This window comes from Nonlabens sp. (assembly GCF_039941875.1).
Classification (GTDB): domain Bacteria; phylum Bacteroidota; class Bacteroidia; order Flavobacteriales; family Flavobacteriaceae; genus Nonlabens.
The window spans coordinates 57,672-115,342 of the sequence record NZ_JBDVDQ010000004.1 but is presented as its reverse complement, the minus strand read 5'-3'; the positions used below and the strand labels follow the sequence as shown (position 1 = coordinate 115,342).

The 57,671-nt window shown below is 35.6% G+C and carries 46 protein-coding genes and 1 tRNA gene (2 of these 47 cut by a window edge); 24 read left to right on the top strand and 23 right to left on the bottom strand.

What is annotated here, in order from left to right; genetic code table 11:
- The 4 genes from ABJF08_RS03575 to ABJF08_RS03560 form a co-directional block, all read left to right on the top strand.
- On the top strand, window positions 1–18 hold the 3' portion of the coding sequence (locus ABJF08_RS03575) for a M1 family metallopeptidase (protein ID WP_348114670.1). 2,280 nt of this gene lie to the left of the window's left edge; the window shows 18 of its 2,298 coding nt (coding positions 2,281–2,298); the start codon falls outside the window, past its left edge; its stop codon occupies window positions 16–18.
- An 83-nt stretch (window positions 19–101) separates the two neighbouring features.
- On the top strand, window positions 102–920 hold the full coding sequence (locus ABJF08_RS03570; RefSeq protein ID WP_348114669.1) for a hypothetical protein: 819 nt from the start codon (window positions 102–104) through the stop codon (window positions 918–920).
- Window positions 921–963: 43 nt separating this feature from the next.
- The gene (locus ABJF08_RS03565) at window positions 964–1,239 is read left to right on the top strand and encodes a twin-arginine translocase TatA/TatE family subunit (protein WP_348114668.1); all 276 of its coding nucleotides are present in this window, start codon (window positions 964–966) and stop codon (window positions 1,237–1,239) included.
- Window positions 1,240–1,812, top strand: a complete 573-nt coding sequence (locus tag ABJF08_RS03560; RefSeq protein ID WP_348114667.1) for a phosphatase PAP2 family protein — start codon at window positions 1,240–1,242, stop codon at window positions 1,810–1,812.
- On the opposite strand, the gene ABJF08_RS03555 is transcribed toward ABJF08_RS03560, so the two are convergent.
- From ABJF08_RS03555 to purH, 8 genes are read right to left on the bottom strand one after another with little or no spacing between them, the layout of a single operon-like run.
- Entirely contained in the window at window positions 1,795–2,448 is a 654-nt protein-coding gene (locus tag ABJF08_RS03555) for an O-methyltransferase (RefSeq protein WP_348114666.1), read from the bottom strand. The two genes, ABJF08_RS03560 and ABJF08_RS03555, sit on opposite strands and share 18 nt — an antisense overlap.
- Before the next feature lie 51 nt (window positions 2,449–2,499).
- Window positions 2,500–3,327, bottom strand: coding sequence for a hypothetical protein (locus ABJF08_RS03550; RefSeq protein WP_348114665.1), 828 nt, complete (start codon window positions 3,325–3,327; stop codon window positions 2,500–2,502).
- 21 nt (window positions 3,328–3,348) lie between these two features.
- Window positions 3,349–4,626, bottom strand: coding sequence for a rod shape-determining protein RodA (gene rodA / locus ABJF08_RS03545; protein WP_348114664.1), 1,278 nt, complete (start codon window positions 4,624–4,626; stop codon window positions 3,349–3,351).
- Between the two features lies 1 nt (window position 4,627).
- Entirely contained in the window at window positions 4,628–6,574 is a 1,947-nt protein-coding gene (gene mrdA, locus ABJF08_RS03540; protein ID WP_348114663.1) for a penicillin-binding protein 2, read from the bottom strand.
- Window positions 6,571–7,080 (bottom strand): hypothetical protein, encoded by a 510-nt coding sequence (locus tag ABJF08_RS03535; protein ID WP_348114662.1) that lies wholly within the window; start codon window positions 7,078–7,080, stop codon window positions 6,571–6,573. The genes mrdA and ABJF08_RS03535 overlap by 4 nt, the downstream gene beginning before the upstream one ends.
- Window positions 7,073–7,900 carry a rod shape-determining protein MreC gene (mreC, locus tag ABJF08_RS03530; protein ID WP_348114661.1) on the bottom strand — a complete coding sequence of 276 codons (828 nt, stop codon included), beginning with the start codon at window positions 7,898–7,900 and terminating at the stop codon, window positions 7,073–7,075. The genes ABJF08_RS03535 and mreC overlap by 8 nt, the downstream gene beginning before the upstream one ends.
- A gap of 31 nt (window positions 7,901–7,931) precedes the next feature.
- Entirely contained in the window at window positions 7,932–8,966 is a 1,035-nt protein-coding gene (locus ABJF08_RS03525) for a rod shape-determining protein (RefSeq protein WP_104514616.1), read from the bottom strand.
- Between the two features lie 54 nt (window positions 8,967–9,020).
- Window positions 9,021–10,568: a bifunctional phosphoribosylaminoimidazolecarboxamide formyltransferase/IMP cyclohydrolase gene (gene purH, locus ABJF08_RS03520; RefSeq protein WP_348114660.1), complete on the bottom strand. Its 1,548-nt coding sequence runs from the start codon at window positions 10,566–10,568 to the stop codon at window positions 9,021–9,023.
- Between the two features lie 282 nt (window positions 10,569–10,850).
- Here purH and ABJF08_RS03515 point away from each other — a divergent pair, with 282 nt between their 5' ends.
- A complete protein-coding gene (locus tag ABJF08_RS03515; RefSeq protein WP_348114659.1) occupies window positions 10,851–13,802 on the top strand; it encodes a S8 family serine peptidase in 2,952 nt (983 codons plus the stop codon).
- Window positions 13,803–13,882: 80 nt separating this feature from the next.
- Here the strand turns inward: ABJF08_RS03515 and ABJF08_RS03510 are convergent, their stop codons facing one another.
- Window positions 13,883–15,235, bottom strand: a complete 1,353-nt coding sequence (locus tag ABJF08_RS03510; RefSeq protein ID WP_348114658.1) for a Mur ligase family protein — start codon at window positions 15,233–15,235, stop codon at window positions 13,883–13,885.
- Window positions 15,236–15,280: 45 nt separating this feature from the next.
- Complete coding sequence (locus tag ABJF08_RS03505) at window positions 15,281–16,036, bottom strand: hypothetical protein (protein ID WP_348114657.1); 756 nt, start codon at window positions 16,034–16,036, stop codon at window positions 15,281–15,283.
- Window positions 16,037–16,154: 118 nt separating this feature from the next.
- Between ABJF08_RS03505 and ABJF08_RS03500 the strand changes: the two genes are divergently transcribed.
- From ABJF08_RS03500 to ABJF08_RS03480, 5 genes are all read left to right on the top strand, one after another.
- Window positions 16,155–22,922, top strand: a complete 6,768-nt coding sequence (locus tag ABJF08_RS03500; RefSeq protein WP_348114656.1) for an MG2 domain-containing protein — start codon at window positions 16,155–16,157, stop codon at window positions 22,920–22,922.
- A gap of 147 nt (window positions 22,923–23,069) precedes the next feature.
- Window positions 23,070–24,014, top strand: a complete 945-nt coding sequence (locus ABJF08_RS03495; protein WP_348114654.1) for a geranylgeranylglycerol-phosphate geranylgeranyltransferase — start codon at window positions 23,070–23,072, stop codon at window positions 24,012–24,014.
- Window positions 24,014–24,967, top strand: a complete 954-nt coding sequence (locus ABJF08_RS03490; protein ID WP_348114653.1) for a carbon-nitrogen hydrolase family protein — start codon at window positions 24,014–24,016, stop codon at window positions 24,965–24,967. Before ABJF08_RS03495 ends, ABJF08_RS03490 begins: the two co-directional genes overlap by 1 nt.
- A 21-nt stretch (window positions 24,968–24,988) precedes the next feature.
- Window positions 24,989–25,906, top strand: a complete 918-nt coding sequence (locus tag ABJF08_RS03485) for a GYDIA family GHMP kinase (RefSeq protein WP_348114652.1) — start codon at window positions 24,989–24,991, stop codon at window positions 25,904–25,906.
- 37 nt (window positions 25,907–25,943) lie between these two features.
- Window positions 25,944–26,945 (top strand): hypothetical protein, encoded by a 1,002-nt coding sequence (locus tag ABJF08_RS03480; protein WP_348114651.1) that lies wholly within the window; start codon window positions 25,944–25,946, stop codon window positions 26,943–26,945.
- A 56-nt stretch (window positions 26,946–27,001) separates the two neighbouring features.
- On the opposite strand, the gene ABJF08_RS03475 is transcribed toward ABJF08_RS03480, so the two are convergent.
- The 10 genes from ABJF08_RS03475 to gldJ form a co-directional block, all read right to left on the bottom strand.
- Window positions 27,002–29,113, bottom strand: coding sequence for a peptidylprolyl isomerase (locus ABJF08_RS03475; protein ID WP_348114650.1), 2,112 nt, complete (start codon window positions 29,111–29,113; stop codon window positions 27,002–27,004).
- 206 nt (window positions 29,114–29,319) lie between these two features.
- Window positions 29,320–30,591: a hemolysin family protein gene (locus tag ABJF08_RS03470; RefSeq protein ID WP_348114649.1), complete on the bottom strand. Its 1,272-nt coding sequence runs from the start codon at window positions 30,589–30,591 to the stop codon at window positions 29,320–29,322.
- The gene (locus ABJF08_RS03465; RefSeq protein ID WP_348114648.1) at window positions 30,591–30,785 is read right to left on the bottom strand and encodes a hypothetical protein; all 195 of its coding nucleotides are present in this window, start codon (window positions 30,783–30,785) and stop codon (window positions 30,591–30,593) included. The genes ABJF08_RS03470 and ABJF08_RS03465 overlap by 1 nt, the downstream gene beginning before the upstream one ends.
- Entirely contained in the window at window positions 30,785–31,372 is a 588-nt protein-coding gene (gene lptC / locus ABJF08_RS03460; protein WP_348114647.1) for an LPS export ABC transporter periplasmic protein LptC, read from the bottom strand. Before lptC ends, ABJF08_RS03465 begins: the two co-directional genes overlap by 1 nt.
- On the bottom strand, window positions 31,372–32,730 hold the full coding sequence (locus ABJF08_RS03455; RefSeq protein WP_348114646.1) for a hypothetical protein: 1,359 nt from the start codon (window positions 32,728–32,730) through the stop codon (window positions 31,372–31,374). The genes lptC and ABJF08_RS03455 overlap by 1 nt, the downstream gene beginning before the upstream one ends.
- Before the next feature lie 20 nt (window positions 32,731–32,750).
- Window positions 32,751–34,016, bottom strand: coding sequence for a hypothetical protein (locus ABJF08_RS03450; protein WP_348114645.1), 1,266 nt, complete (start codon window positions 34,014–34,016; stop codon window positions 32,751–32,753).
- A complete protein-coding gene (locus ABJF08_RS03445) occupies window positions 34,013–34,747 on the bottom strand; it encodes a type III pantothenate kinase (RefSeq protein WP_348114644.1) in 735 nt (244 codons plus the stop codon). The genes ABJF08_RS03450 and ABJF08_RS03445 overlap by 4 nt, the downstream gene beginning before the upstream one ends.
- 75 nt (window positions 34,748–34,822) lie before the next feature.
- Window positions 34,823–34,895: transfer RNA gene (locus tag ABJF08_RS03440), tRNA-Phe, on the bottom strand.
- A 77-nt stretch (window positions 34,896–34,972) separates the two neighbouring features.
- A complete protein-coding gene (murF, locus tag ABJF08_RS03435) occupies window positions 34,973–36,238 on the bottom strand; it encodes a UDP-N-acetylmuramoyl-tripeptide--D-alanyl-D-alanine ligase (RefSeq protein WP_348114643.1) in 1,266 nt (421 codons plus the stop codon).
- A gap of 75 nt (window positions 36,239–36,313) precedes the next feature.
- A complete protein-coding gene (gene gldJ, locus ABJF08_RS03430; RefSeq protein WP_348114642.1) occupies window positions 36,314–38,005 on the bottom strand; it encodes a gliding motility lipoprotein GldJ in 1,692 nt (563 codons plus the stop codon).
- Between the two features lie 196 nt (window positions 38,006–38,201).
- On the opposite strand from gldJ, the gene porU reads away from it, so the two are divergent.
- The 9 genes from porU (at window position 38,202) to ABJF08_RS03385 (ending at window position 49,849) form a co-directional block, all read left to right on the top strand.
- Window positions 38,202–42,047 carry a type IX secretion system sortase PorU gene (porU, locus tag ABJF08_RS03425; RefSeq protein ID WP_348114641.1) on the top strand — a complete coding sequence of 1,282 codons (3,846 nt, stop codon included), beginning with the start codon at window positions 38,202–38,204 and terminating at the stop codon, window positions 42,045–42,047.
- A gap of 43 nt (window positions 42,048–42,090) precedes the next feature.
- Entirely contained in the window at window positions 42,091–43,245 is a 1,155-nt protein-coding gene (porV, locus tag ABJF08_RS03420) for a type IX secretion system outer membrane channel protein PorV (protein ID WP_348114640.1), read from the top strand.
- A gap of 3 nt (window positions 43,246–43,248) precedes the next feature.
- Window positions 43,249–43,731: a cytidine deaminase gene (gene cdd / locus ABJF08_RS03415; protein WP_348114748.1), complete on the top strand. Its 483-nt coding sequence runs from the start codon at window positions 43,249–43,251 to the stop codon at window positions 43,729–43,731.
- Between the two features lie 152 nt (window positions 43,732–43,883).
- Window positions 43,884–44,882, top strand: a complete 999-nt coding sequence (gene pdhA / locus ABJF08_RS03410) for a pyruvate dehydrogenase (acetyl-transferring) E1 component subunit alpha (protein WP_348114639.1) — start codon at window positions 43,884–43,886, stop codon at window positions 44,880–44,882.
- 3 nt (window positions 44,883–44,885) lie between these two features.
- Window positions 44,886–46,529: a pyruvate dehydrogenase complex dihydrolipoamide acetyltransferase gene (locus ABJF08_RS03405; protein WP_348114638.1), complete on the top strand. Its 1,644-nt coding sequence runs from the start codon at window positions 44,886–44,888 to the stop codon at window positions 46,527–46,529.
- Between the two features lie 143 nt (window positions 46,530–46,672).
- Entirely contained in the window at window positions 46,673–47,674 is a 1,002-nt protein-coding gene (locus ABJF08_RS03400; protein WP_348114637.1) for a M20/M25/M40 family metallo-hydrolase, read from the top strand.
- On the top strand, window positions 47,667–48,350 hold the full coding sequence (locus ABJF08_RS03395) for an SDR family oxidoreductase (protein WP_348114636.1): 684 nt from the start codon (window positions 47,667–47,669) through the stop codon (window positions 48,348–48,350). The genes ABJF08_RS03400 and ABJF08_RS03395 overlap by 8 nt, the downstream gene beginning before the upstream one ends.
- Window positions 48,351–48,775: 425 nt before the next feature.
- Entirely contained in the window at window positions 48,776–48,970 is a 195-nt protein-coding gene (locus ABJF08_RS03390) for a hypothetical protein (protein WP_348114635.1), read from the top strand.
- 285 nt (window positions 48,971–49,255) lie between these two features.
- A complete protein-coding gene (locus ABJF08_RS03385; RefSeq protein ID WP_348114634.1) occupies window positions 49,256–49,849 on the top strand; it encodes a hypothetical protein in 594 nt (197 codons plus the stop codon).
- An 85-nt stretch (window positions 49,850–49,934) separates the two neighbouring features.
- Here ABJF08_RS03385 and purK read toward each other — a convergent pair whose 3' ends face one another.
- Window positions 49,935–51,080: a 5-(carboxyamino)imidazole ribonucleotide synthase gene (purK, locus tag ABJF08_RS03380; RefSeq protein ID WP_348114633.1), complete on the bottom strand. Its 1,146-nt coding sequence runs from the start codon at window positions 51,078–51,080 to the stop codon at window positions 49,935–49,937.
- A gap of 152 nt (window positions 51,081–51,232) precedes the next feature.
- On the opposite strand from purK, the gene ABJF08_RS03375 reads away from it, so the two are divergent.
- The 3 genes from ABJF08_RS03375 to ABJF08_RS03365 all read left to right on the top strand — a co-directional run bounded on the left by ABJF08_RS03375 (window position 51,233) and on the right by ABJF08_RS03365 (window position 54,242).
- Window positions 51,233–52,336, top strand: a complete 1,104-nt coding sequence (locus ABJF08_RS03375) for an adenylate kinase (protein WP_348114632.1) — start codon at window positions 51,233–51,235, stop codon at window positions 52,334–52,336.
- A gap of 127 nt (window positions 52,337–52,463) precedes the next feature.
- Complete coding sequence (gene obgE / locus ABJF08_RS03370; RefSeq protein WP_348114631.1) at window positions 52,464–53,471, top strand: GTPase ObgE; 1,008 nt, start codon at window positions 52,464–52,466, stop codon at window positions 53,469–53,471.
- 33 nt (window positions 53,472–53,504) lie between these two features.
- Window positions 53,505–54,242, top strand: coding sequence for a hypothetical protein (locus tag ABJF08_RS03365; RefSeq protein WP_348114630.1), 738 nt, complete (start codon window positions 53,505–53,507; stop codon window positions 54,240–54,242).
- Between the two features lie 222 nt (window positions 54,243–54,464).
- Here the strand turns inward: ABJF08_RS03365 and ABJF08_RS03360 are convergent, their stop codons facing one another.
- Complete coding sequence (locus ABJF08_RS03360; protein ID WP_348114629.1) at window positions 54,465–55,730, bottom strand: DUF1343 domain-containing protein; 1,266 nt, start codon at window positions 55,728–55,730, stop codon at window positions 54,465–54,467.
- Here ABJF08_RS03360 and ABJF08_RS03355 point away from each other — a divergent pair.
- Both ABJF08_RS03355 and ABJF08_RS03350 read left to right on the top strand, forming a co-directional pair.
- Complete coding sequence (locus tag ABJF08_RS03355) at window positions 55,723–57,003, top strand: FtsX-like permease family protein (protein ID WP_348114628.1); 1,281 nt, start codon at window positions 55,723–55,725, stop codon at window positions 57,001–57,003. The two genes, ABJF08_RS03360 and ABJF08_RS03355, sit on opposite strands and share 8 nt — an antisense overlap.
- Window positions 57,004–57,065: 62 nt before the next feature.
- Entirely contained in the window at window positions 57,066–57,419 is a 354-nt protein-coding gene (locus ABJF08_RS03350; RefSeq protein WP_348114627.1) for a hypothetical protein, read from the top strand.
- Window positions 57,420–57,428: 9 nt separating this feature from the next.
- On the opposite strand, the gene ABJF08_RS03345 is transcribed toward ABJF08_RS03350, so the two are convergent.
- Window positions 57,429–57,671 carry the 3' end of a DNA/RNA non-specific endonuclease gene (locus ABJF08_RS03345; protein WP_348114626.1) on the bottom strand. The gene runs 579 nt beyond the window's last position, so only the last 243 of its 822 coding nucleotides appear in the window; its start codon lies off the right edge, out of view; the stop codon is at window positions 57,429–57,431.

Here is a 57,671-nt window from a genome sequence, read left to right as displayed (position 1 = left end):
GACCAGATGAAGAAATAATTTTCTTTTCTTTAAATAACTTTAAAAACCAGATTCACAATGAATCTGGTTTTTTTATGTTTAATAACAAATATCTTTACGGCATGAAATTATTACCGCTAGTTACTATTTGTGCATTGTTTTTTATTTCTTGTGATGATCCATCGCTAGATCAACAAGGTGATGTGGATGAAATAGTAGATCCTATTGAAAACCTTATGGAGTTAAGCTCTATACAAATAGCACAAGGGACATTTAATAATGTGACGGATAACATAGATCTAGTATATAACAACGATGGATTAGTTGCTCAAGTATTGTTTACCGGTACAACAAGTGTTTCTTATAATATGGAGTATGCTTCTAACAATAGACTAGAGACTATTACTAAGGTAGATGTAAATACCGTAATCTATAATTTCACCTATGATGAAGATTTTGTTCTTGTAAATTTTACAGACTCTAATGGAGATGAGGTAGAGATGCAATTGTTTACAGATACTCAAAATAGAATTAATAGAGTGCTAACTACAGTGACAGACGTTTCTGGAGTAGCTACTCAATCAGAAGATTTAAGGTATTTATATAATGCAAATTTTAATGTAGATAGAATCAATAGTCTTGCTTTTAATGGCTTTACTGTAAATGCTTATAGTGAGCTTACATACGAGTTTAATAACAATCCTTTTAGAGATATGAATGATGTCTTAAGGTTACTTATTTTTCCAGAATTTGTTCCTTATACCAGATATGTTCCTATTACTAGAGAAAATTTTACCGCAGCATCGAGTAGTTTTACATTAGAAAACTCTTTCTCTTTTATATATACGTTGCGTGAAGATGAATTTCCTAGTTCTCGTGAAGTTGTAAAAACAGAGTCGGGAGTAAGTACAACAACATTTGAGATTTTTAATTATCTATAGCTTCTTAACGTAATTCAAAATAGTCCTATCGTATATTTGCACTATGAAAATGATTCCACTATTTATCAGTACACCAGAGCTTATGATCGTAGGTCTAGTAGTGATATTGGTTTTCGGCTCTGATAAGTTGCCAGAAATTGCTCGCGGCTTAGGTAAGGCTATGAAGACGGTACGCAATGCTACTGACGACATTAAGAATGAGATTACTAAAAGTGCAGACGAGCACGGTTTTACAAAAGACGTAAAAGAAATCACTAAACAGATTGAGCAAGTAAAAGATCAAATAGAAGACTCTGGATCTGTAAAACGCAAGTTCTAGATGTGGGAATCTATTGTAGAGGTAGATCAGGATATTTTTAGATGGATCAATGGGCTTGCTATTGGTAAATTTAAAAGCTTCTGGTTATTTGTTACTCATATAGAAAACTGGTTTTTACTTTACATCTTCTTCTTTTATTTACTCTTTAAATGTTTTAAGAAACCCATCAATTTTATTGCCATGGCAGCAGTTCCAGTGGTGGTAATTATTACCCTAGGACTGACTAATGTAGTTAAGAATGGAGTAGAAAGATTGCGTCCCAATAATGAGCCTATACTCATGGATAGTATACAAATATTGTTAAAGCCAGGTAACTTTAGTTTCTGGTCTGGTCACAGTGCTGTTAGTTTTGCTGTAACCACATTTGTTGTTCTAGCATTGAGATCACAAGGCATGAGTAAGTGGATTTTCCTATTTTATATTTGGCCCACAACCTTTGCGCTTTCTAGAATCTTTGTAGGTGTTCATTATCCGGCAGATATAACTGTGGGAATGCTAGTCGGTATATTACTAGGGTGGTTGTGCTCTCTTATCTTCTTTAAAATGGCTAGTAGACTACAACACTCGACTTAAAGTAAGACCGTCTCTAACAGATAGAAGAACAGTTTGTAATCTAGGATCTTCCTTTAGTAAATTGTTGTATTCTAATAGAATAGGAGTGGATTTGTCCTTGCTATTTACATCTTCTACGACTTTTCCGTGCCATAAAACGTTGTCTGATATGATTAAGGTTCCTGAATGTACTTTTTCCATAATCTGATGAAAATAATTTACATAATTTGGTTTATCTGCATCGATAAATATCAAATCAAAAGTCCCTTCTAGTTGCGGTATTATTTCTGTGGCATCGCCTATTTTTTGAGTAATAGAGATGTTATTGGTTCCGCCTTCGCGAAAGCGTGCAAAATATCCAGCAGCAAGATCTTCTAGTTCTTCATTAATATCTATAGTGATAAGCTCGCTATTATTAGGCATGCCCTCAGCTATGCAAAGTGCAGAGTAACCGGTAAATGTTCCTATCTCAAGAACACGTTGAGGTGTTTTTAAATGAGAAATCATACTTAAAACACGGCCTTGATAGGGGCCAGACAGCATGATGGGTTGTAATACTTTTTGATAGGTTTCTCTCGCAAGATCTTGTAGAATTTGTGGCTCGTCCTCAGAGTGTGCGACGATGTAGTTATCTAGATCTTTAGGTAAGAAAAACATGGGTATAATTTAGAAATGTAAAATTACGAAGTAAGAATGTAATGATTGGGTCTATTTTGATATTTGAATATGAATATGATCATCATGTCTTACGGCATGGCAGCCGTGGTATCTAATCTTACTGCGTTGATATGGATCTAATTCATTTAATTCGAGTCGAGTAATAAGGTGTGGCTCAATAAAGATTTTTTCAGCTGATTGCCACGTTAGCATATCTTTTATCATATACTTTGTGAAACCTCCATCTATTTCTAGATCTTCATCTATATTATAACCTAAATACTTAGCATAATCATACTGCCAGTAACCAGCGTCTTTACATTTTTGTGCTTGTGTAACTGTATTATCTAATGGTTCTGTAAAAACGCCGTAACCTAGTAGTGAAGGGTTGGATTCTGTAGATTCACCTGTGCTAGTTTGATAAGCAAATGCGATGTCTATTTTACGACCGTCATTATGACTTAAATGTGGCAATAATGGAAAACCATCTATAAAAGGAAAACCAGCATCTAAATAAATCATTTTTTGTCCAGATATACTTGAATAATAACTCTCGGAATGAAAGTCCATAAAATAGTAGAGATCGTCATGTACATAATTGCGGCACAAAAATACATATCCTAAATTATGAGGTGCAATGTGATCGTCAAATACAGGTAACGCTCTTCTGTTATTAAGTGGTGCTAGAATAGGTATTATGAAAAACACGCACAACAAATAGATTACTGAGAAACTAAGTAGTCGTTTTCTCTTATTCCAAAGTGATTTTCTGTATTTAAAGTATCCAAAAACTGCTATCCAAATCAAACCACCTACTTGGGTAACCAATGTAAGGACGATAACAATACACAGGTGTAGTAGGATTTTTAAGTATTTCAAATGCTCGTTTTTTATGGTAAGTTAATGATCATAGCTCATTCTATGGGCATCTAGTTTTATAAAGATAAATAATAATATGGTGAAACCCATGAGTCCACTACCACCATAACTCATAAATGGTAATGGAATACCTACTGTAGGTAGTAAACCTATTACCATACCTACATTAACGAAAAAGTGAAGGAAAAAGATTCCTGCCACTCCATATCCATAAATACGTGCAAACTGGTTGCGCTGACGCTCTGCCATGATGATTATGCGATAGATTAAGAACATAAACAGTAATATAGTGACTGTCGTACCTAATAAGCCAGAAACCTCTCCTATGGCGCTAAAAACGAAATCTGTGTGTTGCTCTGGCACATAGCCGCCTCTAGTTTGAGTTGCTTCTTCTAGTGGTTTTCCTGCCCATCCACCATTTCCTATAGCAATCATGCTCTGGTTAATGTTGTAGCCTATCCCAGCATCATCTTGTACTCGACCTAACACGATATCGATTCGGTTTCTGTGTCTGTCTTCTAGTATGTTGTTAAAAATGTAACTAGTAGATAGAGTGTAAGCAATGCATATGAATGTAGCAATTACATAGAGATATATTCTTGGTTTAGGAAGACGTTTGTTGTGTTTCCGCTTTCGCGAAAGCAAATATATAATAGCTATTACCACTACTATTATTAAAATGATCCACCAAATATTGATCACTAATGCTGCTAAAAATAAAGCCAACGCGATGATTCCTAAACTAAGATACCATAAGGATAGACCTTCACGATGCAAAGCAAAGAAAAAGGCAGTGTATATTAACGCGCTACCAGGGTCTGGTTGCGGTACAATGAGCAGGGCAGGAAGAGCTATAATACCAGCGACTATCATAAAATCTCTGACATTCTTTAAGGATACATTAAGCTGACTCAAAAATTTTGCTACTGCTAGTGCGGTTGCAAACTTTGCAAACTCACTTGGTTGAAAGGTAAATGACCCAATAGGATACCAAGACACTGCACCATTTACTTCTTTACCGAAAATATATAAACCTGCCAGCGATAGCATGGAGACTACATAAATAAGTCCTGCAAATTGCTCATAGAACTTAACCTCTACAGCTAGAATGATTATGATCAGTAAAGCACAAACCCCTATGAATAAAAATTGTTTTCCGTATACTTGATCAATGTCAGTGATAGATGTGTATTCTAATACTGGAGCAGCACTGTAGATGCTAAAAAGTCCTATAAAAACTAATGCAACATAGATTAATATGGCAGCTATGTCATATTTGGGCTTATCACCTATACCCATCTTATTTTAATATTTTAAGATTAAGACTGTCTACTAGTTGGTGTAGTTTTCTTTCTTTCTCATCGGTAATAAGGCCTTGATCTACTGCAACATTAATGTTGTAAGGTTCGTTTCCTAATTTTTTTGCATATTCATATTCTAGACTATGTGACATAAGATAGTCTTCTAGGTCTGTTCTGGTGATTTCTCCTTTGATGTGTTTTTCAATGAGAAGACTTGCTATTTTTGCAGCGTATCTAGAACCCCAGTATCCGTTTTCTATAAATACTGCGATGGCAATTTTAGGATCGTCCTTAGGGGCAAACGCTATAAAAACTGAATGATCTGTTTGCTGTTTACGAACTCCGTCTACCTTAGCAAAATTTTCTACGGTACCAGTTTTACCACATATTTCTATACCTGGAATTTTTACATATTTTGCTGTACCAGAATTGTAAACCTCATTCATTCCTTCTATCACAGGTTCAAAATGTTTTGCATCTATAGTTGTGAATTTTTTTTCGGTGTAATTAGGATTATCTATAGGGTCACCATTCATTTTTTTAATGATATGTGGCGTGTAGAAATATCCTCTATTTGCAATAGCTGCAGTCATGTTAGCTAATTGTATAGGTGTTACAGCTACTTCTCCTTGACCTATAGCATTAGAAATAGTAGTAGGTGCATACCATTTATATTTATACTGTCTTGTGTAGTAATCTCCATCAGGAATTCTACCAGGCTGACCTACAGGAAGGTCGTACCCTAAAAAATTACCTAAGCCAAAACTAGTCACGTGGTCATGCCATGTATCCATACCGTGAGAAGAGGTTTCTCCTTTTTCAATAATTCGTCTATATACTTGAGCAAAGTAAGAGTTGCAACTTTCTGCTATTCCTTTACTCATTGCAAGTGGGCTAGCGTGTGAGTGACAAGCCATTTTTTTTCTACCTCCATAATCATAACCATGATTACAACTAAATCTTTCTTGAGGTGTCACAACGCCTTCTTGTAAACCTATTAATGCATTTATCACTTTAAAAGGTGAGCCGGGCGCGTACTGACCTTGAAGAACACGATTGACATCTGGTAGTCTAATTGTATCTCGTAATATGGCGTTGATATTTTTAGAACGATCTCGTCCCATCAGTAAACTAGGGTCGTAGTTAGGTGCCGTAACTAATGATAGTATTTCGCCTGTTTTAGGTTCAATAGCTACTATACCACCTCGTTTATTGATCATTAATTTTTCTGCGTATTCTTGTAGTTCTTTATCTAGTGTTACGGTAAGATCTTTTCCAGCAACAGGAGCAAGATCACTAGATCCATTTTTGTAAGATTCTATAGCACGTCCGTAATGATCTCTGGTGTATTTTTTATAACCTTTTTTACCTCTTAGCTCTTCTTCATATTGAAGTTCTATACCGCTTTTACCAGCAAGATCTCCCTGTACGTAATAATCGTCTTTGTTAATCTTACTTTGATTAACTTCTCTAATGTAACCTAGAACACTTGCGCTATGATCTACTTGATACTTGCGTAAAGAACGTCTTTGAATGTAAAACCCAGGAAATTTTCTAAGCTGTTCTTGTAATGGTGCATATTCCTCTTGAGTCAATTGTGGTATAACAACACTAGCTTGCTTTGTAGACCAAATTCTAGCTGTTTTCAGTTTTTTTTCTAGTCTAGCTTCATCTATTTTCAATAAACTTGCTAGTTTACTCAAATCAAAATCTCCAGTTTCTTTTGGGATAACCATAACATCATAAGCTACCTGATTTGCGACCATGAGTTCTCCATTGCGATCGTATATAAAACCACGTTCTGGGTAATCATAAATCGTTTTCACAGAGTTGTTTTCTGCTTCTAGCTTTAACTCTTCAGATATCACGACTTGTAAATAAATCATTCTACCTATAAAGGTCAGTCCTACCAGGGTGACAATAGAAAAAAGCAGTAATTTTTTCATGATTTGACTTTAGGTTTAAAAATAATCAAAAAGAGACTTGCTATAAGAATGGTAGCAATGCCTACGCTCAACGTGAGCTTTAATGTGTAGAGTATTTGAGAAGTGTTAAATATTACTAGACTAAAGAAAACTAAATGGTGTATGATAACAGACAGTACTGTTAACAACAACAGTCGGTCTATAGGAGTTCTTATAATTTTAAGATTTTTCATTAAATAACTTTCTCCATAAACTAGTTTCAACCACACAGGTCTGATAAATGCTAGTGTTATACAAGCTGCAGCATGTGCGCCTCCTGTATTTTGAAAAGTATCTAGAAGGAGTCCTAGCGCAAACGCTATGAACATAAAAGACCATCTATTATTGTCTACAGGATATAGGATGATGAACAGTATATATACCATAGGGTTGATGTAGCCCAAAAAATTAATTTGATCCAATAGAAATATTTGCAGAATTAGTAATCCTACAAATCGAAGTACGTTATTTAAAAGAGTACTATTCATTAGTGCCTAGTGTATCTATTACATGTAAAGCTGCTTTGTCTCTATTCTTAATAACATTGACATAATCTAGATTAGTCATGTCATTGAATAGTTCTACGTTTATTTTATACCTAGAACCATTTTCAGTTAATTCAGCATCTTTTACAACACCTATTAAAATATCAGGTGGAAACGTGGTGGATTGTTTACCTGTAATTATAGTGTCTCCTTTATTTACTTTGGCCAGTCTTGGGACGTCTTCTAAACTCATCATATAAGGGTTATTTCCATCCCATTTTAAAGACCCTATAGTTGCTGTTCCTTTAATCTGTGCGTTTAGGGAAATTTGCGAATTCAAAATAGAAATTACTCTAGAAAACTTATCACTACTGCGGTCTATCACACCTACTATGCCAGTAGGGCATATAACACCCATGTCAGAATCGATGCCCTGATCGCTACCTATATCTATGGTAATAAAATTATCAGATTTATAAAAATCATTTTTAATTACTCTTGCAGGAAAAACTTTATAAGGAATATTATCTGTAAATAAAAAAGTAGATTCTTTTCCTAGTAAGGTGTCACCTATCTCTAACAGTTTCATTCTCAACATGGCATTTTCAGTACTCAGTTTTTTATTTTGGTCATCCAGATCAAAATAGTCATAGATACCAGTTTTTGTACTTAAAACATTACCTGTTAAGTATCCTGTAGAGTGAATTGCTGTATTGCGATGGTAATCATGACTCTGTATGGTGAAACTGAGCGCGATAACCAATAAAAATAAATACAACAACAAGTTTCTGTACTTGATCAGAAAATTGACAATTTGTTGCATGCGATTACTTCAATAAGTTTAGAATAAGATTTTAGTACTTGTTAGCTAGTACACTTTTGTACTTGTCTAGATTCTTAAGAGTAAGGCCAGTACCACGTACTACAGCTCTTAAAGGATCTTCGGCAATGTAAACAGGTAGATCTGTTTTTTGTGATAGACGTTTGTCTAGACCACGTAACATAGAACCACCACCAGCTAGATAAATACCAGTGTTGTAGATATCTGCTGCTAGTTCTGGAGGAGTTTGTGATAATGTTTCCATAACCGCATCTTCCACTCGTAAAATAGATTTGTCTAGCGCTTTTGCTATTTCTCTATAACCTATTTTTACTTCCTTAGGTTTACCAGTTAAAAGGTCACGTCCTTGAACGCTCATTTCTTCTGGCGGCACCTCAAGATCTTCAGTAGCCGCACCTATTTGTATTTTAATTTTTTCTGCTGTGCGTTCTCCTACATAAAGGTTATGTTGAGTACGCATGTAATAAACGATGTCGTTAGTAAAAACATCACCTGCAATTTTTACCGACTTATCACATACAATACCTCCTAGAGCAATAACCGCTATTTCAGTAGTACCACCACCTATATCTACGATCATATTTCCTTTGGGTTGCATGATATCTACACCTATACCTATGGCGGCTGCCATAGGCTCGTGTATTAAGTATACTTCTTTACCATTAACCCTTTCTGCACTGTCTTTTACGGCCCTCATTTCTACTTCTGTAATTCCAGAAGGGATACAGATAACCATACGCAAAGAAGGGGCAAACCACTTCTTTTTCAATGCTGGGATCTCTTTTATAAACATAGAGATCATCTTTTCACTCGCGTCAAAATCTGCAATCACTCCATCCTTAAGAGGTCTAATTGTCTTTATGTTTTCATGAGTTTTCCCTTGCATCATAGCAGCTTCTTTACCTACAGCAATAATCTTACCTGTGGTTCTGTCTCTTGCTACTATAGATGGACTGTCTACAACTACTTTACCGTTGTGAACTATAAGTGTATTTGCCGTACCTAAATCGATGGCAATATCCTCTGTAAGAAAATCAAAAAATCCCATAAATGATGAGTGGAAAAACGTTAATAATTAGGGCTTTGCAAAGCTACTACAAATCTAGTGTTTAAAATGCCTTGTCCCTGTGAAAACCATCGCAATGTTATTTTTATTGCAATAATCTATAGAAAGTTCATCTTTTATTGATCCGCCTGGTTGTATCACTGCTTTAATCCCTGCATTGTCAGCTATTTCTACACAGTCTGGAAATGGGAAAAACGCATCACTAGCCATAACAGAACCTTCCAGATCAAATTTAAATGACTGTGCTTTATGGATAGCTTGGTTCAATGCGTCTACTCTTGATGTCTGTCCCGTACCACTTGCACATAGTTGTTTGTTCTTTGCAAGTACAATAGTGTTAGATTTAGTGTGTTTACATAGTTTAGAAGCAAATAGTAGATCTTCTATTTGAGCATCGGTAGGAGCAAGAGTTGTTGCTGTCTTTAGATCTTCTTTTTGATCTGTTTTTAGATTAGGGTCTTGTACGAGATAACCGTTTAATGAAGCACGCACTTCTAGTTTGTTGGTATCTCGCTTTCGCGAAAGCGCACCATCAACTAGCTCTAACATGATTCTATTTTTCTTACCTTTTAAGATCTCTAGTGCGTCGCTAGCAAAAGATGGAGCAATCACAACTTCACAGAATAACTTATGAATTTCTGTTGCTGTTGCTGCATCAATCTCAACATTAGAAATTAAAACACCACCGAATGCCGATACTGGATCTCCAGCAAGTGCATCTATATAAGCCTCAAGTACTGTGTTACGTTGTGCGACACCACAAGCATTATTATGTTTGAATACACCAAATGTAGGGGCGTCATTCTCAAACTCACTAATTAAATTTACTGCAGCATCTACATCGAGTAAGTTGTTGTAAGAAAGTGCTTTACCGTGATGTTTAATAAACATGTCATCAAAGTTTCCATAGAACCATCCACGCTGGTGTGGGTTCTCTCCATAACGCAATGGCATTACATGTTGTTCACTTAATTTTAAAGATTTCTCTGGAGAGTCGCCAGAGAAATAATTGTAAATCGCACTGTCGTAGTGTGATGAAACGTTAAAACAGCTTGTTGCAAATTCTTTACGTTGTTCGATGGTAGTAACACCATTTCCTTCTTCGAGAACTTCTAGTAGTTTTGAATAGTCGTCTACAGTACCTACACAAAGAGTGTCTTTAAAGTTTTTTGCACCGGCACGTATTAGGGAAATACCACCTATGTCTATTTTCTCAATAATATCTTGTTCTGTAGCACCGCTTGCCACTGTTTTTTCAAATGGATATAAATCTACGATTACGATATCTATTTGTGGTATGTCAAATTCTGCTAACTGAGCTACATCACCATCATGATCACGTCTGTTAAGAATACCTCCGAAAACTTTAGGGTGTAGAGTTTTTACACGACCACCTAATATAGATGGGTAAGAAGTTACATCCTCTACTGGGACTACGTCTATACCGAGATTTTTAATGTATTTTTCAGTTCCTCCAGTAGAATAAATTGTAATGCCTAAATCGTTCATTTTTTTAACGATAGGGCCTAAGCCGTCTTTATTAAATACAGAAATAAGGGCGCTTTTTGCAGTGATTTGACTCATGTTGTGTAGTTATTTATGGGAAAATGCAAAAGTAATTCTTTAGAATGTTTTATGTATTTAAAGAGCATGTTAATTGAAGTGTTTTTAATATTTTTTTTGGCTTTTCTTAATGACTAAATGTTAGTTTAAAACTTGGTAAGCGACTACTACGTATGTATTATGATGTTCTAACAACTTTTTCTGTGTATTTCGTTAATAGTTTAAATGTCACAGAATAAAAATCTCTTTATCACAGAAATAGAGATAATGTTTCCATATTTTAGCAACCTATATCCGAAAATTATGAAAAAAATTAACTTGCTTTTAGCTTCATCCCTCTTGGTTTCATCTTTGTGTTTCTCACAAACCAAGGAAGATAGAGCAGAAATCATCAAACACAACAACCAAAAAAACCTTCAAAGATTAATAATCGAGTTGGATGAAAAGAACACTATTGGTTTAGAACAAGCTTTAGAATATTCAAAAGCAAATAATATTCCGATGATTGTTAAAAACCCTAAAGATGGTTCTTTCCAACAATTAATGAGAATTGCTGAAGATGGTTCTCCTATTTATTATACGTTACATAATGCAGATGCTGCAAATAGTTCTAGAGCTAATAGATTACACAATGGAGGATCTTTAGGTCTAAACGTGGAAGGTCAAAATATGACTGCCTATGTTTGGGATGGTGGTGCTGTACGTATAGATCACAATGAATTTACAGATCAGCCAATAGGTAGAGCGCAAATTGGTGATAATGTTACGGTGCTTAATGGCAATAGTTTTCATGCAACGCACGTTTCTGGTACTATAGCTGCATCTGGAGTTAATCCTGCGGCTAAGGGCATGGCACCACAAGCAGATGTTATTACTAACGATTGGAGTAATGATTTTACAGAAATGGCAATCGCTGCTTCTAATGGAGCATTATTAAGTAATCATTCTTATGGTATTAGAGCTAACTCCATAGGAGATGCTTTATTCGGAAAATACATCGAATCTAGCAGAGATTTAGACCGCATTGCTTTTGAGGCTCCATATTACCTACCTGTTTTCTCTGCAGGTAATGATGGGAATGATAATGTTTCAAATGGAGATCCTTTAGCTGGAAATGTTAATCAAGATAAGCTATCCTTTAATTCAGTTGCTAAAAATGCAATGGTTGTGGCAAATGCTCAGGATGCGTCAATTAATACTGATGGATCTTTAGGTGCCGTAGCTTTAAACACTAGTAGTAGTCAAGGTCCAACTGATGATTTGAGAATCAAACCAGATATAACTGGTAATGGTACTCAATTGCTTTCTACATATGATAATGCAATTAATGCTTACAATTCTATTTCTGGAACTTCAATGTCTGCTCCTAATGTAACTGGTTCAATGTTACTTTTACAGCAACATTATAATGATAAAAATGGACAATTTATGAGAGCTGCTACTTTAAAAGGTTTAGTTCTTCATACCGCTGATGATGCTGGTCCTATTGGGCCTGATCCATTTTGGGGCTGGGGAATGATGAATACCATGGCCGCAGCTGAGGCTATTTCTTTTAATAATTTACGATCTAATATTATAGAAGAAGAACTTCAAAATGGAGCTACCTATTCTTTTGTTGTGAAATCTGATGATATTTCTACGCTCAAAGCTTCCATAAGCTGGACCGATGTAGCTGGAGAAATAAATGATGCTGCTGCAAATGATGGAACTCCTGCGCTAGTTAATGATTTAGATATTAGAATTTCCAAAAATGGGACCGTTTTTGAACCATGGAAATTAGTAACATTAAATTCTAACAGCACTGGTGATAATGTCGTTGATAACGTAGAAAGAGTAGAAGTACCTAATGCTACAGGTGAGTATACTATTACTGTAACACATAAAGGTACTTTAGTGGGCGGTAGCCAGCGTTTTAGTCTTGTGATTACTGGTTTAAATAATGTTTTTGCAGTTAATTCTGAAAATCCTCTTGTTGAAATTTGTAATGATCAAACGGCTAGTTTTGCTCTTGAATTCTTAGCAGATCCTATATTTAGTGAAACGGCTAATCTTAGTTTGAATAATGTGCCAACAGGTGTAAATGCTAGTTTAACAAACACAGCTTTTTCTGCTGCTGGAAATACATTGTTGAATTTAAGTAATTTCAATTCTCTTGCAGATGGTTATTATGATATAATAATTAATGCAGATACTCCTACAACAAATAGGAGTTCTGTAGTAACTGTTAGGGTAATGTCTGATAGCTTTACAACTGTAAGTCTATTTTCACCAGATGATATGGCTACTAGTGTTGATACTTCAGCTTTATTAGACTGGGATGATGATCCAAATGCCCAGCAATATCATGTTCAAATATCTACAAATTCTAGTTTTGCTAGAACAACGTTTGATAGCTTTGTAGATGTTTCATCATTGAGGGTAGATCCTTCATTGTTGTCTCCTTCAGTAACTTATTTATGGAGAGTAAAGCCTATTAATGATTGTGGAGAAGGTACATACGTGACTAGATCTTTCACAACTATAAGCTGTGTATCTTCCATTGCTTCAATTCCAGTTTCAATTAATATACCGGATGATAATCCTGTCGGTATTCAAAGTATTATTAATATTAATAGACCTGTTAATTTATCTGTTGGGGAAACTTCTGTTTTTCTAAGAAGTACACATGAGCGTTCTGGAGATTTATCAATTACACTTACTTCACCAGCAGGCACAGTAGTGCAGTTAGCTTCTGCTAATGATTGTGATTTAGAGGATTTGGATGTTACCTTTGATGAAAACGGTGGGCCTTTCACCTGTAGTGTAAGTACTGGTCTTTCTGGTTATTCAGGAATAATTAAACCGTCAGGGAATTTGTTTGATTTTAATGGAGAAACTATTAACGGCGATTGGATACTTACGATTATTGATACCGAAGCTTCAAATGTAGGTAGGTTATTTGAATGGGAACTTAATTTTTGTGAGCCAGTTCTAACTCTAAGTAACGAGTCTGTTGAAGAACTTGATTTTGCTGTATACCCTAATCCATCTAATGGTGTGTTCAATGTAAGTACTGCAAATGCTACTAATAGTGGTGATGCTGTAATAACTATTTCTGACCTTAATGGTAGAAGAGTCTTTACTAGAGATGTTAAGAATTTAAGTGGTAATTTAAATGAAACGATAGATGTTCAGAATCTTACTAACGGTTTGTACTTATTACAAGTGCAACAAGGTACTTCTACATCTGTTGAGAAGATCATTATCACTAAATAATAATCTGAGATTATTTTAAATAGAAAATGCGATCCTTTTCAGGATCGCATTTTTTTTGTGCTTTACTTAAAAAAAGAATCTTAAACTAAATCAGCTAGTTCTTTAAAATCTAGACCTCCATAATTACCACTACTCATTAAAAGTAAAGCGCTATTGTCCAGACTCTGTTTAAATAGCCACTCTTTGAATGCTGCAGGATCTGTCATGACTATCAAGTCTTCACGGTCAAAAGCTTCTAAGATTTGCTCTTTGGAGACAGGAGCAAGCTTTTTAATCTCCACTGCATGCGGACTGTAAAACACAACAGCCACATCTGCTGGATTTAATGCATCTTTATATTGAACTAAAAACTTAGGATCAAGACTAGAATATGTGTGTAATTCTAGACAGGCTATAGTTTTACGTCCCTTATATTGAGTACCGACTGCTGCTGTAGTAGCAGCAACTTTACTAGGGGAATGAGCAAAATCTTTATAAATAACAGCCGTTTTACTTTCTGCCACTTTTTCTAAACGTTTGGACGCTCCTTTAAAAGTCGCAATCGCTTCATAGAAATCATCTTCATCTATTCCCATATGCTGGCATATCCATTTTGCACCAGCTAGATTGCTCAAGTTATGTTCTCCAAAAATCTCTATTGGCATGTCACCTTCCGGAGTGTCTAGATAAGTGGTGCCATCGATTATTTGATGCTGTGGCACTGTGTAAGAATGTTTTCTAGTAGGCTTTGTAGCTGCTTCAGCAATATCCTTAACTGCAGAGTCCTCTTCATTATAAACTAGAATGCTACCGTTTTTCATTAGTTCTACAAACTGCTCGAACTGACTTAGGTAATTTTCCCATGTAGGAAATACATTTATATGATCCCACGCTATTCCAGATATCAACGCAATATTAGGTTGATATAAATGGAATTTAGGTCGTCTATCTATAGGGCTAGAAAGGTATTCATCACCTTCTAAGACCATAAATTCATTCTCATCGGTTAGGTGTACCATGGTTTCAAAACCTTCTAGTTGTGCACCTACCATATAATCGACTTCTTTTTCATGGTAATGCATCACATGCAATATCATCGAGGTGATAGTAGTTTTTCCATGAGAACCGCCTATAACAACTCGTGTTTTATTTTTAGACTGTTCATATAAATACTCAGGATAAGAATAGATTTTTATTCCCAGTTCTTGCGCTTTTAATAACTCAGGATTGTTTTCTTTGGCATGCATTCCTAAAATAACCGCGTCTAAATTTGCAGTTATTTTTTCTGGAAACCAGCCATATTCTCCTGGAAGCAGATCGTATTTTTCTAATCTAGATTTACTAGGTTCGAAAATAGTATCGTCGCTTCCTGTTACATGGTCGCCTTTATGATGTAAAGCAAGTGCAAGATTGTGCATGGCACTGCCGCCTATCGCGATAAAATGTACGCGCATAATATGTGTATTTGGTAAGTTTATAAAGCTAGTAAAATATATGACTTAGTCATTCATTTCTATCTTAGATTCTAAAGAAAGTATATCTGCTTTAAGTTGTGTGTCGATATGTTTAAGTGACGCCCTTTTCAGAGTTTCCAGAGCTTTTTTATCGTCGTTTAATTTGTATTGATAAATAGCTGCTAGTTTACGATAAGTAAGTAAAGAGCCGCCGGTGTCTATTGCTTTTTGATAAGATACAGCTGCATCATCATACTCTTCTTCATACTCATCTATATAACCATGTGCGAGGTGTCCGTCTACTGGAGATATTTTAATCAATTGATTTGCATAAGACCTGCTTTTACTTATGGAACCGCCTACTATCCCAGGTAGTTCACAGTATAATTGAGATAGGGCATGTCTAGATTCTATATGTTCAGGGTCTAATTCGGCAGCTTTTTTTAAATGTTTTTTAATGTCGTCTAACATTCCTAAAGCCTTAAATTTTGAAGAGTTTTTGGCATATAATCCCATTGCGCCGCCGTATTTAAAGTTGTATCGAGCGCTTTTTCCATTGCTGTCTATTAGTTTTTTATAATATCCCATAGCCTTCTCAAATTTATTTTGATGACTAGCAATATCACCTAATCGTTCTATGACGTCTAGATTAGAATTATCCTGTTCATATAATTTGGTAAATTCTATTTGTGCTTTATCAAATTTCTCAGCTTTGAATAATTGTTCCGCTTTCGCGAAAGCGGACTGACCATAAGCAACAGTGCTCATTAAAAAGAGTAGGGCAATTAATATCTTCTTCATTCTGTAAAAATATCAAAAAGTAAACCAAAAGCAGTTTCCCTCAATGAAAAGATACTTTTACTCAATCTTAGTTTCTATTATTTGATTATCCACGTACCTTTAGGTCAAATCTAAGCCCATGAGACATTTTTTAATCTTTATACTGTTAGTTTTAGGAAGCAATTTCCAGTCACATGCACAAGACTATTACACTGAAAAGTGGGAAGAGGTGGAGAAACTAGAGGTGGAGAATAGGGTAGAAGATGCTAGAAAAATAGTAAAAAACATCTATAAACACGCAAAACGTAAAAAGGATGACGACCAGCTGGTAAAAACATTTTTATTCAGAGCAAAATTTAATTTGATCAAAGAAGAAAATGGGCAGCAACTAGTTCTAACAGAGTTAGCGGAGCTAATAGATCGAGCAAAATTTCCTAAAAAAAATGTGTATCATACCATTTATGCAAATGTTTTAAATGATTATGTGAGTAAGAACCGATGGAAGTTACAACGCCGCACTGCGGGCGCAACGGTAGACGAGAATGATTTTGAAACCTGGGATATTAAAAAATTCTATGATGTAATCTCAACACATCATAAGCTAGCCTTAAAAAATAAAGAAGCCTTAGGGAAACTACCTGTTCAAGAATTTGCTGCTATTTTAAATGCGCGCCCATTAGGTAGAGAATTGCGACCTACTTTGCTAGATCTTCTTGCTAGAGAAGCACTTGATTTTTATAAAACTGGTTATTATGGAATCACTAGACCTAAAGAATCCTATGTGATCACAGATAAAAATGCGTTTCGCTCTACAAAGGCTTTAAGAGAAATAAAAAGACCAAAAGATGATACGGTTTTTTCTAAATACGATGTCTTACAACTCTATGCAGCCCTAGAAACCTTGCATGAGAATAAAAATGACGACGGCGCTTATGTGACCATTTTATTAGAACGACTGGACTATGAAAAAAGTTTTTTAAACGCAAATAAGGAATTACCAGTTTATAAATCTATTCATGAACAGTTATTAAATACCTATAAAGGTAAAGCGGTAAGTACTATAGTTATGTACAGTCTGGCTCAGTATCATTATGAGCAAAGCAATTATAAAAATAAAGATACTCGTCAGGTAGATCGTGACCTAGCCATTGCTATTTCAAAAAATGCTATCGAACAATTTCCAGATTCTTATGGTGCTATAAAATGTAGTTCATTGCTTTCTAGTATTTACACACCTAGTTTAAGAATACAACATCAGGACCAGGTGATACCTAATGAATTGCATCGTGGTGTGATTCAATATAAAAATATAAATGAGGCTACCATCCATTACATTAAAGTAGCTCATGATTTTTTAAGCCTCAAAGGTAATAGAGATTCATTGTATCGCGTCACTTTAAAAATGGCGCAAAAAGAAAATCGTGTGGCTCTTTCTAAAACCATAGAACTGGAGTCAGCGCAGGATACTTATAATCATAGTTTTCAATATAATGTAGACGGACTAGATGCTGCCACCTATCTAGTAGTGATAGAGACTAAAAGTGGTAATAGTCAGGACATAGCGGCTAGTATGATGACCGTTTCTCAAATGTCTATTTTAAATAAACGTGTAGGAAATACCATTGCTGTCCAAGTGTTAGATAATAAATCTGGAAAGCCCCTTAAGAATGTAAAGCTAGAACTTTTTCAGGCCTACTCTAATTATATCGCCACAGCCATAACAGATAGAGATGGGAAAGCTGTTTTAGAAAACTCTAATGGTAAAAATAGTAGGTATTCATTAAAAGCAGTTCTAGGAAACGATATTGTTGTGAATCAGGTGTATTCTTATTACAACAGATATTACGCAAAAAGCGATAAAAAAGAAGAGGTAGAAGATGAGATCGAAGTAAATGTAAAGTCTTATACCTATCTAGATCGTGCTATTTATAGGCCTGGACAGACGGTTTATTATAAAAGTATATTGGTGGCAAATGATGGTAAATCTTCTTTTGTAGTTCCTAATGAAGAACTTTTTCTGACTGTGTATGATGCAAATGACGAAGAAATCCAAGAGATAACAGCAACTACTAATGAATATGGTAGTTTTCACGGTGAATTCACGCTACCCAAAGAAACCTTAACCGGTCAGTTTTATATAGAAATAGATAGCGACGAGGATTCAGATTTTTGGGATAATGTTTATGATTTTAACGACGATTATGATAACGAAACTAAATTTCAAGTAGAAGAATATAAAAGACCTCGTTTTAAGGTAGATTTTAAAAAGGTAAAAGAATCTTATGCTATGAATGACTCTGTTGTGGTTACCGCTTTCGCGAAAGCGTTACTAGGATCCAACATCACAGATGCAGACGTACATTATAAAGTAACAAGATCTGCTAGATTGCCATGGTGGCGATATTCTGGATATTATTCTGATGATCAAGTAATCGTCGATAGTGATGATCTAGACACAGATGAAGATTTTTCTACAGATGGTAAAGGAGAATATGCCATAAAATTTAAAGCCGTTGCAGACTCCACACTAGTTGCAAAAGATATTCACCCTATCTATACGTATAGAATAGATGCTGAGGTGATAGATATAAATGGCGAGACGAGAACGGCTAGCACTAGCGTGCGTGTTGGGAAACAAAGTATAGAAGTGTCGCTTTTAAATGCTACTACCTTATCTACAGACGATAACCAGGTTAAAGTAGCAGTTAAAAATCTAAATGGAGAACTGGTAGAAGCGCAACTAGAATTACAGATAAGACAACTTAAAACACCAGATCATGTCCTTATACCATCTGGGTTACCTGTTGCAGAATTCTATCAAAGCGATGATAAAACTTATAGAGATAAATTCCCTTTTGCAGAATTGCGTGAGAGTGAAAAACCTGCAGATTATAAAACAGCGCCCATTATTTTTAAGAAACGCATGACTATAGATTCATTAACTACAGTAGAATTACCTATTACAAAAAACTGGGATAATGGCAACTATGTGGTTTATGTAAAAGCTGTAGATACAGAAAAAGGTAAAAGTCTAGATAACGAGACAGATTATGTAGAAGAAATTAATAAAGTAGAGGTTTGGGCAAATAAACAACTGCCTGTAAATCCAGAGATTATATCTCATGATATACAGATAGAAGATAATGTAGCGACCGTAAACTACTATACCTCTATGGACGGCGTTTACATGAATCTAATAACTTATGACTTTAAAGGACTTAAAAAAGACGAAATAATCTTTTTACCCAAAGGAAAAACAATTAAAAAATACAAGCTTAAAAATGCAGATAAGAACCTACTTAAATTTAGGTATTCTGTGCAAAAAGAAAATAAGTACATCAGTAATAATTTTATGGCGCAAGGCAGCCAGAAAGCAGCAACTGCTTTTAATATAGAGACCAACACCTTTAGAAATAAACTCTATCCAGGTATGGAAGAAGAGTGGTCATTTACCATAAAAGATCAAAAAGGTAATGGTATGAATGGCGAGGTGCTGGCTAGTATGTATGATAAAAGCCTAGATGACTTTACAGTAAAGAATTGGGATGGGTTTAGTTTTAATACCTATGAGAGTGTTTATGAGCCTGGTTTTTATGAACAGGTTAATTACTTAGGTACTAAAAGTAAAAGTTTGTACTTTCCCTATAGACAGGTTCAAATGCCGCAACTGGATTTTGACCAATTCAAATATTTTGGATTGGATTTTACAAATAACATTAATAGCTATAAACGTTATAAAGCTAAATTAAATAAGCAAATAGAATCACCAAAATTAGTTGAAGGTAAACTGGTAGGTAAGATTATTGATTCTTTTGGAGAACCTCTTTTAGCAGTAACCATATCGATTAAGGACAAAGAAACAGGAACTGCATCTAATTTAGATGGTAATTATATAATCGATCCTGTAAAAGGAGATGTTATAATATTTCAATACTTAGGTTATATCACACAAGAAGTAGTTTATAAAGGAGAGAATTTATTAAATATTCAATTAGAAGAAGATAATTCAACTTTAGATTCGGTTGTAATTGTTGCTTATGCAACGAGTACTAAAAAAGCATTGTCTTATACTTCTAATGAGATAACATCTGAATCTGCTGATGGATTTAATGATTTTAATACCTATCGAGGTGATACTTATCAAAGGGCTTTCCGACCAGATGGTACAATGTCAATTGTTTCAGCAAACGGTATCGCATATGATACTCTTAATAATGGTAAAGTAATAAAGAGACTAGAAGGTCAAGTAGCTGGTTTAGATGTTATAAGAAATATTCCAGGTGTCCAACCTGGTGTAGAAAATATTTTAATTAATTTGAGAGGTGTTTCGTCTAATAATGAATTAGTTGAACCTTTAATAATAGTAGATGGTGTGCCGGTTGATGAAGATTTCTTTAAAAGTCTAGATGCTTCTCAAATTAAAGAGACCGCTATTTTAAAAGGAGAGAATGCAACGGCTATTTATGGCAACCGTGGTGCAAACGGTGTTATTATTATCTCGACCAAAGCTGGCATTAGTGCAAACGACCTAGTGCTTCAAGAAATGTCGTTGAATAATGTCCAGATAAGAAAGGATTTAAAAGAAACTGCTTTTTTCTTACCAGAATTAAAAACAGATAAAAAAGGGAATCTTAAATTTTCATTCACGTCTCCAGAGATGCTGACTCAATGGAAATTAAGACTCTTTGCTCACAATAAAAAAGCAGAAACTGCTTATCTAGAAAAACTAGTCGTGACTCAAAAAGAGCTGAGTCTCATACCTAATGCTCCACGGTTTTTAAGAGAAACAGACACCATTAGATTCTCAACTAAAATTGCTAATCTAAGTGATGCAAAAATGGAAGGAATCGCGACCTTAAAACTATTTGATGCGCTGACTATGCAACCTATAGATCAAGAGTTGAAAAACACCAATGCATTACAAAATTTTAGTGCAGAAAAAGGCGGTAACGCATCTGTTAATTGGACTTTTGTTATTCCTGTAGGTACACAAGCCGTTACTTACCGTGTCATTGCAAAGTCAGATCAATTCTCTGATGGAGAAGAAAACACCCTGCCAGTACTTACTAATAGAATGCTGGTTACCGAGTCTAGATCACTTTGGGTACGTGCTGGACAGACAGAAGAAGTGGTGATGGATAAGTTAGAGAATAATACTTCCACAACACTAGAAAACCACCAAATGACATTTGAGTACACCTCAAATCCTAGTTGGTATGCGATAAAATCACTGCCGTATTTAATGGAATATGAACATGAATGTGCAGAGCAAACATTCTCTAGGTATTATGCAAATGCGATGGCGGCACATATTTTAAACAGCAGTCCTAAGGTAAAAGAGGTTTTTGATAGTTGGGCGGCAAACGGTTCTAATAAGAGTAAACTAGAACAAAATGAAGAGTTGAAATCTGTGATTCTTGCCCACACTCCATGGTTGCGAGATGCGCAAAATGAAGAGCAAAAACAACAACGTCTTGCTGTGCTTTTTGACCTAGATAAAACAGCACGAGAGAAAAAGAAAGCCCTAGCAAAGCTAGAAGAGAAACAAGGTGATTCTGGCGGTTTTCCGTGGTTCAGCGGTGGGAATACTAATGAATATATAACCAGACACATTGCCGCAGGAATAGGTCATTTAAATAAATTAGGAGTAAATGATGCAGACAGACCACAAACAGACCGCATGTATAAAAATGCGATCGCAGCAACAGATCGTTTATGGGTTAAAAGATTCAATGACTATCTTAAGTATAGTAAGGATTTAAAGAAATACAACTTCGGTAGCAGTTATTGGCATTATCAATATGCACGTAGTTTTGAGGCGTCGGTTCTCGATCAAAAAATGGATAAGGTATTAGAAGATGGTAAGAAGTTAGCTTTCGCGAAAGCGGAAAAAGAATTTGCTTCTCAACCTCTTTACACACAATTATTAATGGCAATTGCACTGCATAGAAATGGAGATTCTAAAACAGCATCCAAAATATTAGAAGGATTAAGACAGACTGCTGTTATAAATAATGAAAACGGAATGTACTGGAAAGAAAATACAAATTCCTGGTACTGGTACCGCAGCGACATAGAGACACAAGCACTGGCTATCGAGGCTTTTTCTGAAATAGAGAACGACTCAAAAACAGTAGAAGAATTGCAAGTATGGTTACTTAAAAAGAAAAGAACCACACAATGGAAATCTACAAAAGCTACAGCCGATGCTACTTATGCTCTACTATTTCAAAATGGTAAATGGACAGATGTTGAGGTGAATAATAAAATCACTTGGGCAGGAAAACCATTACCAGAGGATAAAATGAGTCAGACTAAAGTAGAAGCAGGAACTGGATATTTTAAAATATCTCTTGATAAAGAAGAAATAACTAAAAAACACGCTAGAGTAGAGGTGAAGAATAAAAGCGTGGTGACTGGTTATGGTGGTTTATACTGGCAGTATTTTGAAGACCTTGATAAAATCACAACAGATAATCAAGGAACGTTATCCGTAAAAAAGAAGTTGTACAAAAAGATAAGTAATAATTCTGGAGAAGAACTGAAAGAAATTACTTCTCAAGATGCGCTAGAAATAGGTGATTTAATCACAGTACGATTAGAGATAAAGTCTGCAAATGATATGGATTTTATACATTTAAAAGATATGCGTGCGAGTGGTTTTGAACCGGTAGACGTTATTTCAAAATATAAATGGCAAGATGGATTAGGGTACTACCAAAGTACAAAAGATGTTGCTACTCACTTTTTCTTTGATCGTTTAAAAAAGGGAACTTATATTTTTGAGTACGAAGTGCGAGCAAATAATGCAGGTAATTTTTCTAATGGAATTACTACTATTGAAAATATGTATGCCCCAGAATTTTCTGCACATAGTGCTGGAGAGCGAGTAGTTATAAAAGAATAATTTTTTTTATATCCTATAATTTAAAGGTGCAGCTATATGTCTGCACCTTTTTTATTTGACGGTATTTTAGAGTGTAAATTATGATAGGATTGTATAACCATTCCTTAAAATTTCAAGTATGTAAGATCGATGTGTTAAATTAGCTACGTGAATAAGGAGCAGACATATCAATTAAATGCTGATAAGAGTTTTAGAACTCTTATAGTTAAGGCTTTGAGTCTGTTTTCTAGTGTGCGACTTTATAATGTTACCATAGTTGCCATTGCACAATTGCTAGCAGCTATATTTATTATTGCGCCTAATCTGACTGTAAAGTCTATTTTATCAGATTATAAGTTATGGTTTATTGTACTGGCCAGTAGTGCGGCTATCGCAGGTGGTTATATCATTAATAATTTTTATGACCGCGAGAAAGACCTAATTAATAGACCTCAAAAAACCTTATTAGAAAACCAGATAAGTAGATCTACTTTATGGTCGGTTTACTTTACGGTAAATGGTATTGCCTTTATTCTGGGCTGTATTGTTTCATGGCGTGCAGGTTTATTTTTTGCGTTGTACATTTTTGCAATGTGGTTGTATTCTCATAAGCTTAAACGTGTTCTCTTTTTAGGTAATTTAATGGCAGCATTGCTGGCTGTCACTCCGTTTTTTGTATTGTTCATGTATTACAAAAACTTTTATCCAGTGATATTAGTACATGGTGGTTTTCTCTTTCTCATTATCGGTATGCGAGAATTAATTAAAGATTTAGAAAATTTAAGAGGAGATCTAGCCCAAAATTATAGAACGATACCTGTGGTTCTAGGAGAAAAAATGAGTAAGAAATTTTATACATTACTTACTTTTCTTACTATCGTTCCTATCACCATATTAGTTGCCTATTATGAAATAGGTTACATGGAATATTATTTTACCTTAATAGTAGGAGCATTACTGGTATGTTTGCCATTAATATGGTCTTCTAGACGTAAAAGAGAATATTTATTGATTCATTTTATTCTTAAAATTATAATAGGTGCTGGAGTATTTTCGATATTATTGATCGATTTACCAGCAATTTTACAACGATTACAAACCATTTTTGCCTAATGAAAAATTCAGAAATAAAAGTAGCCTTAGCTCAAATATCTCCAGTGTGGTTAGATAAAAAAGCAACACTAGAAAAGATCATGTCTACGCTAGAAGAAGCGGTCGATGAAAAGGCAGAGTTGGTTGTTTTTGGAGAAGGCTTATTGCCTGGTTACCCATTTTGGCTTGCTCTTATGGATGGCGCTGCGTGGAACAAGGATGCAGTAAAAGAGTTGCACAGGCACTATGCTCTAAATGCAGTGAGTATAGAAAATGGTGATTTAGATGTTATTTGCGCTTTCGCGAAAGCGGAACACATATCCATCTACATAGGTATTATAGAACGACCAGAAGATCGAGGTGGACACAGTTTATATGCGAGCATGGTGTACATAGATCAAAACGGTATTATTCAAAGTGTACATAGAAAATTACAACCTACCTATGACGAGCGTTTAACCTGGGCTCCAGGTGATGGTAATGGTCTAGTAACGCACAAATTAAAAGATTTTACGGTAAGCGGTTTAAACTGTTGGGAAAACTGGATGCCTTTACCACGTGCTGCGATGTATGCACAAGGAACAAATTTACATGTAGCTTGCTGGCCAGGAAGCGATCATAATACAAAAGATATTACTAGATTTATCGCCCGAGAGGGACGTTGTTATGTTTTATCAGTATCTAGTATGATGTTTAAGGAAGATTTTCCGGCAGGAACACCACACTTAGAAGAGTTGCTTGATAACGCACCTGCTGTACTGGCTAATGGTGGTAGCGCTATTGCTGGACCAGATGGAGAGTGGATTATAGAGCCGCAAATAGGTAAAGAAGAAATTATCTATGCGACGCTAGATTATAACAGAGTTCTGGAAGAACGTCAAAATTTTGATGCCGTAGGACATTATTCTCGACCAGATGTAACACAATTACATGTGAATAGAGAGCGACAAAGTACAGTGAAGTTTACAAATTAATAAGGATTTAAATTAAGTAATTTGAAAGTTAAAAATCAATTTAAAGCTCATGGTAAGTTCTTAATCACTGGAGAGTATGCCGTTTTAGATAACGTTCCTGCTCTGGCGATACCTTTAAAATTAAATCAATATCTAGAGGTTGCTTACCGTGATGATCAAGAAATTACATGGAAGAGTTACAATAGTGACGGCGACTTATGGTTTCAAGTAGCTACTAATGTAAATGACCTTTATTCTGACTGTATAAATTGCGATAACCCTGTAACCTTTAAATTAAGTGAGATTTTAAATACTGCTTTGCATCTTACTTCAAATAATTCTTTGAGAGGTTTTGATGCAGTAATGAAATTAGATTTTGATAGAGAGTCGGGCATGGGGACCAGTTCTACTTTAATATGTCTCATATCTCAATGGTTGGGTTGTGATCCTTATCAGTTGCAGTTTAAATGTTTCGGTGGTAGTGGTTATGACATAGCTTGTGCCCAAGCAAATAGTGCTGTCGTATATAATTATAATGATGGAGAACCTATTGCTAAAGAAGTAGACTTTACTCCTTCAATAAAGAATCAAATATTCTTTGTCTACCTAAATCGCAAACAGAATAGTCGTGATTCTATCGCGCAGTTTAATGTAGACTTACTTACCGAAGATCTTAGACTTGAATTATCACATATGCCAGAGTTGTTTTTAGAGGTTTCTAACGACCTTTCTAGGTTTAATAAAGCAATGACAAGGCATGAAGAAATTATCTCGAGCTTGATAGGTGTAAAGCCTATTAAAGAACAGTTATTTTCAGATTTTAATGGCGCTATTAAATCATTAGGTGGTTGGGGTGGTGACTTTATCATGGCAACAGGTGATGCTGCAGCGCGTCAGTATTTTATGGATAAAGGGTATGCTACGATTCATGAGTGGAATGATGTGGTACTAAATTCTTAGATTTTTCGTTTCTTGGTTGTCTTAAAAACTACAGCCTATGAAACCACTAATTCTCTTTACGTTACTTGTAGCGCAATTGTGTGTTGCACAAGTTCATTTTAAAATTATTAATGAAGATACCCAAGAACCATTGGCTAACATCCCTGTGCTATTTGGAGAGAAAAACGGAATATATTCAAATGCACAAGGCGAAGTCATTATTCCTAAAGAATTTGAAGTCCAAAAAATAACCATAGATGCGCTAGGTTTTGAACATTATACTGCTGAGGTTTCTACTATTCAAAACACTACTGTTTCTTTAAAACCACTAGCGTATCATTTAGCAGAGGTAGTGTTAAGGGGGAAACCTAAAAAGATAAAGACTCTTAGACAAAAGGTTTCAAAAAAGAACAGTATGTTTGATGGTTATAGGCAGTATCATGGTGTTGAGTATGGTGTTTTTATACCTAATAATGATGATAATGTAGATATGCAGCTATTGGAACTAACTATTCCTTTTGTTTCTAAACGTATTGATTGGAAAAGGGCAAATAAAGATTATAAAAAAGATTCTACTAATGTGAGAGTAAGATCACTTAAAAATGATTTTCAATACCTGTATCGTATTAGTTTTTATCACATGAATCAGGACTCTACTTTTAGTAGGTTGTCCATACCGCCCAAGGAATTAATCGTTTCAGATGAAAATCGCATACTTAAAATTGATCTAGAAGAGGACCAAGTTTGGGCTGACCATTCTGGTTTATTAATAGGAATGCACAATTTAGGTCCTTGTGATGAAAAAGGAATTCTATTAGCTATTCCTAGATTCGGTGAAGAACGTGTTGGTCCTAATGGAAAGACATATAAACCAATTAACAATCGTGAGAATGTACCGCATATAGGTGTTACTAATAAGAGAAAAGGAAATCTGGTAGATTATATGAACTGGCATTTTAAAGAAAATAGTAAATGGGAACCGATGAGGTTTTTAGGTGGTGCTCCAGAAAAGCCTAGACGTTTAAGCTTAGGTTACAAGTTAAAAGTAATTACGTATTAAAAACAAAAACGCCGCTCTTAAGAGCGGCGTTTTAAATAGTATATAAAATCTAATTCTTAGTAGAATACAGATCTGTTATCTTCTATTTCTACTGATTTCTTTAAAGCTTCAACTAACTTAGAAGTAGATTGATTTGCAGCCTGTGTTGCAAGTGTATTTGCATTTGCAGAGTAGTTCTGTAAATCTGGTGCAGTTTCTATAGAGGTAAGCTTGATTACAAAGACACCGTTTTCTCCAGCGATAGGCTTAGAAGTAGCTCCTTGTGCAAGACCGAAAGCTGTTCCTACTACAAGAGGCTCTTCACCTACACCTGTAATAGTTGGGTTCTTACGGTTAACAGCACCTGCTATTTTAGTAGGCTGACCTTGATTTTTTGCAATCTCAGCTACATCAGTTGCTTTGATTTTATCCATGATCATTTTTGCTTTTTTCTCTTTTCTTAAGATAGGAGAAACTTTTGCACTAGCTTCTTCACTAGACATGTTTCCTGCTTCACTCATTTTACTAAGTTTTACAACTACATAACCTTGAGAAGTTTCAAAACGCTCAATATCACCTACAGAACGGTCTTCATTAAATGCCCATTTTACAATACTTCTATTTTGACCTATAACTGGTAAAGTCTCATCTAGAGGTTTTAAGTTTTTAACAGGTGTAGTAGTAACTGCGTTCTCTTTGGCAAGAGCTGTAAAGTCACCGCTTTTTGCAGACTTTTGGAATTTTACAGTTTTAGTAAATAATTCTTTTCCAGTTTGCTTAGATGCAAGAACTTTCTTTGCAACTGTTGCAAGTTTTACAGCTTGTTTAGGAGCAGCAACGTCATCTATTCTGATAATGTGGTAACCGAAAGAAGACTCTGCAATACCTACAGTACCATTTTCGTTTTCATATAAGAACTTAGTAAATCCTGGAGCAAAGTTTCTTGCGTTACCAGAGTACACTACCCATCCTATATCTTGTCCGTTTGCTACTTCTTTGTTCTCTTTAAAGTATTCAAATTTAGAATCGAATTTAGTTTTGCTTTGTCCGATTAAATTAAAGATGCTATCTGCAGTTGCTTTAGCTTCTTCTTTAGTTTGAGTAATGTTTGCAGCAGCTCTTTGTGCTCCAGCGTACGCTATTAAGATGTGTCTGTTTTGAACACTGTCATTAATGGTCTTTTTATCTTCAACTAGAGATAATTTTAAATATTCTCCATCTTCATAAGGGCCATAAGTTTTTCCTTCTTCAACGTTAGCAATTGCTTTAGCGTTTGCAGACAGGTTAGAAGTCATTACATAACGGTCGTTATAAGGCTCTTCACTATTTTGAGATACAAATGCTTCAAGGTCTGTAGCGTCTGTAAAAGCAGGTACTGTGTAATCTTCTTTAGTACTTAAATTACGTAATGTTTGAGTAGTAAGTAACTTGTTTAAGTCAGCTTTAAGAGCTTCTCTATCTGCTTGTGAAGCTTTGTCTTCAAAAAGAACAAATTCTATATTACGTTGAGCATCTACTTTAAATTGGTCTTTATGTTTGTTAACATAAGAATCGATTTCAGATTTAGAAACGTCTACTGCACTGTCAGATATAGTTGAATAAGGGATGTTTACAAAACTAAAAGAGCGGTTATCATTCTCCATTCTGTATTCCATTTCTCCATCTACATTAGTAGCGATAAGTCCAGACTTTAAAAGGTTAAAGAATAACTCTTGTTTTGCACTAGTTGCAGTACCAGCGATATAGTCATTCCATGCCGCAGGATTAGTAGTTTTAATACCGTCTACAAAGGTTTTGAAATTTGCTTCAGAAAAACTACCATCTTCATTAAGAAACTGAGGGTTTGATCTATAAGCATCCTTTACTTGGTCAGCTACTTTCTTATCAGTAACTCTTATTCCAGTTGCTTTGATTTGTTGATCTAGAATTGCATTTCTTACTTCTGCATCCCATACAGAATTTACAGCCTGTACTTGAGAGAAGTTTGCACCTCTGTTTTGAGAAGCATTTTCTACTTTTCTCGCAAAACTCTCACGGTTAATTTCTGTATCGCCTACATAACCTACTGCATCAGCTTGTTTTTGTCCATTTGATGTAAGAACACCTTGAATAATGAATGCAAATAAAGCCAGTGCAATTACTAAAATCAGAATAACTCCTTGATTTCTAATTTTACCTAATATCGCCATTGTTGTTAGTTTATTTTTTTGATAGGGGCGAAAATAGTGTTTTCCGCCTAATAATTAAAGTATCAGACTATTTTAAAAAGAGCTTTTTGTATATAAAATAGAATAGGGAGAGGTAATGGTTTGAATTCCGCTTTCGCGAAAGCGGAATTATTATCCATCTCATTTTTTAAATGAGCATAAATCGACAGTAAATAAGGGTGAGAATATTATTCCGTTTCTCCTAAAGTAAGAAGAACGAGGTCTATTTTATTATCAGATTTCTCTAATATTTTATAGGTGTTTCCATCAATGATAACGATATCACCTTCTTCTGGTATTCCTGCGGTTTCATTTACGATAAGTCCACCTAAGGTCTCGTATTGATCACTCTCTGGCAGGTCGAGTTTATAGTTTTCATTAATCTGGTCTACTTCTAGGCGAGCACTTAGTTTATATTCTGTATCACTTATTTGTGAATCTATCAACTGGTCAGAATCGTGCTCGTCTTCTATTTCTCCAAACAGCTCTTCGATTATATCCTCTACGGTTATAAGGCCGCTCGTCCCTCCATATTCATCGAGTACGATAGCGATGCTTTTATGGCGTTTTATGAGTAGGTTTAAAACGTCTTTGGCAAGCATAGTTTCTGGTACATTTACAACTTTGCGTTTAACGTCTTTTATGCTTTCTGGCGATTTAAATAGATCAAAACTATGTACATAGCCAGTAATGTCATCTATAGTGTCCTCGTGTATTAATATTTTAGATAACCCAGAGGCTACAAATTTCTTGTTTAAATCTTTAATATCAGTTTCTTGATGTAGGGCTACAATTTCTGTTCTAGGTACCATTACTTCTCTAGCTTTAAGACCACCAAAGTCTAAAGCGTTTTGAAATATTTGTATCTCTGTATCTATATCTTCTTGCACCTGGACGCTCTCCATTTGCTCTGTGATGTAATTGCCTAATTCTAATTTTGAGAAAGTAAGTTGCAATGCGTCACCATCTGACTTAAAAAATGCTTTGAGAATAGAGTCTGATATTAAAATGCAAAACCATGAAATAGGCCAAAACAATAGATAAAAAATATAGGCTGGTATAGCAAAAAACTTGAGTAACTCGTTAGAGTATATTTGAAAAAATACTTTAGGTAGAAACTCGGCAGTTAGGAGAATTATAAGAGTAGTAAGTACGGTCTGTGTTAGAAGATTGTTGAGAGTGCTCTCATATTGTGGATATGCACTTACAAGTATGTCACTCATTAATGTCTCCATAGCAAACCCATAAATAACCAGCGAGATGCTGTTACCTATAAGCATAGTGATAATGAACTTAGATGGTTGGACGGTAAGATTACGTAATACGCGGCCTATGAAGTCGTTTTGACGTTTTTCTAGTTCTATGTGTATCTTGTTAGAAGATACATAGGCAATTTCCATTCCTGAGAAAAAAGCACTCAGCAATAGCATTAATACGATAATAAGTATCTGTACGAGCATTATTGTTTATTACGTTCTTCAAATCTACGACGAAAACGTCGTTGAAAGAAGTACTTAAATAATGCAGCTGCTCCCATGGCAATTAATATAAGGCCGAGAGTTAACGTGTTACCTAATTCAAATATTCCTAACACAATAAAAAGTAGGGCGAAAATCAGATAAACGTATTCTAGGTATTTGTATAGTTTACTCATTATTTTTTTTGTGTTACAAAGTTGTCGACTGGGTCGCGTGTAAAATGCTTTTTTAAATCTTCTCTAGCGTCTAAGATAGTTCCTGTTGCCTCTCCTACGCTTTCTTTATTTTCACCATCTACAATAAGGGTCTCAGATGGCTCGTTTGTAAAAATCCACTTTGAGGTTTGATCCCAATATAGTTGCTCTCCTGTAAAAGTAGTGCCGTCAGATGTAATTATATGAACGTCACCTTTAAGATCTACTAGTTTTGTGTCATCATACATGATACCGCTATTTGCTGTAATTACGGTTACCTCAGTTTTATCATTACTGTAATCGTAAACTTCTACCTTAATTCCTTCTGGGAATTCTGTATAAGGAAAGTCGTCATTTGAGAAATCTAACATTTTCTTTCCTTGTACGGTAAGTTTTAATTTGCCGCTATCGGTATGTTTTAATAACATTTTCTCTATTTCACCTATAGGTTCATTAGAGGCGATTTCCATTTTCTGGATTTCTTTGAGGTTATCATCACATGACGCAAAAAAACAGATCACGGCTATTGCCGTGATCGTGATTTTTAATATGTGAATGTAAGATCTCATTATGGGATTCTTACAGATTCTCCTATCCAACAGTTAAAAGTGATTGTATCACCAGAGTTGTAGGCGCTGTTTGCAAATATATCAGCTTTACTAGGTGCTGCACCATTGTAACTAGCTACATATTTAGCAGCAGTTTTCTTTAATGAAGGATCTACTCTTCCTGCTTTGCTTGCATATCTAGCCGCAACCCAGTAAATAGCTCTTTTTTCTAGTGGATTAGATCCACAACTACTTGTGCTGTTTGCAACCATATCTGCTATTTTTAAATAAGGCTGTCCGAAAGATGGTCTTAATTTTGTAGCGTCTAGGTATGCTCTTCTTGCACTACCGAATTGTCCTTTTGATTTATACAAGTTACCTTTTTTGTAATAGATGTTTGCTTTAGTATCGTTATCGATTCCTAGTTCTATTGCTTGATCCCAGTATTTAAATTTCTCTTCAGTACTTGTAGCGATGTTACCTAAACCATAAGCAGTTTTTGCACTTGGATTGATAGCGTGTAATGCTTTTACAGATTTAATGTAAAGTGGGTCATCTGTACAGTCTTTTTTCTGTAATCTAACTAGTACATTACTTAACCATTCTTTACTTGTTTTGTTAGCTTCAAACTCTGCATCATACAATGGGATTAGCTTATCGCAATCTGCAAGTTCACCAAGTGTTCCATTTACGCTACCCATTACGATACCGTAATTTTTAAGGTTCTTTTCTTGATAACCTATTTGCTTTTCTTCTTTATCAGTAAGCGTAGTAGTTTCTTGCTTTGATAGCAAATCAGATACTACTTTAGATCTTTCGTCTTGTAATGACTCAATCTTACCGGTTAATTGATCATAGATTTTAAAAAGTTCTTGAAGGCTTAGTTTATTTGCTTTAAACTGCTTTTCAGCTAATTTAAAGTAAGTCATCATTCCGTTAGGGTCTGTGAAGTTTTCTTTATCAGTATTGAATAAATTGTTAAGCATGTTGAACTGCTCTTCTTGAGTACCTACTTTGTACTTCTGCATAGTTCTAGCGATCTCAATTTTCTTTCTAGTTACGTTTACTTTACCTGGGTATTTAGTAACTTGAGTATTTAACATGTCTAAAAGACCATCGACATTTTCTTTTTGTTCACCTTCTTTTTTCTTTAGACGGTATTCAAAAATTTGCTCACCATACTGGTATATCGCTAGACTAGCGTCTGGACATTTTTCTACTAGTGGTCCTAATTGTTTATAAGCCTCACTATAGTTTTTTGATTTTGCGTTTTCAGCAAATATGCTCAACATTACATTACAGTCGTCTGGTGCTTGCGCTTTCGCGAAAGCGAAACTGAAAACAGTTAATGCTATTAATAAGTTATTTCTAAGTTTCATAATAATGGTTTGTGTTATTCTTAGTTATATTTTCTTTTGATGAACCAAACATCGTTGAGTGAAAGTCCTACAGAAAGGTTGAAAAACGTTTCTTTAATAAGTCCTGCATCTTCAGTTCCTCTTTGACCGATTTCAAATCCTATGTTAGCGTTTGAGAAACCATTTCTACGTCCGATTGGTAAACCTAGACCAAAAGATATGCCAAACTCGTTGATATCTTCTGTTTCGATCCCGTTACCACTAACTGAAAGGCCTAATTCTTCATAGCGTATTCCACCTCGATATACTACGCGATCCCAGTAACTTGTTATACTGTTATAGTTAGGGATGTAAAATCCACCTGCTCTGTAAGAATTAGCATCTGTAAACGTTGTTCCTGCAGGAGCAAATGTTCTAGAAGTTAATGCGCTACTACCTTTAGTAGAGTACTCTGCACCGATATTCCATTTAAGCGGTTGACCTATAGTTGCTCCTAATGTAAGCTCTGATGGTAATTTTAAATCTTGCTCGTCAAATTCGGCTTCACGCGCATTTACGGTACTCTCGATTAAATCGGTAGAAAGAATGAATGCAGATAAGTTGCGCTCATTTTTTGCGTTTAATTTACTTTCTGGACTGTAAACTACGCTAGCTTGTATTTCTAATTTATCAGTTATCATTTTCTGATAGTGTAAGCCAAAGTTGTATGATGCGCCACTGAAATCAGTTTCATTAGTTTCATTAGTTCCTAATTGAACCGTGCTAGTTGCTATGCTGGATGAGTTAGTCTCTTCACCAAAGTTGTATCTAAATTCGGCACCTATACTTAATGCAGGTGTTAGTTTATAACCAGCACCAAGATAGGCACGGTTTATACTTCCTTCTCCAGTATAGTTGGCATATAAGGTTTCTGTAACGCTACCTATTTCATATCCTACCGAGTTAAAAGGAACTAATCCAAAACCAAATGCGGCTTTTTTACCAACAGGTATACCTATACTAACGTATTCTATAGATGTAGCGTCATAAGAGTCGCTTTCTGTTTCTGTAGATGCAGATGTTTTAGAATGTAAAGCACCTAGGGAATACGTGGTTACTCTAAGGTTTGCATAGGCAGCTGGGTTTCTTAAGTTTATGTGTATACTATCTACATAAGTCGACATGCTTCCCATGCTGCGATTTTCAATGGTACCTTTAAAGGTTTGCTGCCCTAGTCCAAAGAATGAATAAGGTGATGAAGTACGCGATTGTGCAAAGCTATTCATGCTAAATAAAATCACTACCGCGATTAAAAAACTTCTGATCATAGGTTTTTATTAAATAAATATAAATAATGGATGCCATGTAGCATCAAAAAAGGCGTGGCAAAGAAACGGTTTTTTAGTTGTTTTATCAATAGTTCACTATCTCCACCGGTTATAAATACTTCTAAATTTTTATTAGACTTTTTATACTGCTTGATAACTCCTTTGATTTCTTGGCTAAGACCGTTTACAACCCCACTGTGAATCGAGGTTTGCGTAGTGTTTCCTGTTATGTTTACTACATGTTCTGAATGTAATAACGGTAGGTTTGCTGTAAAATTATGAAGTGATTCATAACGTAATCGTAAACCTGGTGATATGGCGCCACCGTAGTAATTTTGTTTTTGATCAACATAGTCGTATGTCACGCAAGTGCCAGCGTCTATCACTAGTAACGCGCTATTTTTGGATGTTATGGATAGTGCTCCAGCTACCAAGGCAACACGGTCGTTACCCAATGTTAAGCTTTGATAACGATTGTTAAAGGGTAGTTTAATGCTGTTGTTAACCTCAAATACTGTTTTAAATGTGGTTCTAAGATGATTCATTAGATCATCTGGAAAAGAACCTACGTTGCAAATAGCTACTTCTTCTACTGTTGGATACTGCTTAGTTGTTTTTTGTATAGATGATTTGAAACCATCGTTATCGGTGCGAAAAACTTTGTAAATATTCCCCTTATCCATAACGGCTACCTTTATGGATGTGTTTCCTATATCTATTACTAAAATCATAATGTGATATTTTTATTAGGGTGAATGGTATTGATCTAAAATAAAAAAGCCCGATCATGAGATCGGGCTTTTAAGTGGTACCTCCAGGAATCGAACCAGGGACACAAGGATTTTCAGTCCTTTGCTCTACCAACTGAGCTAAGGTACCATTGCTCGTAAGCGGTGGCAAATTTACATCATTTTTTGTTTGAAAAAAGTTTTTTCGTGTTTTTTTTCAAATTATTTTTAATTTTTTAGTGAGTCACTTTCTAGTATTTTTTCTAAGCCCATTCCTCTAGATCCTTTTATTAATATAACTTGTTCTTTTTCAGTGTGTATATCTGTGTTTATAAGAAATTCAGTGAGGTCTTTAAATTGCGCGGCAGTTTTAATTTCTGATTTTAAAAAGTTTTCTCCTATTAGATAAACGTCGTTTATTTTTAGTTTTTGCGATATGTATGCAATATTTTGATGTTCTTCTTTTGCATATTTTCCTAATTCAAACATGTCTCCTAAAATGGCAATTTTGTGAATGTAATCTTGTGCGGCTAGATTTTCTAAAGCAACTTTCATACTGCTGGGGTTTGCATTATAAGCGTCTAGAATAATTTTGGTGTTGTTTTTTAAAATAATTTGAGACCTATTATTTTTAGGGGAGTAGTTTTCTATGCCTGAAATAATCTGTTCTGTTTGCATCTCCATTAGTTTGCCTACTGTGTAAGCAAATAATGCATTGTGATAATTGTAAACACCAGTTAGCTGTGTTTTTATCAAATTATCTTCTACGATAAATTGTATGTATGGGGTTTTTGAATGAATTCTAGTGTTGGATGGTGTGAAAAATTGATTCATACCTACGGTTCTGACTATTTGTTCAGGATCCCATTTACCTACAATGACTTTTCCGTTGTTTTCTTTTAGGTAGTCGTAGAGTTCGCTTTTGCTATTTTTAACGCCTTCTATGCTGCCAAAACCTTCTAGATGTGCTTTACCGTAATTAGTTATAAGACCTATGTTAGGTTGTGCTATTTCGCATAGTGTTGCGATTTCTTTTGGGTGATTTGCACCCATTTCGACCACTCCTACTTGTAGACTAGAGTCGAAGGAAAGAAGTGTTAACGGAACGCCTATATGATTGTTTAAATTCCCTTTGGTTCCCTTAACTTTAAATTGATTAGATAATACGGATAGTATAAGTTCCTTAGTCGTAGTCTTACCATTGCTTCCTGTTAGTGCAATGATGGGAATGTTAAGATGATTTCTGTGGTGTGTAGCTAGCTCTTGTAGTGTGGTAAGAGTGTTTTTCACAACGGTTACTCTAGGGTCTTCAGACCATATGGTGTTGCTGCTTACGGCATGAATGGCGCCATTGTTTAATGCCTGTTCTATATATTGATTACCATCAAAGTTATCCCCTTTAAGAGCAAAGAATAATTGATCTTTTTCTATGCTGCGAGTGTCTGTATTTACTCCGCTAGATTTTAAGAATATTTGATGAAGTTGTTGTAACATTTAGTTTCAATTTAGGGTATTAAAAAAGCCCTTAAAAATAAGGGCTTCTTTGTAAATATGAAAGGTCTCGTTTTATTAGTTACGAGGTCTTTTAGTTTTCTTTGCTTTAGAACCTACTCTAGACATTGCGCAACGGAAACCTAAGTCGTCCTTAGCCATATCTTGTGGGTATGATCTTCTAGCTGCTGGGTCTAACCAGTATGCTCTATCTCTCCATGATCCACCTTTGATAACTCTTACTTCGTTATTGATTAGTGAAGTTCTGTTGGTATCCTTGTCGTATTGACGATCTAAGTTACCTAGAGAATCTGCAGTTACACTGTGATTAGGAGAATTGTACATTCTGTTGTTTTCATCATCTAGACGATCTCTTTTATCAAAGTACTTAGTAGACTGAGCATCACCATCACGGAAGTCACGGTTATCACTTCTATCAAAGTTAGTTCTAAGATAAGTCTCATCATCGTCGATAGCTTCTTGCTGGATCTCACCTGGCAATGCACGAGCGATAACTTTACCATTACTTAAAGTGTCATAAGGAATTGAGTCTGCACTAACAATTGCAATCATTCCATCTGCACCAATTTTGTTTCTTGTGTAAACATTACCACGGTAATAGTTAAAGTCGTTAAACTCATCATCTACCATAGGACGGTAAACGTCAGCAACCCATTCAGAAACATTACCTGCCATTTCATAAACACCAAAATCGTTAGGCTCATAAAACTTAACAGGAGCTGTAATATCTGCACCATCATCACTCCATCCAGCTATACCACCGTAATCACCATCACCTTGCTTGAAGTTAGCCATGTGGTCACCACGAGTTTTGCGTTTTCCACTTCTTGTGTATTGTCCATCCCAAGGGTATTTTTTTCTCCCACGGTATGCGTTATACTCACGTACACTTCCTAAACCTAGAGCTGCATATTCCCACTCAGCTTCAGTAGGTAGTCTGTAACCTGGTAAAATAACACCATCTTTTCTTGTTACATATAAGCCACTTGCTTCTCCAGTACCATCACCTTGTTTAGCTGCTTTAGCTGTTTTTTGCTTTTCTAACTGTTCAGATCTTTTACCACCTTTTGTCTTTTCTTCGTCACCACCGTAAGTTAGAGTCGGAGCGTTTAAATAAGTTTCAGTACTAAATGTTGCGCCAGCCTCTTGATTTGCTAGAGCGTCTTTAGAAGTGTAACCTTGTTCGTTAAGAATTAATTCGTTTACACGATCAGTTCTCCAGTTAGCATATTCTACAGACTGTATCCATGTTACACCTACTACTGGATAGTTTTGGTAAGCTGGATGACGTAAGTAGTTTTTAGTCATTTCTTCATTGTAACCTAAACGGTTTCTCCATACTAATGTATCAGGAACTGCACCGTTATAGATGTTACGATATTCTTCATCTTCCGGTGGGAATACAGCTTTAATGTATTCTAACATCTCAAGGTACATACCGTTAGTAACCTCAGTTTCATCAATGTAAAAAGATTGAACATGCTGTTGATTAGGAGTATTGTTCCAATCATGCATAGGGTCATCTTTTACACGACCCATCGTGAATGTTCCACCTTCTACAAAGACAAGACCAGGGCCTGTATCTTGTTCTTTATATTTTGTGTTTAGTTCAAATCCGTTTTTACCGGTGACGTCCCAACCGGTTCCACGAGATGTGGATGTATAGTCGTTTCCACCACCACCACAACTCACTATCGCCATTCCGGCGAAGAGAGTAAAGACTGCTTTTACTGCAAAGTACTTCTTCATTTTAAGAATTTGTTTTGAAAAATGAGTCGCAATATAATTATTTCAATCTAATACGAAAGCATTATTTCATATAATTCGCGTTACATTTGTCGTTCAAGCATATTAAACGACGACGAATTGCGATTATTATGCGTTATCTTAAAATTTTGTGAATATTTTTAAATACTAATTAATATTAACTGTCGTTAGTGTATCGATGAAGCATTTTTTCTACTTAATAATTTTACTTCTTAATGCTAGCGCGCTTGCTCAAAGTGGTCGAGAGGTAATTGACTGGAAGGACTTGGAGTCCTTTGATATCGGTAATCAGCAAATTAAGGTGCCGTTTTTTGAAGAAAATCACAGTTTTGATGGGCAAAATTTGTTTTGGATAAAAAGTTTTGAAATAAATCAAAAAGTTAATGAATTCTCTGTTGAGATAACAAATTTGAGAACAGAGACGATAAGCGCAACAGATCTCGGACAGTTAAATCCATCACAAATTTCTATTGGATTTCAATACACTTTAAGAAATGCGCTTTCGCGAAAGCGTAACTATGCTCAACTTAAAATTTCTCCAATATATAAAGATGGTAATCAATATAAGAAGGTGGTTTCTTTTAATTATAGCTATTCTTATGCGCCGGCGCAATTTCAGGTTAAAAACGCAAGTTTTAGTAATTCTATTTTAGCTTCTGGAAATTGGTACCGATTTAGGGTAGAGCGAACCGGTGTAAATAGAATAAGTAGGTCTTTTTTATCCAATTTAGGTATAGATGTAAATTCTATTGATCCTTCTAGAATTAAGGTTTATGGACAAGGAGGTACTTCGTTGCCTCTAGTAAATAGTGACGACCAATTATTTGATTCTCCAGAGGTTGCGATTACTGTTACAGGTAGTGAAGATGGTAGGTTTGATAATGGAGATGAGATCTTGTTTTACGGAATTGCTACAGATACAGATTATGTTAGTGAAAATGATAGTTTTATTAATCCTTATACAGATGAGTCTTTTTATTATCTAACGGTAGATGGGGTTATTGGGAAGCGTATTTTACCATTTGTGCAGCCTAGTGCAACGCCGACTATTACTTATGATTACTATTATGCTAGGCAACACCATGAGGTAGATCTGGTAAACATAGCTTCTATAGGTCGTGTATGGTACGGTGAGCGTTTTGATTTTGAGCCAGAGCAGGTTTTTGAATTCGAGTTTGAAAATGTACTAAGTAATTTACCTGCGATAGTGAGAATAGCGACTGGAGCAGTTTCAGATAACGATACCAGTATGAGTTTTAGTTTAAACGATGTAACTCTAGGTACTTCTTCCTTAAATGGGGTGGTTGGTCAGAATATACGTGCTGCGGCTAGAGCAACTTTATTAGTGTCTAATGCTAGTGTTAGCTCTGATATGGTATCTGTTAATGTGTCTTATGATAATGCTGGGAACCCTGGTGCGTCTGGTTATTTGGACTACATAAGTTTAGAGATACCTCAAAGTTTAACTGGTAAAGACGAACAATTTAGATTTGACGTGCCTAATGCTGCATCGCAAAGTGGTGTGGTGGAATATCAGTTTTCTAATGCTTCTCAAATAAGCGAGGTATGGGATATAACTGATGTTAATAATGTACGTAAGGTTACTAATAATTTACAAGACGCTACTTTTTCTTTTACTGATAATGGTGGGCAAGCTAAAGAGTATCTAGCTGTTGATCCTTCAGATATTTACAATGTAGTAAGCGCAAGAAATAGTACTGTTGTAAATCAGAATTTAAAAGGGACTATTTTTAACGACCGATCAGGTAGTTTTAGAGATATAGATTACTTAATTATTACAGCTGAATTTTTACAGTCAGAAGCACAACGACTTGCAAATTATCATATCGCTGAGAGTAATCTAAATACCAAAGTGGTGACATTGCAAGAGATTTATAACGAGTTTTCTGAGGGTAGACAAGATTTAAGTGCTATCAGGAATTTTGTGAGGTATGTTTATGACAATGCATCCTCACCAACAAATAGGGTGCAGTTTGTAAATTTATTCGGTGATGCTAGTTATGATTATAAGGATAGATTGAGTGTAAGAGATAATATTGTACCGTCTTATCTTTCTTTAGAGAGCACTTCATTAACGGCTTCTTTTTGTACAGATGATTTTTTTGCTTTCATGGATAATGGTGAGGGGACAGTCGCTGCAAATAATCTCATGGACATTGCTGTGGGGCGCATGATAGTGAGTGATATTCAAGAAGCTAGAGAGATGGTGGATAAGGTAATCAGTTATACTGCAGAGCCTGCTTTCAATAAATGGAGAAATAATATCGCTTTGATAGGTGATGATGTAGATATTCTTTCTGATAGAATATTGCAAGAAAATGTAAATGATCTAGGTGATGAGATCTTTTTAAACAGACCGGATTATAATGTAAATAAGATATTATTAGATAGTTATGAGCAATTTAGTACCGCTGGTGGTCCTAAGTATCCAGATGCTGTTAATGATATAAGAGATGCTTTTGAACAAGGTTCTTTAGTGATAAATTATTTTGGTCATGGAAATGAGGATGGACTAGCAAGAGAGTTTGTTATAACTCAGTCGCTCGTCCAGAATTTGCGTAATCCTAATACACTACCGTTATTTATTTCGGTAACATGTGAATTTACACGTTTTGATAATCCGTTGCGTGTTAGTGGTGGTGAGTTAACTTATCTGAATCCAGAAGGTGGAGCTATTGCTTCAGTGGCAACTAACCGTTTGATTTTTGTTAATGTAGGGGCTGGATTTAATAATATATTAGATCAGTACATTTTTGGTTATGATAATGTTGAACCAGTTTCTATGGCTGAAGCGTTACGACTAGCAAAAACTGACCCTAGTTTTCAATCTACTTCCACTCGTAGAGTTATTACTTTTATTGGGGATCCAGCATTAAAATTAGCTTTTCCTAAACCTCGCGTAGTTCTTAGTACTGTTAACGGTAATCCTATTGCTACTAATACAGACGTATTACAGTCATTAGGCCGTGTGTCTTTAGGTGGAGAGGTGCAAACAGTTTCAGGTTCTCGTATTAATGATTATAATGGTACTCTTTTTGTAACTGTATTTGATAAAAATATCAGTCGACAAACTTTGGCAAATGATAACATTAGAGATACTGCGGTAGCTGGAGATCCCATAATCGTTTTACCCTTTGATCAACTAGGAGAAGCTCTTTTTAGAGGTCAGGCGACTATTACAAATGGAGAGTTTGAATTTGATTTTATCATGCCTAGGGATACACAAATTCCTATAGGTGCTGGGCGAGTTTCTTTTTATGCAAAAAGAGATAACGTACCAGAAGATCAAAATGGGTATTCACAAGATATTCAAGTGGGTGGTATTAACCTCAATGCGCCTACAGACGATATTGGTCCAGAGATCGAGTTGTTTATGAATGATACCAATTTCGTTTCTGGTGGTGTTACAGATAGTGATCCATTTTTGCTAGCTTTTTTAACGGATGATAGTGGTATAAATACCTCTAGTGGAATAGGGCATGATATTACTGGTGTGCTAGATGGTGATGAGACTAATCCATTTATTTTAAATGATTATTATGAAGCTAATGAAGATGACTTTACTCAAGGAAAAGTGTATTTTCCACTTAGAGATATAGAGCCAGGATTGCATACCTTAAAAGTTACCGCATGGGACACATATAATAATAGTTCTATGAATGAGATTCAATTCGTAGTTTCAGAATCTGACGGTGTAGAATTAACTAGAGTTTTAAATTACCCTAACCCTTTTAGTACGTATACTGAGTTCTGGTTCAATCATAACAGGCCATTTGAGCCATTAGATGTTCAGGTTCAAGTAATTACTGTAAGTGGTAAAGTAGTCTGGAGTAAAAATCAAAACATCACGACCACAGGGTTTACTTCTAGAGAAATCACTTGGGATGGACGAGACGATTTTGGTCAGCGATTAGGGAAAGGTGTTTATATTTATAAGATAACTGTAAAATCTACGTTAACTAATAAATCTGCGAGCAAAGTAGAAAAGCTCGTGATTTTATAATAAGATTGATTAACATATATTTGTCACCGCATAAATTTTATTGATGAAGAAAATATTTTTACTTTTCGTAGTAGTAACATTTGCAATACCTAGTGTAAGTAATGCTCAGGATAATGATACTCGAGTAATTACAACGGCACTACCTTTTTTAAGAATTGCTGGAGATCCTAGAGCTGCTGGTATGGGAGATATGGGTGTGGCTACTAGTCCAGATGCATGGTCTCAACAATGGAATCCTGCAAAATATGCCTTCAGTACTAGGCAGCATAAATTTGGTGTAGCTTATACTCCTTACTTAGGTAATTTAGTAGATGATATCGCAATTGCTCAATTAGTATATTCAAATAGAATAAATGAACAAAGTGCATTTGCTGGTAGTTTAAGGTATTTTTCTTTAGGCTCTATTACGTTGCGCCAGGATGCTGCAGATCCAGGTAGAGAAGAAAGTCCAAATGAGTTTGTTCTTGATGGTACTTATTCTTTGAAATTGAGTGAGCAGTTTGCTATGGCGGTAACTGGTCGTTTCTTAAGATCTGATTTACGTATTCAGGGTGTTGATAGTGATGCGAGTGCGGCAAATAGTTTTGCCGTGGATGTTTCTGGATATTACCAGTCAGAAGAAGAAGCTTACAATGATTTTAATGGTAGATGGAGAGCTGGATTTAATATATCTAACATTGGCCCTAAAATTACTTATGATGCTGGTGGTCAGGAAAACTTTATTCCTACTAACCTAGCTTTAGGTGGTGGATTTGATTTTATCCTTAATGATGGTTTCAGTAAAATAGGTGTAACTGCCGAGGTGAATAAACTTCTTGTGCCTACTCCGCCGATATTGGACGATACTACAGGAGAGATTATTGAAGGGCAAGATGATGATGTTGCTTTTATTTCAGGTATTTTTCAGTCCTTCGGTGATGCGCCAGGTGGATTCAGTGAAGAGCTTAGAGAGTTTACGTGGGCGTTAGGTGCAGAGTATACTTATAATGATGCTTTTGCTTTACGTGCTGGATATTTTAACGAGGCAGATGATAAAGGAGCTAGACAGTTTCTTTCTATGGGAGCAGGATTTGAATTCTCTCAAATCAACATTGATTTATCTTACCTTTTCTCTACAAGTAGAGTAAATAGTCCATTAGAGGGGACGTTGAGATTTGGACTTACGTTTAATTTCGGTGACGAATACACAGAATACTAGACTATCAAAAAATTAGAACTACACACTACCCTCGAGGTATACGATAATATAGAAGAGCTCGCCACACAAGATCATTCACTTATGGATCTGGCTATCGAGGCTCGTCACCGCGCATATGCTCCTTACTCAAATTTTACAGTAGGCTGCGCATTGCTGCTAGAAAACGGTGAGATAATAACCGGTAATAATCAAGAGAATGCAGCTTATCCATCAGGATTATGTGCAGAGCGTGTTGCTATATTTGCAGCAGGATCTCAATATCCTGGAGTGGCGATTTTGAAAATGGCTATTACCGCAAGTCCTAAGGACGATTCTTTTCACAAGCCGGTACCGCCATGTGGCGCTTGCAGGCAGTCTATTGCTGAGTATGAGAATAATCAGCAAAATGATATAGAGCTCTATTTTATGGGCGCTGCAGGCAAGGTTTTAAAGTCCGATTCTTTAAGTGATTTATTGCCACTTATGTTTGATAAGAATTATCTATAACGTTTGCGTACAATTTTAACCCATAAATAGGTTTTTCCTTACCCTTTTTTCGTCTATTTTTGTTCTGCAGCTTGGACAAAAGTTGGGAAAGGATCTTTATATTTGATCTTTGTTCCGCTTTCGCGAAAGCGGACCACTTAACATATAATTACATGAAAAAAGTCACTAAAGACGTCTTACTGAACTGGTACGAGGAAATGCTTTTCTGGAGAAAGTTTGAGGACAAATTAGCTCAGGTTTATATCCAACAAAAAGTACGTGGATTTTTGCACCTATACAATGGTCAAGAAGCTATTCTTGCAGGAGCATTACACGCAATGGATCTGACAAAGGATAAAATGATTACCGCATACCGTAATCACGTACAGCCTATAGGAATGGGCGTAGACCCTAAAAGAGTAATGGCAGAGCTTTATGGTAAAGCAACTGGTACTTCTCAAGGATTAGGTGGTTCTATGCATATTTTTTCTAAAGAACACCGTTTTTATGGTGGTCATGGTATCGTAGGAGGACAGATACCTCTAGGTGCTGGAATCGCTTTCGGTGATAAATTTCACGGTGTTAACGCTGTTACACTTACCTTTTTTGGTGATGGTGCTGCACGTCAGGGTTCTTTGCACGAAGCGTTTAACCTTGCTATGTTATGGAATTTACCAGTAGTGTTCTGTGTAGAGAATAATGGTTATGCGATGGGTACAAGTGTTGCTCGTACTGCAAACCATACAGATATATGGAAACTAGGTCTAGGTTATGAAATGCCGTGTGGACCAGTAGACGCCATGGATCCAGAAAAAGTTGCCGAGGCGATGTCTGAAGCAATTGAAAGAGCTCGCTCAGGTGGTGGACCAACTTTCTTAGAATTAAAAACTTACCGTTACAGAGGTCACTCTATGAGTGATGCTCAAAAATATAGAACTAAAGACGAGGTGGCAGAATATCAGAAAATAGATCCTATCACGCAAGTGAAGGATAGATTGATGAGCGATCACGGTATGTCTGAAGATCACTTTAAAGATGTTGCAAAACGTGTTAAAGAGCGTGTTGCAGAATGTGAGAAATTTGCGGAAGAGTCACCGTTCCCAGAACAAAGTGTGATGTATGACGCTGTATATGAACAAGAAGATTATCCATTTTTACCAGCAAAATCATAAGTTATGGCAGAGATAGTTAACATGCCACGTTTAAGTGACACCATGGAAGAAGGTGTTGTAGCTGCGTGGTTGAAGAAAGTAGGTGATAAGGTGGAAGAAGGAGATATCCTTGCAGAAATTGAAACTGATAAAGCTACCATGGAATTTGAATCATTCCAAAACGGTACTTTACTGCACATAGGTGTTCAAGAAGGAGAAACTGCTCCTGTTGATCAATTGCTATGTATTATAGGGGAAGAAGGTGAAGATATTTCTAGCTTGCTAGAGGGTGATTCAAGTTCTGAAGCTAGTGAAGAAACTAAAGTAGATGCAGATTCAAAAGAAGAAGCGTCTTCAGAAGATAAAGAAGAATCTAGTGCGAGTTCTGATATTCCAGATGGTGTTGTTATCGTTAACATGCCTCGTCTTAGCGACACAATGGAGGAAGGAACTGTAGCTTCATGGTTAAAACAAGAAGGTGATACTGTAGAAGAAGGAGATATCCTTGCTGAAATCGAAACTGATAAGGCGACGATGGAATTTGAATCTTTCAACAGTGGTACGCTACTTAAAATAGGAATCCAAGAAGGTGAAACCGCAAAGGTAGATACCCTTTTGGCTATTATAGGCCCTGCAGGAACTGACGTTTCAGGAATAAGCATGGATAAAGCTGCTGCTCCTAAAAAAGAAATTAAGAAAGAAGAGCCTAAGCAAGAAGCTCCAAAGGCAGAGCCTAAAAAAGAAGAAGTTAAGAAAGAGGCTGCTCCAGTAGCGTCTTCTTCTAACAAGACTTCTAACTCAACTGCAACTGGTGGGCGCATTTTTGCTTCTCCACTTGCAAAGAAAATGGCTGAAGAGAAAGGAATAGATTTAAGTCAGGTTTCTGGATCAGGAGAAAACGGACGTATTGTAAAAAGTGATATAGAGAGTTTTACACCTAGTGCTGCAGCTGCATCATCTGGTAGCTCTTTCGTATCGGTAGGAACAGAAACTTTTGAAGAAGTTCCTAATTCTCAAATGAGAAAAACAATTGCAAAACGTTTAGGTCAGTCTAAATTTACAGCGCCTCATTATTATTTAGGTCTAGATCTAGATATGGATAATGCTATCGCTAGTAGAAAAGCAATTAATCAACTACCTGATACAAAAATTAGCTTTAATGATATGTTAATTAAAGCGGCAGCAATGGCGTTGAGATTACACCCTAAAGTGAATACACAGTGGACAGATAAGAATACTATTATAGCAAAGCACATCCATATAGGTGTAGCGGTTGCTGTAGATGACGGTCTTCTTGTACCAGTGTTACCATTTGCAGACCAGATGAGTATGCAGCAAATAGGTGGTAAGGTAAGAGAACTTGCAGGTAAAGCACGTAATAAGAAATTACAACCTAAAGAAATGGAAGGAAGTACATTTACTATTTCTAACCTTGGTATGTTCGGTATTACAGAGTTTACTTCTATCATTAACCAGCCTAACAGTGCAATTATGTCTGTAGGAGCTATTGTTCAAAAACCAGTTGTAAAAGACGGTCAGATAGTAGTAGGTAATGTGATGAAGATTACACTAGCTTGTGATCATAGAACTGTAGATGGAGCAACAGGTGCTGCATTCTTACAGACATTCCAGTCTTATATTGAGAACCCAATTGTTATGTACATGTAATCAATAAGATTCATAAATTATTATTTAAAAGCCAAATCATAAGATTTGGCTTTTTTGATTTCTCTTTTTAAATATATCATACTACATATCTGCTCTTTACTCTTTAACTAAATAACTATCTTTACTTCAACTAAAAAACAGTCATGAAAAAAATTATATTTCTACTTTCCACCGCAGCGATTCTAGCATCATGTAGTTCTACTAAGAAAATAGACACTGTCTCTAAGGCTATGGATAATGTAGAAAAAATTAATGAACTTAAGTTTCCTAAAGTAAATGCTATTCAAATAGCACAAGATGTAGCTTTTCTTGCAAGTGACGATTTAAAAGGTCGTGATACAGGATCAGAAGGTATAGAAAAAGCGGCTGCATATCTTTCAGAGCGTTTTCAAGAAATGGGTATAGCATCATATAAAGGGGCTTATCTAGATAACTTTGATGCAAAAGGTAAAAAGGCCTTTAACGTAGTAGCCATGATTCCAGGGTCTGATAAAGCATTAAAGGATGAAGTGGTCGTTATAGGTGCTCATTATGATCATATAGGTATATTACAAGCAGTAGCTGGTGATAGTATTGCAAACGGTGCAAACGATAACGCGACAGGTACAGCGTCTGTTCTAGCTCTAGCGGCTAATTTTCAAGAGATAGATTTTAATAGAAGAACGGTTGTTTTTGCATTATTCTCTGCAGAAGAAAAAGGACTTCTAGGTTCTAAGCACCTTGCTAACCGTATGAAAGAAGAAGGTGAAAATGTGGTAGCAATGCTTAATTTTGAAATGACAGGAACACCTATGGTAAACCGTCCATATATTGCTTATTTAACAGGGCACGATGGATCCAACATGGCAGCTGTTTTTAACGACGCAAACATTAATCGTGTGGTTACTGGTAAACTAGATCAAGCGGCAAAGTTTAATCTATTTAAAAGATCAGATAACTATCCGTTTTTTGAGGCGTTTAACGTTCCTTCTCAAACCTTCAGCACATTTGATTTCACAAATTTTGATCACTACCATAAAGTAGGAGATGATACGACACAGGTAAATACAGATCACATGGCGCAGTTAGTAAACGCGGTTATGCCAGGTGTGTTTAGTGTCGTTAACGGAAAAAAATTAAAATTAACACCTGCAACAAATGAGTAAAAGAATAGTAATTACAGGAACTAGTCGTGGTATAGGCTTTGAGCTTACTCAACTACTTTCTAATGCTGGACATGAGGTGATAGCGCTTTCGCGAAAGATTGCTTCCGTACAAGCTCTAGAACGTAATACAGTCCTTGCTATTGCAACCGATTTAAGTGATCAGTCTAATATCGATCATGCAGCAAATGAGATATTGAAAAAATGGGATCGCATAGATGTCGTTATTCATAATGCAGGTATGTTGGTTAATAAACCTTTTGAGCAACTAACAGCTCAGGACTTTCAGCAATGTTATGCGGTAAATGTTTTTGGTGTAGCAGCATTAACACAGGCTTTACTGCCGGCTATGAATAATGACTCACATGTAATCGCTATAAGTTCTATGGGAGGTGTTCAAGGAAGTGCAAAATTCCCTGGACTTGCAGCATACTCTAGCGCAAAAGCAGCCGTAATCACCCTTTTTGAGCTCTTAGCAGAAGAATATAAAGAAAACGGACCATCATTCAACACACTTGCCTTAGGAGCCGTACAAACTGAAATGCTAGAAGAAGCATTCCCAGGATATAAGGCGCCATTAACGGCAACAGAAATGGCAGCTTATATCATGAATTTTGCCTTAACTGGTAATAAATTCTATAATGGTAAAGTTTTAGAAGTAAGTAGTAGTACTCCTTAAAGGAATATCGATCAACGATTGCAGATTAACGATATCAGATTTTTGATTTTTGAGATGTCAGTTCGAGCGGCAGTCGAGAACGATTATTACCCAGTTTCAATTTGATATTTAATTGGAGATGTTGACTTTCAAATCTTTGGAAAATGGAAACCAAAGCGTTATCTTAACCTGTAAGGTTTTGCCCGATAGCAAACAGCTTGAAATTATTATGTCGAACTCACGTTATTTATGAACTTGCTAACTCAATGGCAGTACCTTCCTGATAATGGCTCTTGTAATGAATGTATAAAATCAGAGACGTGGAAAGTTGCACTTCTTATCGGCTCCATAGTCGCGATTGGATTGCTATACAGCTTTGTTATTAGAAAATATCTTGATAAAAAATGATGGTGAAGAACGTAATTTTAGACACTCAATTATAAATTATGCATTTTGTCAAATTGACCATGTTATTATTACAGTTGTCACCGCATAAAACAACTAGTAGACTTCCAGGTAGACCGATGGAAGGTTACTGGCATGTTTACGTTGGGATTGTGATTTTTATTCTGGGTTTTGCTATTTATGGAAGATGGAAAATGAAGCAATTTAAAAATAAAAGTGATTCTGAAGATAATTGATTGTATCCCTTTAGTACTCTATATTCCATGTCTTGCTTTAATTTGTAAGGTTTCGCCTAGGAGCAAAGAGCTTGAAATTAAATTAGAAAATCAGTAGGGAAGCTGTCAATATTTAATTCTGAATACTGATTGCAATATTGATTAACGATACATAACTTACAACCGTAGTGTCACATTATATTAATTATGATTAACGGAGTTCACTGGTTTTTTTATTTCCTAGCTTCTTTTACTCTACTGAAACAATATCTTCGATAAGATTTAAGTTTTTATTATAAACATCACATGATCAGAATAAAACATCTATTATTTACTATAACATTTTTGATATTAATTTCTTGTGATACAAAAAATAGCAATAAGACAAACGAAGATGAATGTGAGGAGTGGTTACTTATTGCCTTGGAAGATCAAGCGGTAAGGTTTAATTATCGTTACTACGCTAAAGAAGAAGCTAAACTTGTTTATCTTGACCTTACTAGATACCCAATTGATCAGTTTCTAATAAGGTCTTTTAGTCAGCATTCTAAAGGAATAGTTATTGATAGTGCATTACAAGATTTTAAACAATCTTTAATTACTCGTGAACTTGATTCAGCGCAAGTTGATACCGAGCAATATTATCGTGTTATAAAAGAAGGTGCTAGTAGGATACAAGAGTTTGGGCGACGTGACTCGATAAATTTTGTAAGACTCAAAAAATACCTAAACACATACGGTTTTCCATCTGATGACTGTGCAGGTTTAGGCCTTAAAGTGACAAGGTATCAAGTTATGAACCACCATCGTAATAAAGAAGAATATGGAAGTATTCTTGAGGAGTTATGGATTGAAAAGAAGATCGATAGTCTTCATTATAGCAGATTAAAATTAAATTAAAAATTAATGTTTCAATTTTGAGAAACCCAAAGATCGAGATAACCACTAGATTCTCCATCAAGTGTGGTAATTCAAGAACTCATTCTCACTTCTCAGCAATAACTCTAATTTTTCCTTTTACAACTTCAGCAAGTTCACGAGCAGCGACTATATCATCTGCGACTATAGTAACATGTCCCATTTTTCTAAATGGTCTTGTTTCTTTTTTACCGTAGATATGAGGTGTGACACCTGGCATGGCAAGAATATCTTCTATACCATCGTAAATTACATTACCAGTATGACCTTCTTCTCCTACTAGATTTACCATAACACTTGCAACTGTACTGTCTGTAGCCCCTAGAGGTAAGTTGCACACGCATCTTACATGTTGCTCAAACTGGTCTGTAATAGATCCTTCTATGGTATGGTGACCAGAATTATGTGGTCTTGGAGCCACTTCATTAACTAGTAGCTCGCCAGACTTAGTAAGAAACATTTCTACAGCAAGTAAACCTACATGTTCATAAGCTTCAGAAACTTCTAAAGCAAGTTCTCTTGCACGGTCAGAAATATCCATGTTAATACGTGCTGGACATATTACATATTCTACTTGATTTGCCTCAGGATGAAATTCCATTTCCACTACTGGATATGTTTTCATCTCTCCATTTGCATTGCGAGCAACGATTACGGCTAGTTCTAGATCAAAATCGACCATATCTTCATAAATACACTCTACTTGAGGTAAGTCTTCTAGTTCACTAGCTTGTCGTATTACTTTAACACCTTTTCCATCATAACCACCTTCGGCACTTTTCCATATGAAGGGATAGTCTCTTTGGTGCTGTGGATTAGGTTGAGAATATACCTCAAAAGCTGCAGTCGCAATGTTTTTGTCAAGGTAGAAAGATTTTTGTCGTGCTTTATTTCTTATAAGGTTAAGAACTTTGGCACTAGGGGAAACAGCTATTCCTTTATCTTCTAGATCTTGAAGCGCTTGTACGTTTACGTTTTCTATTTCTACAGTAAGTACATCTACTTGCTCACCAAATTCCATTACAGATTCATAATCCATAATATCTCCTTCAAAGTAAACATCACAACCTTGATAGGCAGGCGCCGTGTCGTCCTTATCCATCACATAAGTGTTGATGTCCCATTTTCTAGTGGTGTAAAGCATCATTTTGCCTAGTTGTCCACCGCCTAAAATACCTAATGTAAAACCTGAAGAGAATTGTGTCTGTTTCATGCCTCAAAAATAAGAGGTTAAATTGAAACCTAACTTGAAATAGAAACAGAATCTTATATATTTAAATCGATTAGTTTATCCATCTAATAACCACCGCTAACAGATACTGTCAACTGCTTACTAAATAGTATCTTTGCAAAAAATGAACTATAGTGATTAAGATCCACGATCTTTATTTTAAATCTTTTTTGAGCGCACAAGAAATAGCAGCTGCTGTAGATAATCTTGCGTCTCAAATCAACAAAGACTTATCAAATAAAAAGCCCGTATTTTTAGGAATATTAAATGGTAGTTACATGGTCCTTGCCGACCTGACTCGTAAATTTAATCATGAATGTGAGATAAGTTTCTTGCGTGCAAAAAGTTACGACGGTACTAGTTCTACTGGTGTCGTAGAGTTTGGTAACGAGCTAGATGTAGATCTAGCAGGTAGGACAGTTGTTATCGTAGAGGATATAGTAGATAGCGGTTTGACGGTAGAGAAGCTTTCGCGAAAGCTAGCCGAACACAATCCTCTAGAGATTAAAATAGCAACGCTCTTTTTTAAACCAGAAGTGTATGATCGAGAGTTGAAAATCGATTATATAGGACAACATATAGAAAATAAATTTGTCGTGGGATACGGCATGGATTATAATAATTTAGGGCGCAATTTGCCCGAACTTTACGTACAAACTCAACGCATGAAAAATATCGTTTTATTCGGCCCTCCAGGAGCAGGAAAAGGAACTCAAGCAACTCGTTTAAAAGACAAATATGGTTTAATTCATATTTCTACAGGAGATGTTTTTAGATACAATATTAAAAACGGTACTGAATTAGGAACGCTTGCAAAGTCTTTTATGGACAAAGGAAATCTAGTTCCAGATGAAGTTACTATTAAAATGCTTAAGGCCGAGGTGGAAAAAACACCAGACGCTGCAGGTTTTATTTTTGATGGTTTTCCTAGAACAGATGCTCAAGCAATTGCTCTAGACGAATTATTATCTCAAAAAAATACAGAGATAGCTGGAATGGTTGCTCTAGAAGTAGATGATGAAGCTCTAGTAGAACGTCTTCTAGAAAGAGGTAAAGCTAGCGGTCGTGCAGATGATGCTAATGAAGGTGTGATAAGAGATCGTATCTCGGTTTATTACAAACAAACTGCACCGTTAAAAGATTTTTATGAAGCGCAAGGTAAATATTACGGCGTGGATGGTGTAGGATCTATGGATGCTATTACAGAGCGTTTAAGTGTAGAGTTTGATAAACTTTAAAAAGTAACAAGTAGAAACTATCCCCTTCTGGTCTAGGGAAACGGTTTCAAAAATATAAATACTTAGTTGACTATTAACTGAGAACAAAAAACGGTTTGTCAATAACCGTTTAACTGAACATAGAACTATGACTGAAGGAAATTTTGTCGATTATACAAAGGTAACTGTAGAATCTGGCCGTGGCGGTAAAGGAAGTACTCACTTACACAGAGAGAAATATATAGATAAAGGAGGTCCCGATGGTGGTGATGGTGGTCGTGGTGGTCATATCATACTTAGAGGTAATAAAAACCTATGGACGCTTTATCATTTTAAGTATAAACGTCACTTTAAATCTGCTCAAGGAGGTAACGGTGCAAAGCAACGTAGAACTGGGTACGATGGAGAGGATATTATAATAGAGTTGCCATTAGGTACTGTTATTAGAGATACAGAAACTGGTCTTGTGGTACATGAGATTCTAGAAGATGGTGCAGATTTTATCCTTTGTGAAGGAGGAAAAGGCGGTCGTGGTAACTGGCATTTTAAAACCTCTACCAGACAGACGCCTCGTTATGCACAAACAGGAATGGATGGTACATCTCTAGATGTGACTTTTGAACTTAAAATTCTTGCAGACGTAGGTCTGGTAGGATTTCCTAATGCAGGAAAATCTACATTACTTTCTGTTCTTACAGCGGCAAAACCTAAAATAGCTAACTACGAGTTTACTACTTTAAAGCCTAATCTTGGTATCGTAGAATACCGTGATTATAAAACTTTTGTAATAGCAGATATTCCTGGGATTATAGAAGGTGCTGCAGAAGGTAAAGGGATAGGACATCGTTTCTTAAGACACATAGAGCGTAATTCTACCTTACTATTTCTAGTTCCTGCAGACTCTGACGATATTAGTGCAGAGTACGACATTCTAGTGAATGAGTTGAGAAAGTACAACCCAGAGATGTTAGATAAAGAACGTTTTGTAGTGATCTCAAAAGCAGACATGCTGGACGAAGAGTTAATCGAGCAAATGAGAGAAGAATTAGATAATGAAGGAGCTTTTGATGGAGCGCCGTACATGTTTATATCTTCTATCTCACAGCACAACTTAACACAGTTAAAAGATCGTCTATGGGCGATGTTGAATGAGTAGGTTTCAATTTCTTAATCTTCAAAATAGTTGAAAATGATTAAACAGTTTTTCTTTATAATGATCTTGTTGACTTGCACGTTAAGTACAGCACAAGATTTTTTAGGAACATGGAGTTTTAACCGTGTGGATCGTAAGGCTATTGATGATGGTGTCTTGAGTGCTGAAGAGTTAGAAAAACGAATTAGCACCGTTTCAAATATGTTTGCTTCTTATAAATTAGTTTTTAAAGAAGACGGTACTTATGTAAATAAGTTCATGGGAAAAGAGACAGAGGCTACTTACATTAAAGAAGGTAATACGCTACAACTAGAAGAAGGTTCTCTAGAGATATTATCTGAAAATGAAGCTCGTTATTCTTTAAGGAATATGCGCTTTTATTTGATAAAAGGCGATGTTACGGCGGCAAAAACTTATACATATTTAAAAGAAACTAGCTATAAAAACGAGAAGATAAACGAAGAGTTGCTTCTAGGTAAATGGAAAGTAGAAGAAGTAAGAGTTGTTAATGAGTCCGAAGGTGCAGAGTTGTTTGAAATGGTGGGTTTAATGATAACCCTTCATTTTAAAACTAGTGAAGAGGTAGAGCTAGGTGTAAGTGGATTCGGTACTACTCAAAAGTTTAAAATTAATCATGATAATAACGATCTAGTAGGTACTTCAAATTCTGGTGATGAAAAGATTGTATATAGAATACATCAATTGAATGATAGTTTTATGATCGTCTCTCAAATAGAAGATGAGATTTTATTATACATGGTCAGAGACAACTAGATAGTATTTAAATAAAATCAAAAAAGCCTGAATCTTAATTAGATTTAGGCTTTTTTGATTTTTGACAATCTTAATTCATAACTCAAATTACTTAAAATTTGGTAGGTACATTACGTTGTATATTTTTCCATCGCTCTTTTATAAACATGCTGAATAAAACCAAGGTGAGTTAATTGGTTATCATTATTACCACTGTGCGATAACCATTCATGCACATTGTTTTTATTTATAAAGTAAGTATTTCACTCTTATTTTTTGATAATCTTGTAAGCCTTTCTCCCAGGTTGCTGCTATTTCTTGTGCGGTCATACCTTTCTCGATTTGAGCTTGCAAAGTTTTAGTTCCTGCTAGTTTAGTAAAAAATGAGTTGAAAAAGTTTTGTTTTGATGGCGCTTTCGCGAAAGCGTCTACCAAAAAATCTAAGTTCAAATGATCTAGCTTTTTATATTCTCTAAGGTCCACACCGTAGCATTTCTTCCCGTTAAATTTAGGTCTTTTGGCACCTACATTAGGCGTAGGTGTAAAGTCAAAGTCTGTATATTTTACCAGTGATGGAGAACCGTAAACTTGAAATTGCATTTCTGTACCACGACCTACACTAACGTCTGTACCTTCAAAAAAGCAAAGACTAGGATATAGATTTATAGCCTGATCGTTAGGTAGGTTAGGAGATGGTTTTATAGGTATGCTATAGGAAGAGTCGTGTGTGTAGTTTTTACACTCGATAACCTCTAGTTTTGCTGTTAGGTTATTGTCTAGCCATTTTTCTCCATTAATCATAAGGGCATATTCTCCTATGGTCATACCGTGAATCACAGGAACAGGATGCATGCCTACAAAGCTCTGATGTTCTTGCTCTAGAATAGGTCCGTCTATATAATGACCGTTAGGGTTAGGTCGGTCTAGAACGATCAGTTTTTTATTGTACTGCGCACAGGCTTCCATCACATAATGTAGTGTAGAGATATAAGTGTAAAAACGTGCGCCTACGTCCTGTATGTCAAAAAGGACAACGTCTACGTCTTCTAATTGTTCTTTGTAAGGCTTTTTATTTTTACCGTATAAAGAGATAATAGGCAGCCCAGTTTGAGAGTCGATACCGTCTTTAATAGTTGCGCCAGCGTCTGCAGTGCCTCTAAAACCATGTTCTGGTGCAAATACTCTTTTAATGTCTATGCCATGTGCTAATAGAGTGTCTACTAGATGTGTGTAACGTAGTTTTTCTTTAGTTTTCCATTCTTTGGAAATGATGGTGTCTTGTGTTTTTACAACACTGGTTTGATTACCTACTATGGCAACTCTTTTACCTTTTAATTTTTCTATCCAATCCCCTAATAGGTAGGCGGCAGGTATTGGGTCGTTGTTATTTGCGTCTACTAGAAGCTGTTTATTACGATTATCTTGGAGAATAAGCTCTTCTTCAATAGGAGATGTAGGTGTATTATTACCATTGATCTTAGAATTACAAGAAGTTATTCCTATGACCATAGCGATTATGGTATATTTGAATATAGAAGGAGAAAAAGTGAATCTAGAGTATTTCATTGCTAAAAGGGTACAAAGTAGTACAAGTTATAAAAATAGCGTAAGTGCGCCGATAATAAAAATTGCGATAGCAGCAATTGCAATAGGTATTATTGTGATGCTTATAGCTATTGCCACTGGTGTAGGCCTGCAAAAAAAGATAAAAGAGAAGGTAAGTGCCTTTAATGGACATGTAAGTATTTCGTTATATGATCGCAATAACTCTGTAACGACGGTAAAACCGATCTCAAAAGAGCAAGGTTTTTATCCTGATTTTACAAAAGTACCAGAGGTAACACACATACAGGCTATCGCTACTAAAGGCGGTATGATACGCACAGCAACCGATTTTGAAGGGATTATTCTTAAAGGTGTCGGTACAGATTATGACTGGCAGTATCTCCAAGATTTTTTAATAGAAGGTGAGTTGCCCAAATTAAATAAAGAAGACACTTCTTTTGATATATTAATTTCTGATGATATTGCTGCGCGTTTGCAACTCAAAGTAGGTGACCAGGCCAGTACTTATTTTATGAAAGCAAATGGTCAGGAGCCTATTGCTAGATTTTTTACTGTTTCTGGGATTTATGATAGTGGTCTAGAAGAATATGACTCTAAATTTATAATAGGTGATATCAAACACATACAGCGTATCAATAAATGGGATGAGAGCCAGGTAGGAAAGTTTGAAGTTTTTATTAATGATTTTGATAAGCTTAATGAGATAGGTAGGAACATACAATTAAACACACCGTCAGAATTAAATGCTAAAACTATAGAGCAAGAACTACCTGCGATATTTCAATGGCTCGCTTTGCTAGATGGTAATATTTTTGGAATTATAGGTATTATTCTTATTGTAGGTATAATCAACATGATTACCGCGTTACTAGTACTGATTTTAGACCGTACTAATATGATAGGTGTTTTAAAATCGCTAGGTGCGTCTAATTGGACGGTGCGTAAAATATTTCTTTACAACGCAATGAATTTAGTTTTTAAAGGTCTTGTGATAGGGAATGTGATAGGTCTAGGATTGATAGGGATTCAATACTTTTTCAGCCCGTTAACGCTAGATCCACAATCGTATCATGTTACCGAGATGCCTGTTTATATATCGTGGTGGCATGTTGTAGCTTTAAATCTAGGAACCTTTGTAGTGTGTTTGCTAGCCTTGATTATACCTACTTTTATAGTGAGTAAAATAAGTCCTGTTAAGGCGATGAGGTTTGAGTAGGATAAATGTTAAATGATGATAAATTTTGAATTGAAAACGTTTTTTATTACCATATTTTTTTAATGATAGTTTCTTGTAAAGAAAAATCGATATGTGAAATAAGCTCTAGGAGTAAAAATAGTTTGAATTACAGCTTAGAGGAAGCAGCATGTTGGGTAACTCTTGAATTGAATCTTGAAAAGATAGATGTGTCTCAAATTAAAAGGGCAATAAACTTTGAACAAGAATTGATTTACCAGAGTATGCTGATTAAAAATATTGATCTTAAAATTAATCAACAGCCGCAAGCCTTAAAGATAGAAAAAATAGTTGAAGAAGCTTTAAAGGATTCTATCATCAACCTATCAAAAGAACAACTTTTTGAGGTCTATAAATCTGAACTAAACTATATAGAATTTATCGGACTAAGAAAGTAATTTTACCTTCTACCAACCTTTAGAAGTTTTTCCTGTCTCTAGCTTATCCTCCATATAATCTGGTAATTGATAAAAGAAATCAGTTCCAGTTAACTCTTCTATTTTATCTACACTAGTGATAAAATCATAAATAGATTTATTAGTCTTTTCATGTGGCATAAGAAAAGCTACCATTTTACCACCGTCAGAGTCATTGCGATATAGGATTTTATAATACTGTTCTGGTACAGACACGTTCTCAGAACCTATTGA

What these genes read in the sequence shown, in the direction of transcription:
- lptC (WP_348114647.1), bottom strand. Translation starts at nt 31,372, where the DNA reads ATGAGATCTTACATTCACATATTAAAAATCACGATCACGGCAATAGCC.
- ABJF08_RS03450 (WP_348114645.1), bottom strand. Translation starts at nt 34,016, where the DNA reads ATGATCAGAAGTTTTTTAATCGCGGTAGTGATTTTATTTAGCATGAAT.
- ABJF08_RS03555 (WP_348114666.1), bottom strand. Translation starts at nt 2,448, where the DNA reads ATGTTTTTCTTACCTAAAGATCTAGATAACTACATCGTCGCACACTCT.
- rodA (WP_348114664.1), bottom strand. Translation starts at nt 4,626, where the DNA reads ATGGGTATAGGTGATAAGCCCAAATATGACATAGCTGCCATATTAATC.
- ABJF08_RS03500 (WP_348114656.1), top strand. Translation starts at nt 16,155, where the DNA reads ATGAGACATTTTTTAATCTTTATACTGTTAGTTTTAGGAAGCAATTTC.
- ABJF08_RS03525 (WP_104514616.1), bottom strand. Translation starts at nt 8,966, where the DNA reads ATGGGATTTTTTGATTTTCTTACAGAGGATATTGCCATCGATTTAGGT.
- ABJF08_RS03355 (WP_348114628.1), top strand. Translation starts at nt 55,723, where the DNA reads ATGACCATAGCGATTATGGTATATTTGAATATAGAAGGAGAAAAAGTG.
- ABJF08_RS03465 (WP_348114648.1), bottom strand. Translation starts at nt 30,785, where the DNA reads ATGAGTAAACTATACAAATACCTAGAATACGTTTATCTGATTTTCGCC.
- ABJF08_RS03475 (WP_348114650.1), bottom strand. Translation starts at nt 29,113, where the DNA reads ATGGCGATATTAGGTAAAATTAGAAATCAAGGAGTTATTCTGATTTTA.
- ABJF08_RS03510 (WP_348114658.1), bottom strand. Translation starts at nt 15,235, where the DNA reads ATGCGCGTACATTTTATCGCGATAGGCGGCAGTGCCATGCACAATCTT.
- ABJF08_RS03505 (WP_348114657.1), bottom strand. Translation starts at nt 16,036, where the DNA reads ATGAAGAAGATATTAATTGCCCTACTCTTTTTAATGAGCACTGTTGCT.
- ABJF08_RS03405 (WP_348114638.1), top strand. Translation starts at nt 44,886, where the DNA reads ATGGCAGAGATAGTTAACATGCCACGTTTAAGTGACACCATGGAAGAA.
- ABJF08_RS03445 (WP_348114644.1), bottom strand. Translation starts at nt 34,747, where the DNA reads ATGATTTTAGTAATAGATATAGGAAACACATCCATAAAGGTAGCCGTT.
- obgE (WP_348114631.1), top strand. Translation starts at nt 52,464, where the DNA reads ATGACTGAAGGAAATTTTGTCGATTATACAAAGGTAACTGTAGAATCT.
- ABJF08_RS03365 (WP_348114630.1), top strand. Translation starts at nt 53,505, where the DNA reads ATGATTAAACAGTTTTTCTTTATAATGATCTTGTTGACTTGCACGTTA.
- ABJF08_RS03390 (WP_348114635.1), top strand. Translation starts at nt 48,776, where the DNA reads ATGCATTTTGTCAAATTGACCATGTTATTATTACAGTTGTCACCGCAT.
- mrdA (WP_348114663.1), bottom strand. Translation starts at nt 6,574, where the DNA reads ATGAAAAAATTACTGCTTTTTTCTATTGTCACCCTGGTAGGACTGACC.
- ABJF08_RS03490 (WP_348114653.1), top strand. Translation starts at nt 24,014, where the DNA reads ATGAAAAATTCAGAAATAAAAGTAGCCTTAGCTCAAATATCTCCAGTG.
- ABJF08_RS03395 (WP_348114636.1), top strand. Translation starts at nt 47,667, where the DNA reads ATGAGTAAAAGAATAGTAATTACAGGAACTAGTCGTGGTATAGGCTTT.
- ABJF08_RS03385 (WP_348114634.1), top strand. Translation starts at nt 49,256, where the DNA reads ATGATCAGAATAAAACATCTATTATTTACTATAACATTTTTGATATTA.
- ABJF08_RS03350 (WP_348114627.1), top strand. Translation starts at nt 57,066, where the DNA reads ATGATAGTTTCTTGTAAAGAAAAATCGATATGTGAAATAAGCTCTAGG.
- ABJF08_RS03535 (WP_348114662.1), bottom strand. Translation starts at nt 7,080, where the DNA reads ATGAATAGTACTCTTTTAAATAACGTACTTCGATTTGTAGGATTACTA.
- gldJ (WP_348114642.1), bottom strand. Translation starts at nt 38,005, where the DNA reads ATGAAGAAGTACTTTGCAGTAAAAGCAGTCTTTACTCTCTTCGCCGGA.
- ABJF08_RS03480 (WP_348114651.1), top strand. Translation starts at nt 25,944, where the DNA reads ATGAAACCACTAATTCTCTTTACGTTACTTGTAGCGCAATTGTGTGTT.
- ABJF08_RS03400 (WP_348114637.1), top strand. Translation starts at nt 46,673, where the DNA reads ATGAAAAAAATTATATTTCTACTTTCCACCGCAGCGATTCTAGCATCA.
- purH (WP_348114660.1), bottom strand. Translation starts at nt 10,568, where the DNA reads ATGAGTCAAATCACTGCAAAAAGCGCCCTTATTTCTGTATTTAATAAA.
- porV (WP_348114640.1), top strand. Translation starts at nt 42,091, where the DNA reads ATGAAGAAAATATTTTTACTTTTCGTAGTAGTAACATTTGCAATACCT.
- ABJF08_RS03560 (WP_348114667.1), top strand. Translation starts at nt 1,240, where the DNA reads ATGTGGGAATCTATTGTAGAGGTAGATCAGGATATTTTTAGATGGATC.
- ABJF08_RS03515 (WP_348114659.1), top strand. Translation starts at nt 10,851, where the DNA reads ATGAAAAAAATTAACTTGCTTTTAGCTTCATCCCTCTTGGTTTCATCT.
- porU (WP_348114641.1), top strand. Translation starts at nt 38,202, where the DNA reads ATGAAGCATTTTTTCTACTTAATAATTTTACTTCTTAATGCTAGCGCG.
- murF (WP_348114643.1), bottom strand. Translation starts at nt 36,238, where the DNA reads ATGTTACAACAACTTCATCAAATATTCTTAAAATCTAGCGGAGTAAAT.
- pdhA (WP_348114639.1), top strand. Translation starts at nt 43,884, where the DNA reads ATGAAAAAAGTCACTAAAGACGTCTTACTGAACTGGTACGAGGAAATG.
- purK (WP_348114633.1), bottom strand. Translation starts at nt 51,080, where the DNA reads ATGAAACAGACACAATTCTCTTCAGGTTTTACATTAGGTATTTTAGGC.
- ABJF08_RS03565 (WP_348114668.1), top strand. Translation starts at nt 964, where the DNA reads ATGAAAATGATTCCACTATTTATCAGTACACCAGAGCTTATGATCGTA.
- ABJF08_RS03455 (WP_348114646.1), bottom strand. Translation starts at nt 32,730, where the DNA reads ATGAAACTTAGAAATAACTTATTAATAGCATTAACTGTTTTCAGTTTC.
- ABJF08_RS03360 (WP_348114629.1), bottom strand. Translation starts at nt 55,730, where the DNA reads ATGGTCATAGGAATAACTTCTTGTAATTCTAAGATCAATGGTAATAAT.
- ABJF08_RS03570 (WP_348114669.1), top strand. Translation starts at nt 102, where the DNA reads ATGAAATTATTACCGCTAGTTACTATTTGTGCATTGTTTTTTATTTCT.
- mreC (WP_348114661.1), bottom strand. Translation starts at nt 7,900, where the DNA reads ATGCAACAAATTGTCAATTTTCTGATCAAGTACAGAAACTTGTTGTTG.
- ABJF08_RS03470 (WP_348114649.1), bottom strand. Translation starts at nt 30,591, where the DNA reads ATGCTCGTACAGATACTTATTATCGTATTAATGCTATTGCTGAGTGCT.